The organism is Novosphingobium sp. AAP93 (genome assembly GCF_001296055.1).
Lineage (GTDB): Bacteria > Pseudomonadota > Alphaproteobacteria > Sphingomonadales > Sphingomonadaceae > Novosphingobium.
Map to the genome: position 1 here is coordinate 1 of NZ_LJHZ01000020.1, position 54,453 is coordinate 54,453.

The 54,453-nt window shown below is 65.5% G+C and carries 63 protein-coding genes and 2 pseudogenes; 54 read left to right on the forward strand and 11 right to left on the reverse strand.

The genetic code is table 11. The features are described from left to right. Positions 1-182 (forward strand): annotated as a pseudogene (locus IP83_RS20440) (molybdenum ABC transporter ATP-binding protein); the annotation flags it as partial. Here IP83_RS20440 and IP83_RS04675 read toward each other — a convergent pair. The 5 genes from IP83_RS04675 to IP83_RS04695 form a co-directional block, all read right to left on the reverse strand. Beyond that, positions 179-2,158 carry a potassium transporter Kup gene (locus IP83_RS04675; RefSeq protein WP_082364486.1) on the reverse strand — a complete coding sequence of 660 codons (1,980 nt, stop codon included), beginning with the start codon at positions 2,156-2,158 and terminating at the stop codon, positions 179-181. The pseudogene IP83_RS20440 and the gene IP83_RS04675 sit on opposite strands and share 4 nt — an antisense overlap. A gap of 67 nt (positions 2,159-2,225) precedes the next feature. Beyond that, complete coding sequence (locus IP83_RS04680) at positions 2,226-3,977, reverse strand: TolC family protein (RefSeq protein WP_054121057.1); 1,752 nt, start codon at positions 3,975-3,977, stop codon at positions 2,226-2,228. Between the two features lie 11 nt (positions 3,978-3,988). Next, complete coding sequence (locus IP83_RS04685; protein ID WP_054121058.1) at positions 3,989-5,338, reverse strand: HlyD family type I secretion periplasmic adaptor subunit; 1,350 nt, start codon at positions 5,336-5,338, stop codon at positions 3,989-3,991. Next, the gene (locus tag IP83_RS04690; protein ID WP_231624904.1) at positions 5,335-7,059 is read right to left on the reverse strand and encodes a type I secretion system permease/ATPase; all 1,725 of its coding nucleotides are present in this window, start codon (positions 7,057-7,059) and stop codon (positions 5,335-5,337) included. The genes IP83_RS04685 and IP83_RS04690 overlap by 4 nt, the downstream gene beginning before the upstream one ends. A 307-nt stretch (positions 7,060-7,366) precedes the next feature. Then, positions 7,367-7,738 (reverse strand): hypothetical protein, encoded by a 372-nt coding sequence (locus tag IP83_RS04695; protein WP_054121060.1) that lies wholly within the window; start codon positions 7,736-7,738, stop codon positions 7,367-7,369. Between the two features lie 183 nt (positions 7,739-7,921). Between IP83_RS04695 and IP83_RS04700 the strand changes: the two genes are divergently transcribed. Together IP83_RS04700 and IP83_RS04705 are read left to right on the forward strand one after the other, a co-directional pair. Next, positions 7,922-8,365, forward strand: coding sequence for a protocatechuate 4,5-dioxygenase subunit alpha (locus IP83_RS04700; protein ID WP_054121061.1), 444 nt, complete (start codon positions 7,922-7,924; stop codon positions 8,363-8,365). Next, a complete protein-coding gene (locus IP83_RS04705) occupies positions 8,365-9,207 on the forward strand; it encodes a class III extradiol dioxygenase family protein (protein ID WP_054121062.1) in 843 nt (280 codons plus the stop codon). Before IP83_RS04700 ends, IP83_RS04705 begins: the two co-directional genes overlap by 1 nt. A gap of 17 nt (positions 9,208-9,224) precedes the next feature. Here IP83_RS04705 and IP83_RS04710 read toward each other — a convergent pair whose 3' ends face one another. Further along, complete coding sequence (locus tag IP83_RS04710) at positions 9,225-9,851, reverse strand: response regulator transcription factor (RefSeq protein WP_054121063.1); 627 nt, start codon at positions 9,849-9,851, stop codon at positions 9,225-9,227. Next, positions 9,851-11,491: a sensor histidine kinase gene (locus IP83_RS04715; RefSeq protein ID WP_054121064.1), complete on the reverse strand. Its 1,641-nt coding sequence runs from the start codon at positions 11,489-11,491 to the stop codon at positions 9,851-9,853. The genes IP83_RS04710 and IP83_RS04715 overlap by 1 nt, the downstream gene beginning before the upstream one ends. A gap of 221 nt (positions 11,492-11,712) precedes the next feature. Between IP83_RS04715 and IP83_RS04720 the strand changes: the two genes are divergently transcribed. The 34 genes from IP83_RS04720 to gdhA all read left to right on the forward strand — a co-directional run bounded on the left by IP83_RS04720 (position 11,713) and on the right by gdhA (position 34,720). Continuing rightward, entirely contained in the window at positions 11,713-12,354 is a 642-nt protein-coding gene (locus tag IP83_RS04720) for a helix-turn-helix transcriptional regulator (protein WP_231624905.1), read from the forward strand. 72 nt (positions 12,355-12,426) lie between these two features. Next, complete coding sequence (locus tag IP83_RS04725; RefSeq protein WP_231624906.1) at positions 12,427-12,804, forward strand: hypothetical protein; 378 nt, start codon at positions 12,427-12,429, stop codon at positions 12,802-12,804. 62 nt (positions 12,805-12,866) lie between these two features. Beyond that, complete coding sequence (locus tag IP83_RS04730) at positions 12,867-13,289, forward strand: hypothetical protein (RefSeq protein ID WP_231624907.1); 423 nt, start codon at positions 12,867-12,869, stop codon at positions 13,287-13,289. After that, the gene (locus IP83_RS19855) at positions 13,286-13,873 is read left to right on the forward strand and encodes a winged helix DNA-binding protein (RefSeq protein WP_156309580.1); all 588 of its coding nucleotides are present in this window, start codon (positions 13,286-13,288) and stop codon (positions 13,871-13,873) included. The genes IP83_RS04730 and IP83_RS19855 overlap by 4 nt, the downstream gene beginning before the upstream one ends. 386 nt (positions 13,874-14,259) lie before the next feature. Next, positions 14,260-14,631: a 30S ribosomal protein S12 gene (rpsL, locus tag IP83_RS04740; protein WP_054121067.1), complete on the forward strand. Its 372-nt coding sequence runs from the start codon at positions 14,260-14,262 to the stop codon at positions 14,629-14,631. A 69-nt stretch (positions 14,632-14,700) separates the two neighbouring features. Next, complete coding sequence (gene rpsG, locus IP83_RS04745; protein ID WP_054121068.1) at positions 14,701-15,171, forward strand: 30S ribosomal protein S7; 471 nt, start codon at positions 14,701-14,703, stop codon at positions 15,169-15,171. Positions 15,172-15,316: 145 nt separating this feature from the next. Next, entirely contained in the window at positions 15,317-17,389 is a 2,073-nt protein-coding gene (gene fusA, locus IP83_RS04750; protein ID WP_054121069.1) for an elongation factor G, read from the forward strand. Between the two features lie 155 nt (positions 17,390-17,544). Continuing rightward, positions 17,545-18,735, forward strand: a complete 1,191-nt coding sequence (gene tuf, locus IP83_RS04755) for an elongation factor Tu (protein ID WP_054121070.1) — start codon at positions 17,545-17,547, stop codon at positions 18,733-18,735. Positions 18,736-18,890: 155 nt separating this feature from the next. Next, the gene (gene rpsJ / locus IP83_RS04760; protein ID WP_028639306.1) at positions 18,891-19,202 is read left to right on the forward strand and encodes a 30S ribosomal protein S10; all 312 of its coding nucleotides are present in this window, start codon (positions 18,891-18,893) and stop codon (positions 19,200-19,202) included. 269 nt (positions 19,203-19,471) lie between these two features. Next, positions 19,472-20,236 carry a 50S ribosomal protein L3 gene (rplC, locus tag IP83_RS04765; RefSeq protein WP_054121123.1) on the forward strand — a complete coding sequence of 255 codons (765 nt, stop codon included), beginning with the start codon at positions 19,472-19,474 and terminating at the stop codon, positions 20,234-20,236. Positions 20,237-20,240: 4 nt separating this feature from the next. Next, positions 20,241-20,870, forward strand: a complete 630-nt coding sequence (gene rplD / locus IP83_RS04770; protein ID WP_054121071.1) for a 50S ribosomal protein L4 — start codon at positions 20,241-20,243, stop codon at positions 20,868-20,870. Continuing rightward, entirely contained in the window at positions 20,863-21,168 is a 306-nt protein-coding gene (locus tag IP83_RS04775) for a 50S ribosomal protein L23 (protein WP_054121072.1), read from the forward strand. Before rplD ends, IP83_RS04775 begins: the two co-directional genes overlap by 8 nt. A 12-nt stretch (positions 21,169-21,180) precedes the next feature. Further along, positions 21,181-22,017 (forward strand): 50S ribosomal protein L2, encoded by an 837-nt coding sequence (gene rplB / locus IP83_RS04780; RefSeq protein ID WP_054121073.1) that lies wholly within the window; start codon positions 21,181-21,183, stop codon positions 22,015-22,017. Positions 22,018-22,023: 6 nt separating this feature from the next. Next, a complete protein-coding gene (gene rpsS / locus IP83_RS04785; protein ID WP_054121074.1) occupies positions 22,024-22,302 on the forward strand; it encodes a 30S ribosomal protein S19 in 279 nt (92 codons plus the stop codon). Further along, complete coding sequence (gene rplV / locus IP83_RS04790; RefSeq protein WP_054121075.1) at positions 22,302-22,688, forward strand: 50S ribosomal protein L22; 387 nt, start codon at positions 22,302-22,304, stop codon at positions 22,686-22,688. Before rpsS ends, rplV begins: the two co-directional genes overlap by 1 nt. 2 nt (positions 22,689-22,690) lie before the next feature. Next, positions 22,691-23,386 carry a 30S ribosomal protein S3 gene (rpsC, locus tag IP83_RS04795; protein WP_054121076.1) on the forward strand — a complete coding sequence of 232 codons (696 nt, stop codon included), beginning with the start codon at positions 22,691-22,693 and terminating at the stop codon, positions 23,384-23,386. A gap of 15 nt (positions 23,387-23,401) precedes the next feature. Next, positions 23,402-23,836 (forward strand): 50S ribosomal protein L16, encoded by a 435-nt coding sequence (gene rplP / locus IP83_RS04800; RefSeq protein WP_054121077.1) that lies wholly within the window; start codon positions 23,402-23,404, stop codon positions 23,834-23,836. After that, complete coding sequence (gene rpmC / locus IP83_RS04805; RefSeq protein ID WP_304437615.1) at positions 23,833-24,051, forward strand: 50S ribosomal protein L29; 219 nt, start codon at positions 23,833-23,835, stop codon at positions 24,049-24,051. The genes rplP and rpmC overlap by 4 nt, the downstream gene beginning before the upstream one ends. Positions 24,052-24,061: 10 nt before the next feature. Continuing rightward, positions 24,062-24,331, forward strand: a complete 270-nt coding sequence (gene rpsQ / locus IP83_RS04810; RefSeq protein WP_054121078.1) for a 30S ribosomal protein S17 — start codon at positions 24,062-24,064, stop codon at positions 24,329-24,331. Between the two features lie 64 nt (positions 24,332-24,395). Then, on the forward strand, positions 24,396-24,764 hold the full coding sequence (rplN, locus tag IP83_RS04815) for a 50S ribosomal protein L14 (protein ID WP_054121079.1): 369 nt from the start codon (positions 24,396-24,398) through the stop codon (positions 24,762-24,764). Further along, positions 24,764-25,081 (forward strand): 50S ribosomal protein L24, encoded by a 318-nt coding sequence (rplX, locus tag IP83_RS04820; protein WP_054121080.1) that lies wholly within the window; start codon positions 24,764-24,766, stop codon positions 25,079-25,081. Before rplN ends, rplX begins: the two co-directional genes overlap by 1 nt. Beyond that, positions 25,074-25,655: a 50S ribosomal protein L5 gene (gene rplE, locus IP83_RS04825; RefSeq protein ID WP_054121081.1), complete on the forward strand. Its 582-nt coding sequence runs from the start codon at positions 25,074-25,076 to the stop codon at positions 25,653-25,655. Before rplX ends, rplE begins: the two co-directional genes overlap by 8 nt. Positions 25,656-25,717: 62 nt before the next feature. After that, positions 25,718-26,023: a 30S ribosomal protein S14 gene (gene rpsN / locus IP83_RS04830; protein WP_054121082.1), complete on the forward strand. Its 306-nt coding sequence runs from the start codon at positions 25,718-25,720 to the stop codon at positions 26,021-26,023. A 10-nt stretch (positions 26,024-26,033) separates the two neighbouring features. Next, positions 26,034-26,429 carry a 30S ribosomal protein S8 gene (gene rpsH, locus IP83_RS04835; protein ID WP_054121083.1) on the forward strand — a complete coding sequence of 132 codons (396 nt, stop codon included), beginning with the start codon at positions 26,034-26,036 and terminating at the stop codon, positions 26,427-26,429. Continuing rightward, positions 26,429-26,962 carry a 50S ribosomal protein L6 gene (rplF, locus tag IP83_RS04840; RefSeq protein ID WP_054121084.1) on the forward strand — a complete coding sequence of 178 codons (534 nt, stop codon included), beginning with the start codon at positions 26,429-26,431 and terminating at the stop codon, positions 26,960-26,962. Before rpsH ends, rplF begins: the two co-directional genes overlap by 1 nt. Further along, positions 26,962-27,312 carry a 50S ribosomal protein L18 gene (gene rplR / locus IP83_RS04845; protein WP_054121085.1) on the forward strand — a complete coding sequence of 117 codons (351 nt, stop codon included), beginning with the start codon at positions 26,962-26,964 and terminating at the stop codon, positions 27,310-27,312. Before rplF ends, rplR begins: the two co-directional genes overlap by 1 nt. Before the next feature lies 1 nt (position 27,313). Further along, positions 27,314-28,030, forward strand: a complete 717-nt coding sequence (rpsE, locus tag IP83_RS04850; RefSeq protein WP_054121086.1) for a 30S ribosomal protein S5 — start codon at positions 27,314-27,316, stop codon at positions 28,028-28,030. A 5-nt stretch (positions 28,031-28,035) separates the two neighbouring features. Further along, positions 28,036-28,212, forward strand: a complete 177-nt coding sequence (gene rpmD / locus IP83_RS04855; RefSeq protein WP_054121087.1) for a 50S ribosomal protein L30 — start codon at positions 28,036-28,038, stop codon at positions 28,210-28,212. A gap of 165 nt (positions 28,213-28,377) precedes the next feature. After that, positions 28,378-29,247 (forward strand): nuclear transport factor 2 family protein, encoded by an 870-nt coding sequence (locus IP83_RS04860; RefSeq protein WP_082364487.1) that lies wholly within the window; start codon positions 28,378-28,380, stop codon positions 29,245-29,247. A gap of 131 nt (positions 29,248-29,378) precedes the next feature. Then, the gene (gene rplO, locus IP83_RS04865) at positions 29,379-29,897 is read left to right on the forward strand and encodes a 50S ribosomal protein L15 (RefSeq protein WP_054121089.1); all 519 of its coding nucleotides are present in this window, start codon (positions 29,379-29,381) and stop codon (positions 29,895-29,897) included. A gap of 177 nt (positions 29,898-30,074) precedes the next feature. After that, complete coding sequence (gene secY, locus IP83_RS04870; protein ID WP_054121090.1) at positions 30,075-31,442, forward strand: preprotein translocase subunit SecY; 1,368 nt, start codon at positions 30,075-30,077, stop codon at positions 31,440-31,442. A 68-nt stretch (positions 31,443-31,510) separates the two neighbouring features. Beyond that, positions 31,511-32,155, forward strand: coding sequence for an adenylate kinase (locus tag IP83_RS04875; RefSeq protein WP_054121091.1), 645 nt, complete (start codon positions 31,511-31,513; stop codon positions 32,153-32,155). A gap of 48 nt (positions 32,156-32,203) precedes the next feature. Then, complete coding sequence (locus IP83_RS20445; RefSeq protein WP_197274277.1) at positions 32,204-33,196, forward strand: SRPBCC domain-containing protein; 993 nt, start codon at positions 32,204-32,206, stop codon at positions 33,194-33,196. Between the two features lie 168 nt (positions 33,197-33,364). Further along, the gene (gdhA, locus tag IP83_RS04885) at positions 33,365-34,720 is read left to right on the forward strand and encodes an NADP-specific glutamate dehydrogenase (protein WP_054121092.1); all 1,356 of its coding nucleotides are present in this window, start codon (positions 33,365-33,367) and stop codon (positions 34,718-34,720) included. Between the two features lie 13 nt (positions 34,721-34,733). Here gdhA and IP83_RS04890 read toward each other — a convergent pair whose 3' ends face one another. After that, positions 34,734-36,023 (reverse strand): MFS transporter, encoded by a 1,290-nt coding sequence (locus tag IP83_RS04890; RefSeq protein ID WP_054121093.1) that lies wholly within the window; start codon positions 36,021-36,023, stop codon positions 34,734-34,736. Positions 36,024-36,415: 392 nt separating this feature from the next. Between IP83_RS04890 and rpsM the strand changes: the two genes are divergently transcribed. From rpsM to IP83_RS19515, 11 genes are all read left to right on the forward strand, one after another. Then, on the forward strand, positions 36,416-36,784 hold the full coding sequence (gene rpsM / locus IP83_RS04895; protein WP_054121125.1) for a 30S ribosomal protein S13: 369 nt from the start codon (positions 36,416-36,418) through the stop codon (positions 36,782-36,784). Positions 36,785-36,837: 53 nt separating this feature from the next. After that, positions 36,838-37,227 carry a 30S ribosomal protein S11 gene (gene rpsK / locus IP83_RS04900; RefSeq protein WP_008065643.1) on the forward strand — a complete coding sequence of 130 codons (390 nt, stop codon included), beginning with the start codon at positions 36,838-36,840 and terminating at the stop codon, positions 37,225-37,227. A gap of 122 nt (positions 37,228-37,349) precedes the next feature. Further along, positions 37,350-38,414, forward strand: a complete 1,065-nt coding sequence (locus IP83_RS04905) for a DNA-directed RNA polymerase subunit alpha (RefSeq protein WP_054121094.1) — start codon at positions 37,350-37,352, stop codon at positions 38,412-38,414. A 237-nt stretch (positions 38,415-38,651) separates the two neighbouring features. Continuing rightward, on the forward strand, positions 38,652-39,077 hold the full coding sequence (gene rplQ, locus IP83_RS04910) for a 50S ribosomal protein L17 (RefSeq protein WP_054121095.1): 426 nt from the start codon (positions 38,652-38,654) through the stop codon (positions 39,075-39,077). A 289-nt stretch (positions 39,078-39,366) separates the two neighbouring features. Next, positions 39,367-41,580, forward strand: a complete 2,214-nt coding sequence (locus IP83_RS04915; protein ID WP_082364488.1) for a prolyl oligopeptidase family protein — start codon at positions 39,367-39,369, stop codon at positions 41,578-41,580. 90 nt (positions 41,581-41,670) lie between these two features. Continuing rightward, positions 41,671-41,994 (forward strand): DUF1476 domain-containing protein, encoded by a 324-nt coding sequence (locus IP83_RS04920; protein WP_054121096.1) that lies wholly within the window; start codon positions 41,671-41,673, stop codon positions 41,992-41,994. Further along, positions 41,994-42,227 carry a BolA/IbaG family iron-sulfur metabolism protein gene (locus tag IP83_RS04925; protein WP_054121097.1) on the forward strand — a complete coding sequence of 78 codons (234 nt, stop codon included), beginning with the start codon at positions 41,994-41,996 and terminating at the stop codon, positions 42,225-42,227. The genes IP83_RS04920 and IP83_RS04925 overlap by 1 nt, the downstream gene beginning before the upstream one ends. 38 nt (positions 42,228-42,265) lie before the next feature. Beyond that, entirely contained in the window at positions 42,266-42,589 is a 324-nt protein-coding gene (gene grxD / locus IP83_RS04930; RefSeq protein ID WP_054121098.1) for a Grx4 family monothiol glutaredoxin, read from the forward strand. A 410-nt stretch (positions 42,590-42,999) separates the two neighbouring features. Further along, entirely contained in the window at positions 43,000-43,806 is an 807-nt protein-coding gene (locus tag IP83_RS04935) for an NUDIX domain-containing protein (RefSeq protein ID WP_231624908.1), read from the forward strand. A gap of 134 nt (positions 43,807-43,940) precedes the next feature. Next, entirely contained in the window at positions 43,941-44,246 is a 306-nt protein-coding gene (locus IP83_RS04940; RefSeq protein WP_054121099.1) for a hypothetical protein, read from the forward strand. A gap of 142 nt (positions 44,247-44,388) precedes the next feature. Beyond that, positions 44,389-45,162: a sugar transferase gene (locus IP83_RS19515; protein WP_369816995.1), complete on the forward strand. Its 774-nt coding sequence runs from the start codon at positions 44,389-44,391 to the stop codon at positions 45,160-45,162. A 177-nt stretch (positions 45,163-45,339) separates the two neighbouring features. On the opposite strand, the pseudogene IP83_RS21100 reads toward IP83_RS19515, so the two are convergent. Further along, positions 45,340-46,353, reverse strand: a pseudogene (locus tag IP83_RS21100) (glycosyltransferase family 4 protein); the annotation flags it as partial. 175 nt (positions 46,354-46,528) lie between these two features. Between IP83_RS21100 and IP83_RS04955 the strand changes: the two are divergent. The 4 genes from IP83_RS04955 (at position 46,529) to IP83_RS04970 (ending at position 50,607) form a co-directional block, all read left to right on the forward strand. Next, complete coding sequence (locus IP83_RS04955) at positions 46,529-47,398, forward strand: glycosyltransferase family 2 protein (protein WP_054121102.1); 870 nt, start codon at positions 46,529-46,531, stop codon at positions 47,396-47,398. Between the two features lie 8 nt (positions 47,399-47,406). Next, positions 47,407-48,480, forward strand: a complete 1,074-nt coding sequence (locus IP83_RS04960) for a glycosyltransferase family 1 protein (protein WP_054121103.1) — start codon at positions 47,407-47,409, stop codon at positions 48,478-48,480. A 10-nt stretch (positions 48,481-48,490) separates the two neighbouring features. Further along, on the forward strand, positions 48,491-49,954 hold the full coding sequence (locus IP83_RS04965) for an oligosaccharide flippase family protein (RefSeq protein WP_054121104.1): 1,464 nt from the start codon (positions 48,491-48,493) through the stop codon (positions 49,952-49,954). 71 nt (positions 49,955-50,025) lie between these two features. Next, positions 50,026-50,607, forward strand: a complete 582-nt coding sequence (locus IP83_RS04970) for a hypothetical protein (protein ID WP_054121105.1) — start codon at positions 50,026-50,028, stop codon at positions 50,605-50,607. Here the strand turns inward: IP83_RS04970 and IP83_RS04975 are convergent. Both IP83_RS04975 and IP83_RS04980 read right to left on the reverse strand, forming a co-directional pair. Beyond that, complete coding sequence (locus IP83_RS04975) at positions 50,604-51,887, reverse strand: chloride channel protein (protein ID WP_054121106.1); 1,284 nt, start codon at positions 51,885-51,887, stop codon at positions 50,604-50,606. The genes IP83_RS04970 and IP83_RS04975 overlap by 4 nt on opposite strands. 59 nt (positions 51,888-51,946) lie before the next feature. After that, a complete protein-coding gene (locus tag IP83_RS04980; protein ID WP_054121107.1) occupies positions 51,947-52,348 on the reverse strand; it encodes an OsmC family protein in 402 nt (133 codons plus the stop codon). A 113-nt stretch (positions 52,349-52,461) separates the two neighbouring features. On the opposite strand from IP83_RS04980, the gene IP83_RS04985 reads away from it, so the two are divergent. Next, complete coding sequence (locus IP83_RS04985) at positions 52,462-53,043, forward strand: GbsR/MarR family transcriptional regulator (protein ID WP_054121108.1); 582 nt, start codon at positions 52,462-52,464, stop codon at positions 53,041-53,043. Positions 53,044-53,107: 64 nt separating this feature from the next. Further along, positions 53,108-54,124 carry an SRPBCC family protein gene (locus tag IP83_RS04990; protein ID WP_054121109.1) on the forward strand — a complete coding sequence of 339 codons (1,017 nt, stop codon included), beginning with the start codon at positions 53,108-53,110 and terminating at the stop codon, positions 54,122-54,124. Positions 54,125-54,453 lie beyond the last annotated feature (329 nt).

The following is a 54,453-nucleotide window of genomic DNA, read 5'->3' on the forward strand; positions in this document are numbered from 1 at the left end:
CGGGTCCGCGCTTCCTGCTGATGGACGAGCCGCTGACCGCGCTCGATGATGCGCGGCGCGAGGCGATCATCGCGGTGATCCTGCGCATCCGGGCCGAACTGGCGCTGCCGATCCTGCTGGTGAGCCACGACCGCGGCGACGTCGCGCGGCTGGCGGATACGGTGGTGGAGCTGCGAGCCTAGATCTCCAGCTGGCTGCCCAGTTCGATCACGCGGTTGGTCGGCAGGCGGAAGAACACCATCGCGCTTTCGGCGTTGCGCACCATCCATGCGAAGAGCTTTTCGCGCCAGATCGCCATGCCGGGCCGCTTGGAGGCTATCAGCGTCTGGCGGGCGAGGAAGTAGCTCGTTTCCATCGGCTTGAACGCGCCACCCGCGCGGGTTTCCGCGCCCAGTTCGGCGGGTACGTCGGCCTCGTCCATGAAGCCGATGCGGATGATCATGCGGTAGAAACCGTGGCCGAGGTCTTCCACTTCGCGGCGCTTTTCGGGAGGTACGTGGGGCACGTTCTGCGTCTCCACCGTCAGCACCACCACCCGTTCATGCAGGATGTGGTTGTGCTTGAGGTTGTGCAGCAGCGCGGGCGGAATGCCTTCGGCGTTGGAGGCAAGGAACACCGAGGTGCCCGCCACGCGCCGCACTTTCTGGCAGACGGAACCCAGGAAGATGTCGAACGGCATGGAATCCTCGGCAAGCCGGTCGCGCATGATCTTGCGGCCGGTCGACCAGGTGCTGAGGATCGTGAAAATGATGCAGGCGCCGACCAGCGGGAACCAGCCGCCATCGGGGATCTTGGTCATGTTCGAGGTGAAGTAGGCACCATCGATCAGCAGGAACAGGCAGGTGAAGAAGCCCGCCACCAGCGGCGGCCATTTCCATACCTGGAACACCAGCACGCCGAACATGCACGAGGTGATGAACATCGTGCCGGTGTTGGCAATGCCATAGGCCGAGGCGAGGTTGCCCGAAGTGCGGAAGCCGATCACCAGCATGACCACCAGCGCGAGCAGGGCCCAGTTGATCAGCGGCACATAGATCTGTCCCGCCGCGGTAGCGCTCGTGTGGCGGATGCGGATGCGGGGAAGATAGCCAAGCTGCACGGCCTGCTGCGACACCGAAAAGGCCCCCGAGATCACGGCCTGGCTGGCAATCACCGTCGCCGCCGTCGCAAGCAGCACCAGCGGCAGCCGGAGGCCTTCCGGCGCGAGCAGGAAGAAGGGGTTCACCACCGTTTCGGGCCGGTTCATGATCATTGCCGCCTGCCCGAGGTAGTTGAGCAGCAGGCAGGGAAACGCGAAGCCGAGCCAGGCCGTGGTGATTGCAGGGCGGCCGAAGTGGCCCATATCCGCATAAAGCGCTTCCGCCCCGGTCACCGCCAGCACGATCGAGCCGAGCGCGAGGTAAGCCATCAACGGATCGTGTGCGAAGAAGCGGAAGCCATGGAGGGGGTTCAGCGCCCAGAGGATCTCCGGCGCCTCCATGATGCCGATTACGCCCAGCACCGCGATGGTCAGAAAATAGAACATCATCACCGGCCCGAACAGCTTGCCCATGGTTGCCGTCCCACGGGACTGGATGGCAAACAGGCCGAACAGGATCGCGATCGATATCGGCAGCACCAGATGCTCGAAGCCAGGATGCACCACGGTGAGCCCCTCGACCGCCGAAAGCACCGAGACCGCCGGGGTGATCATGGCATCGCCGAAGAACAGCGCCGTCGCAGTGAGGCCGAACAGGGCCATTACATATGTCCAGCGCTGGCTCGGCAGGCAGCGGCTGACCAGCGCAAGCAGCGCGAGGCTGCCGCCTTCGCCCTTGTTGTCAGCGCGCAGGACCATGAACAGGTACTTGACCGTCACGATCAGGATCATCGTCCAGAACACGATGCTGAGCACGCCGAACACGTGGGTCTGGTCCACCTTCAGCAGGTGGTGGCCGACAAAGGTTTCCTTGAACGAGTAAAGCGGCGAGGTGCCGATATCGCCGAACACCACGCCGATCGCGCCGACAGCGAGCGTGGCAAGACTTTCCTTCTGATGGCCGTGGCCTGTGTGGTGGGCCTCGGAAGGAGGCGCTGTCGCTTCGCTGCCGGAAACAGAGCTGTGGTCGGCGGCCGTGCCGTCTGGCGGCACGCCATCCTGAGTCGCGTTTCGGTCCATCGGCGCGCCGCTACTCCTGCCGGGGGTTCCTTGCGAGAACTATTTTGTGGCCCCCGCCGGGCATGGCCTACTTCGGCGGATCGGCAGGCGGCGGGGCCGGGGCGACCAGCTTGTCTGCCGGGACGATCACGACCGGTGCGGCGGTGCGCTCGCCGGTTGGATCGCGCACCGGGCGGGTGGCGGTGCTGCCGATCGCGCCGGCATTCTCGAACGCGCGCAGGATCGGGGTGGCAAGCGGCACATCGCCGTTGTGCCGGACCTTGCGCAAGTGCCGCTCGGCGTCATAGCGCGCGGCATCGGGCATCAGCCACGCCTGCTCGAGCGCGCCCGCCGCCGCAAGCACGCGGGCCTTGGCGACATAGGCGTTGGCGATGGCGGTGTTCGAATTGCTGCGCGCCAGCAGCAGTTCGCGCGCGAGATCGAGCACATCGAGCGTGGTGATCAGCCCGGCACGCTGCTGCAGCACCGCGCCTTCATAGGCCTTGCGCGCGGAATCTTCGGCCGAGCGGAAGCTGGCGATCGCGGCCTGCTGGGCCTGCCAGTCGTTCCATGCGGCGGCAAGCGTGGCGCGGTTTTCGCGAAGGGACGCATCGAGCAGGCGCCAATCGGCGTCGTTCGCGGCCATCGCCTCGCTCACCCGCGCCTTGCGCAGGCCGCTTTCGAAGATCGGCCCGGAAATGATGAACTGCCCCCGCAGATCGCGCTGCCTCAGATCGTCGGTATAGGCGCTTTGCGATCCGTAGCTGGCGCTGCCCTGGAAATCGACGCGCGGCAGGAGATCCGACTTCGCCGCTGCGACACTGGCCCGCGAGACCTTCTCGCGCGCCTGCGCGGCGAGCACTACAGGGCTGTGCAGCTCCGCATAGGCGTAGGCTTCCTCGAGCTGGACAACCGGCAACTGGAGCGGATTGGGCGGCACGAGTTCGCCCGCGGGCACACCGACCATGCGCAGGAACGCGGCCTCGCTCGAGGCGGCATCGCGCTGCGCGTTGTAGACTTGCGCCTGACCCAGCGACACGCGAGTGGCAATCTGCTGCACATCGGTCGCGGTCACTTCGCGAACCGCGAGCCGCGACTTGTTGTCATCGAGCTGGCGCTGGAGCGCGGCGAGGTTGTCCTTGGCGATCTGGACCGCCGCCCGATCGCGCAGCACGCCGATATAGGTGGCGATGGCATCGAGCAGGGCCTGCTGCTCGGTCGAGCGCAAGACCTGGCGCTGGAATTCGAGCTGCGCCTGCGAGTTGCGCTCCTGCGCGGCATTGCGGCCGAAGGTGAACAGCGGCTGGTTGAGAATGGCCGAGGCTGTCGTGGTCCAGCCGGACAGGTTGAGCGGCGGACCGCGGCGCTGGTCGAAACGGTCGCTCTGGAAGGTCGTGGCGAGGCTGTAGGTGAGCCTCGGCCCGTAGTTCGCCCGCGCCTGCGCGATGCGGTAGTCAAAGCTGCGCACCGTCGCGCGCTGGGCGAGCAGTGTCGGCGAGGTCCAGTAGGCCAACCGCAGCGCGTCGGTAAGCGACGTCACCGGTATGCCCGAAGCCGCGAGTTCCGCGACATCGGCCGGGGTTCCCTCCGGCAGTTCGGGACGCACGGCGATGCGGTCGGTTGCGTCAGCGGCGTTGTCATCCGCGTCGGCACGATAATCGCCGGGATCGCGCCCGCTGTCCGGATCTTCGGTGCCATAGCTGCTCGCCGAGGCGCCGGTATCGGGCGGGCCCTGAACCGGACGCGCCATCGGGAGTTCTTGCGCAAAAGCCGGGTTCAGCACGGCACAGGCCGCCGAGGCAGCGAGCAGCGCAGCGCGAATGTACAGTCGAGGGGCCATTGTCACGCCGCTCAATTGTCGCGGAAGGCGCGCATGAACTGGTCCATGAACGGCTTCGTGAGGTAGGAGAGCATCGAACGGTGGCCGGTCTCGATGTAGACTTCCGCCGGCATGCCGCTGCGCAGCGCGAGGCCTTCCTTCTTCACGGCAGCCAGATCGACTTCGATCCGTACCATGTAGAAGGCCTGCCGGGTTTCCGGGGTCTCGCTGCGGTCAGTCGCGACGTAGATCACCTTGCCGAGGATCTCGGGCGTGGTCGGCCGGTTGAACGAGGTGAACAGCACGCGCGCCTTCTGCCCAACCATCGTCTGGTCGATGTCCGCCGGGCTGACCATCGCCTCGACCACGAAGGTATCGCGATCGGGCACGATTTCCATGATCGGCTCGGCCGGCTTCACGACGTCGCCGACGGCAGCGAACGCGATCTTCTCGATGACCCCGGTGTAGGGCGCGCGGATTTCGCTGCGGTCCTGCTGGTCCGATGCGGCAACGCTGCGCAGTTGCTGCTGGTTGAGCGCGGTATTGATCTGCGCAAGATCGGTGCCTGCCTGCACGCGCCGCGTCTGCGCGAGCTGGATCGACTGCTGCTGCGCTTCGGTGATGCGGGCGCGGGCCTGCGCGATCTGCGCCTGGAGCGAGCCGACGTTGCCGTCGAGATCGACCGCGGTGCGCTCCAGCTGGTTGAGCCGGTTGATCGTGACGAGCTGCTTGTCCCACAGGTCCTTCACGCCCTGCCGCTCGGGCTCGATCAGCCGGCGCTGCTCCTTGAGCGCGGCGATCTGCGATTCCAGCCCGCGGATCTCCTCGTTGTATTGCTGCACCCGCGCGGCGAGCTGCGCGCGCAGCCCCGCTTCTTCGGTCTGGCGGATCGAGAAGAGGCGGCTCTCGTCAGCCATGGCCTTGGCAGCACTGGGGTTCTTCGAATTGACCAGCTCCGCCGGGAAGACCAGTCGGCCCGAACCGAGCCGCTCCGCTTCGAGCCGCGCCTTCTGCGCCAGCAGCTGTTCGACGGTGAGGTTGGAATACGTCGCGTCGGCACCGGTCACCCGGTCGTCGAGCCGCATCAGCAGCTGACCTTGCGTGACGTGCTCGCCATTGTGCACATAGATCGCCTTGATCACGCCGCCGGTGGGGTGGGCGATGCGCTTCACGCGCGATTCCATGCCGACCGAGCCGCCGCCGATCACCGCACCGCCCATCGGGATCAGCGCGGCGAGCAGGAGCAGCACGATGAACAGGCCGCCGATAGTGTAAGTCAGTCGCTTGAGCAGGACCGGCGACTTTGCCTTGTCCGCCCCTTCCTCTGCGAACACCGGCAGAAGCTGGCGCGCGGGATCGGGAATGGTGGTGGGCATGTTCATGCTGTGGCTTCCCTGGCCGGATTGCTGCTGGCTTCGGCGCTGACCTGGCCCGGCGCGTTCTGCGCCTGCATGCGTTGCAGCACTTCATCGCGCGGGCCGAAGTCCATAAGTCGTCCGGTGTTGATGACTGCGAGGTGGGTCGCGGGGCCCAGCGTGGCGGGGCGGTGCGTGATCATGATGACAATGCCGCCGCGCGCGCGCATGCCAGCAATGGCATTGGCCAGTGCCGCGTCACCGGCCGCATCGAGGTTGGAATTGGCCTCGTCGAGCACGAGCAGGAACGGATCGCCATAGAGCGCGCGGGCAAGGCCGATGCGCTGGCGCTGTCCCGCGGAAAGCTCGACCGCGCCAGCGGAAACGGGTGTCTCATAGCCGTCGGGGAGGGCGAGGATCACCTCGTGCATCCCGGCAGCCTTGGCCGCCGCCATGATCCCCTCGGACGTCGCATCGGGATCGAACCGTGCGATGTTCTGGCCGATCGTGCCGTCGACGAGGTCCACCGTCTGCGGAACATAGCCGAAATAGCTGCCGAGCGTTTCCTGATCCCACTGGTCGAGCGTTGCGCCGTCGAGCCGCACTTCGCCGCGGTTTGGCTTCCAGATGCCGAGGATCGCGCGCACCAGCGTGGTCTTGCCCGCTGCGCTCGGCCCGATCACGGCGAGCACCTGCCCCGGCGTGAGGTTGAACGAAACGCCCGAGAGCGTGAAGCGCTGCGTGCCCGGCGGCGCGACCCAGATATCGCGCACCGAAAGCTCGCTTGAAGGGCGGTCCAGCACGACACCGCGCGCGGCGGGCTTGCGGAAAGTGGCGACGGCCTGCGTGATGCGGCCCCAGCCCATGCGCGCGGCGACGAGGCTTTTCCAGGTGGCGATCGCCTGATCGACCGGCGCGAGTGCGCGGCCCGAAAGCACCGAGGAGGCAAGGATCACGCCGCCGCTTGCCTTGCCGTCGATCACCAGCAGCGCGCCGACCGAGAGGATCAGCGACTGCAGCAGCATGCGGAATGCCTTGCTCGCGCCGCCGAGCCGGGTGACCGTGCGCGAGAGGTAGGACTGTGCTTCGATGAAATTGCCTTCCCACCCTGCCGTGCGCGCCACCAGCCGTTCCTGCATGCCCATCGCATAAGCGCTTTCGGCAAAGCGGATTTCGGACAGGGCAGCAGCGGAGCGGCGGCCGGTGATGTTGGCAAGCTCGCGCGAACCGGCATTGGTGCGCCGGTTGGAGATGATGGCGATCCCGGCCATGACGAACACGCCGGCCAGTGCGGTGACGCCCAGCCACCAGTGCAGTGCGAACAGCACGATCATGAACATGATCACCCACGGCAGGTCGATCAGTGCAATCGGACCTTGCCCGGCAAGGAAAGTGTGAATGGAATCGAGATCGCGCGTGAACTGCAGGCCGTCGCCCTTGTCCGCGCCTGCGCGCAAGGGGCGGGTGACCGTGGCATAATGCACGGCTTCGAACAGATCGTCGTGAACCCCGTTGGCTATGCCCAGCAGAGCCTCGCCCCGGATTGCCTCGAACACCGACTGGAACACGTAGACCAGCAGCAGCATGCCAAACAGGCCGATCAGCGTCGGCACGCTGCGGCTGGGCAAGACGGAATCGTAAACGAGCAGCATGTAGGCCGAGCCGGCGAAAACCAGCACGTTGAGCATCACGCTGGCCACGGCGACCAGAACAATGCCGCCGCGATAACGCGCTGCAAAAAGCCGCATGAATTGTCTGTCTACGCTCATAGTCCCCCTGCCGTCTTGCGGCTAACCTGATACAACTGCATCGTGCAAGCGCACTTGCATCCCCATCGGCGGAAGACCCGCCTAGGGATGTTGCGTTACTGTAATACGTCTAGGCAACGGGAATGCTAGCCGCGTGCCAGAATGCAATCTGATCGACTCGCAAGTGAGATCAAGGCTGCGACGGCGTGATTGGCGGCTCGAGGGTTGTTCAGGTGACAAGAAACGCCATTAACCGCATGTTAGGTATAGGGAATAGCGCAATCTGTACGGTGAAGCAGGGCCAGGCTCAAGCTTCCCCGGGGACGGCGTAATCGCGTGCGGGAGCAAGGCGCAACGCATCGGAGATTGCGATGACCACGGCGATAGCGCGCGCTTCATCGGCAGTGAGCCCGGCAAAATCGGGGATAAATGCCCGCGCTGCTTGGATCAGATTACCCGGACTTCGCTCCAGTTCGGAGCGATACTCTGCCAGTGACGTGCACCCATCGATTGCGGACCAGTCGATTCCGCCCGGACCCGGCCGTTGGTGAAAGGCCCAGAGCGCCTGCACCGCACGCTCGACCGCCACACGCGCCTGCGCGCCAACGCCATCCGGCGATGCGCGAAGTTTCAGCTTCTGGCGATAGCGACGCTGCCGCTCGGCATTGGTCAGGGCCATAGATCCAAGATTGGCGCCGCGGCGATATGGGCGCAATCCGCATTGTCCGTTACGTAACTTTGCATAGAAGCAAGCGTTTCACAATTGGCGGGACGGGATTGACGCCGGTCAATTCGCGGTCGCGTCGGGGTTGCTAGGCAGAGATGCCGGGGCATCCCGGCCTTCTGGCGAGAGAAGTGTCCCATGCCACCTGCATCGTCTCCTGCATCGCGTGATCTGCGCCGCTCGATCCCCGGCACGGCCCTGTTCGATGGTGATCTTGCGATGCGTGGCTTCGAGCTCAACGCCATGTGCTTTTCGTTCAACGACGCAGCCAACCGCGCGGCCTTCGCGGCGGATGAAGACGGCTATTGTCGCAAGTACGGCCTCACCGAGGTGCAACGCGCTGCGGTCGCCGCGCGGGATGTGCCCGCGATGCTCGCGGCTGGCGGCAACGTCTATTACCTCGCCAAGCTGGCCGGCATCCTGGGGCTCAACGTGCAGGATCTGGGTGCGCTCCAGACCGGGCGCAGTGTGGCGGATTTCAAGGCCATGCTGATCGCCGCGCGGGCCGGTGTCGATCCTGAACTCGGCGGATTGCATCTGGGCGGGAGGCTTGCCGCCGACTGCCAGCGGGAGAGCGTGTAATGGCACAGGTCGTCGGCGGTTACTTCACCAGCCATGTTCCGGCCATCGGCGGCGCGATCCAGCGCGGCGATCAGCAGGCGGACTACTGGAAGCCCTTCTTCGACGGGTTTCCGCCGGTGCGGCGGTGGCTTGCCGATGTCCGCCCCGATGTCGCGGTGGTTTTCTACAACGACCACGGCCTGAATTTCTTCCTCGATGCCATGCCCACGTTCGCGGTCGGTGCGGCGGCAAAGTATGACAACGCGGACGAGGGCTGGGGCCAGCCGGTCTACAAGAGCTTCGAGGGCCACCCGAACCTTTCCTGGCATCTGATCGAGACACTGGTCGAGGCCGAATTCGACATCACCACCTGCCAGAAGATGATGGTCGACCATGCGCTCTCGATCCCGTTCGAGCTGGCCTGGCCCGATGCCGAGGCGTGGCCCGTCAAGCTTGTGCCGATCGCGATCAACACGGTGCAGTTCCCGCTGCCCTCACCGCGGCGCTGCCTCGCGCTGGGGCAGGCTGTCGACCGCGCCTTGCGCAGCTGGCGGGGGGACGAGCGGATCGTGGTGATGGGGACCGGCGGGCTTTCACACCAGCTGGAGGGCGCGCGGGCGGGGTTCATGAACCCGGACTACGACCGCTTCTGCCTCGATCACCTGGCTGATGATCCCGCTGCGCTTGCCGGCCACACGGCCGAGCAAGTGGCCGAACTGGCGGGGACGCAAGGCGTCGAAATCCTCAACTGGATCGCCGCACGCGGAGCGCTGGGCGATGCACCGCAGGCGATGGTGATGCGCAACTACCACCTGCCGATCAGCAATACGGCGGCGGCAACAGTGGTGCTGGAACCGGCCTGAGCGGGCCGGGGCCGGGCTTACTCGCCGGGGTCGTTGACCGCCAGCAGCGCGAGTTCGGTGCGGTTTTCGATGCCCAGCTTCTGGTACATCGCGTGGAGGTAGACCTTCACCGTGCCTTCGCCGATGCCGAGCTCCGCGCCGATATCGCGGTTGCGCATGCCGCGCGCGACGAGGCGGGCGATCCGGCGCTCGCGCTGGTTGAGGCGTTCGAGCGGGCCGCCGGTCTCGACGCTCAACGAAAGATCGAGCGCGCGCTGGAGCAGGGCGGAATCGATCGCCTTGCCGCCCGCGTGGACTTTCTCGAGCACTTCGACGAGGCCGCCTTCGGCGCCGTCCTTGTAGACGATGCCTTCGACCCCAGCGCGCATCACCGCGAGCAGCTGGCGATCGTTGATCCCCGCCGTCAGCAGCACGACCGCGCGCTTGTCCCCCTTCGACCGCAGCGCTTCCAGCGCCTGCACGCCGTTCATTCCGGGCATGTTGATATCGAGCAGGACAATGGACGGATCGTGGGTGCTGATAGCGGCAAGCGTTTCCTCGCCGCTGGCCGTGCCGGCAACGACCTGGAACCGGCTGCCGCGCAGAACGGCTTCGACACCGGCACGAATGAAACCGTGATCATCGGCAACAAGAACGGGAATCATCAGGCAATCCTATTGGGCAAAGCGATATCAAGCACCGCACCGGGGCGATTATGGCAGATCGAGAGAGTTCCGCCCAGAGCCTCGACGCGTTCGCTGATCGATCGGGGGCGATGGATTGGACTGTCGGTGGGGAAGCCTTCGCCGTTGTCGGCGATCCGCAAGGTGAGGCCCGGACCGCCGGTGCTGACCGAGACGGCGACATCGCTGCAACTGCCGTGGCGGGCGGCATTGGCGATCGCCTCGCGCATCAACTGTCGCAATTCGTGGGCCAGGCCGATCGATACCGGCATGGGCCGGATCTGCGCCTCGAGCCGGACGGTGATGTGCCAATGCTGGCTCATTTCTCCCAGCAGTGTTTCCAGTTCCTCGATGAGATCGGTGCGGCGGTCGCCTTCCTCGCCCCGCCGCAGCCGCTGGATCATCGCGCGCAGTTCGCCCTGCTCGCGCCTGAGCGCGGCCTTGAGGTCGTTGATCTCGTCGGTGGGATCCTGCCCCTCGCGGATCCAGCGCGAAAGTGCTTCGAGGCGGAACAGCGTGCCGGCGAGAAATTGCGCCACGCTGTCATGCAGATCGCGCGCGAGCGCGTCCCGCAGAGCGGCGGCGGACGCGGCCTGCGCCAGTTCCGCAAGATCTTCGCGGTCGAGTTCGGTGCTGAGGTGGCGGCCGATCGTCTCGACCAGCGGGAGATCGTCGACGCACATGTCCGGAATGCCCCAGATGAGGAGCTGCCCGGGGCCCGCGGCGGTTTCGAAGGTGACGATCATCGCCTCCTTGACCCCGCAATGCTCGGCGAGCGGCGCGTCGACCGGGCCATTCAAGGCGATCGGATAGGAACTGGCGCGGCTGATGATGCGGCGCCCGCGCGTGCGGTCGATCAGGGAGGCCCGGTCCGGCTCGCCGAAGCAGCCCTCCAGCACTTCAGGCCCCAGCCGCTCGACAATCACCGCATAGCCGGAATCGCGCAGCAATTCGGTCCAGGGCTCCTCGCCGTGAGGCACCGCGATGGCTGCACCGCGCGCCTGCAGTGAGACGCGCGCGAAGGTCAGCGTATCCACGAGGGTCGCATTGCGCCGCTCGCCGGGCGTGCCGGGGGTGCGCGGCATCGGCGCGGAACGCGGCCCGCGCTGCTCGCCGCTGAGCCAGACCATCATGATCGAGAGGACGCCAAGATACATCAACCGACGGCCGTAGCGGTATGGATCGAACGGGAAGCCGAAGACGAACAGTCCGGTGCCGATCACGAGATTGAGCCCGATCAGTGCGAGCGCTGTCCACGCGACAGCAAACCAGCCCCAGCGCAAGGTCGCGCTGATCAGCAGGAACGCGGTGAGCGCCATGAACGGACTGTTGAAATCCGCCTTGCTGATTTCGGAGAAGTAGACCGCGAAGACAAATGCCAGTGTATCGATCCCGTGAACCCACGGCGCGAGGCGGAACTCCCACCACCAGCTGCGCCAGGCGATCATGATCATCACCGCAGCGCCCGCGAGGTAGGCAGCCAGCATGATGTAAACGCCCGAACCGCCAGGTCCTGGCTTGGTGGGATCAATCAGAAGCGCCACGAGGAACACGAGCGCCATCGCCGCACGGCTGGTTGCGAGAACCTTGCCGGTTCGCCGGGCGAACATCCGCGGCTTCATGCTATCCTTGCTCCGGAGTTAATATCTAATTTAACCTATGTTAGGAGTCATATGATTTTTTGCCACAGTCGGCAATGTCCACTCGTACGATTTGGTCCGAAACAGGTGATGAAGTTGAGTAGTTCTTGCGGTCAAGCCAGTCTTAATCCATTTTTACCGCCGGTTTGGCGATTTCAGGGTCATAACAAGAAATCATGGGAAAGTCGGATCATAAGCTAGCAATGCCGCGCCTGCCGGATGCCGACAAGCCGGCTTGTTCTGCGGCAGCGCAGGCAGTGGCGGACCAGGATGGTACATTGCGTTCCGAGTCGACCGAATCGGAGATGGCGCACGGTATCCTGACAGCGCTTACCGACAAGCAGCGTGCCGTCCTCGACCTCCTGATCGAGCACAAGACCTCCAAGGAGATATCGCGCATCCTGGGTATCTCGCACCATACGGTCGATCAGCGCATCATGCTGGCCCGCGCCAAGCTCGGCGTCGCCACGCGCGGCGAGGTGGCGCAGGCCTATCGTCGTCTTGTTGCCGGTCCGGCGCCCGTTCCAGCCATATACGAACGAGCCGTATATGACTTTTCCGATGTCGCGCCGCTGGCAGATGCGCTGCAGGAATCGATCCGGGAAGACAGGACGGACTGGATACAAAGCCCGCCGAGCCGCCGGGGTTCACTGCCAAGGGCCGTGTACCGCAGCGACGAAGCACTGGCCGAGCCCTACCATCATGTCCTCCCGGAGATGTTCGACGGGCCTTACGGGACCCTACTCCGGCTCGGGACCATTGCGGCCTTCGCCATGTTCCTGATCCTGATCGTCATGGGCGGTCTCGCGATGTTTGCGCAGTTGTCGCAGATCATCGCACACTGAACCGGCGCGAACCTCTCCATCTTGTTGGCAGATGTGGGCCCGGGGGAGGGCTCCAGGCATGGAGAGACAGTGATGACCGCTTTTGCTACCCAGACAGCGCCTGAGATGCCACTTGCCGTGGCGCAGCTGCGGATCGCCCGCGATCTGCATCAGGCAGAAGCAGCGCTCGACGAGGCGCTCGTGCGCCAGGCGCAGCTGCTTCAGACGATGGTTGGTGCCCGCCGTGAAACGGGTGTTGCGCCTTTCCTCGGCCAGGACGCGCTCATGCGTCTGCTCAAGAGCCAGCAGGACCTCCTCGATGCCGGCGGCGAACTCGCCCGCGTCCATGGCCGGCTCAGCACGATCTCGGTCGAGACCTGCGGCGGCAACGATGCCTGTCCGCCGGCTGCACTCCTTGAAGGCGCTGGCATCGTCGATGCGGTTCCGGCATCGGTGGCCCAGGCCGCGTGATGTCGATCCAGACCACCGATCGGAAATCCTGACCCGCCATGGTGTGGCTCTGGATACTTCGCATGGCGCTGATCGCCACTGTGTTGTTCGCCGCCCGGAAGGGGGACGAGCCCGAACAACTGGTGGCGACGGTGCTGCTTTCCACATTCGCACTGGATGTGGGCAATCATATGCTGTTCGGCGATCCGGCCTGGTACACGGTCAACCCGGGACACCTGGTGATCGATACCTGGGCATTCTTCACTCTGCTCTGGGTGGCGCTCTACGCCAATCGCGGCTGGCCGCTGTGGGTCTCTGCCTCACAGGTTCTCGTCGTGCTTGGCCATGTCGCAAAGCTCTGGGAAGTGGACATGGTCCGCCGAGCCTATTGGACGATGACGCAAATGCCTTTCCTGTTTCAGCTGATCGTGCTGGCAATCGGCACGGGGGCGCATGTCGAGCGCCAGCGCCGCATTGGCCGCTATCATTCGTGGCGCCTCGCATGAGCTCGCGCATCATCCGCCGCCACGATCGTGGCCGCCGCCGCGCTGCTTTGCGCCGTGCCAATCCGGCTTCGCTGACCGATACGGTAGCCGGGCAGGATCCGATCGGCGAGGCGGGCCGCGTTGCTGCGCCCGAAGTGACCGCCGCGGTCGCCGCCGGACTGCACGAGGCCTCGGCACGGATCACGCCAGAGGCGCTGCTGGCTTTCGCCCGCGAGACGTACGCGATCCGCCGCCGCCGTGACCGGCATTTGCCCGGAGACCTGTTCGGCGAACCGACATGGGACATCCTGCTCGATCTCTATGTCGCGACGCGCGAGGGGCGGCCGGTGCCCACCACGAGTGCCTGCATCGGAGCCAATGTCCCGCCGACCACGGCTCTGCGCTGGCTGCGTATCCTGGAGGCACGAGGGCTGGTCGAGCGCGAGGAAGACGGTCGCGACGGACGCCGCACGTTCGTCCGCCTGTCGTCGCGGGGACTTGCCGCGATGGATGATTGGCTTCACGTGGCCCTTGCCATGCTGGACCATTCGGTCGGTTCGATCCTGCGCCGGGACTACCCGCCGCTCGCGGAAGCGGCAGAATAGGTCCGCCTCAAAGGCCCGCCGGCGGCTTGATGCTTGACCGGCGGGCGGTTCCGGCCTAAGGGCGCGTCGTCCCGAGAGGCCTCAGGCTGATCGGTTCAACAGAGCTGAACATTGCCGGTGCGCGGCAAGTGGGGCCTCGAAGGCGGTTTTCCGTCTTTCGTATGGTCCCTCTTGTGTTTGGTCCAGTGTCCCGAATCGGGTGCAGGCCAATCCATTCCGTCAGCCGTCAAAGTAACCCGGTGGCGACTTGCCCCGGGTGGAGCGTTTTCGGCTCATGCAGCATTTCGGCGCAAGGCCCTTGCAGGGCCTGCCCGCTGCTGGATGAGAGCACCCGCAAGCCTTCACCTGGTTCCTGCCGCGCCCGCAACCAAGGTGAAGAGTCCTTCATGCCTACGATCAACCAGCTGGTCCGCAAGGGCCGCGAACCGCAGAAGACCAAGTCCAAGGTCCCTGCGATGGAGCAGAACCCGCAGAAGCGTGGCGTCTGCACCCGCGTCTACACGACGACCCCGAAGAAGCCGAACTCGGCGCTGCGCAAGGTGGCCAAGATCCGCCTGACCAACAGCCGCGAAGTCATCTCGTACATCCCGGGCGAAGGTCACAACCTGCAGGAGCACTCGGTGGTGCTCATCCGCGGCGGCCGTGTGCGCGACCTTCCGGGCGTGCGCTATCACGTGCTGCGCGGCGTGCTCGATACCCAGGGTGTCAAGGACCGCAAGCAGTCGCGTTCGAAGTACGGCGCCAAGCGCCCGAAGTAAGTCTCATCTGGGATCGGAGCCGCAAGGCTGGCCCGGACAGGGCCGCCGCACTCCGAAGGAGTACAGAATATGTCTCGTCGTCGTCGTCCCGAAAAGCGGGAAATCCTGCCGGATCCGAAGTTCAACGATCAGATCCTCTCGAAGTTCATGAACAACCTCATGCTCGATGGGAAGAAGTCGGTCGCGGAAAGCATCGTCTACGGTGCGATGGAAACCATGCAGGCCCGCGCCAAGGCGGACCCGCTGCAGCTGTTCCATGATGCGCTCAACAACGTGAAGCCGCAGATCGAAGTGCGCAGCCGCCGCGTCGGTGGTGCGACCTATCAGGTCCCCGTCGAAGTGCGTGCCGAGCGTGCGCAGGCGCTGGCCATCCGCTGGCTGATCACTGCCGCGCGCAATCGCAGCGAAACCACGATGGCTGCACGCCTCTCGTCCGAACTGCTCGACGCTGCCAACAACCGCGGCAACGCGGTGAAGAAGCGTGAAGATACCCACCGCATGGCCGACGCCAACCGCGCGTTCAGCCACTACCGCTGGTAATCTGGCGCTGGTAAGCAGCGGCTTGCCCGAGAGGGTTGCCTGATTGTCACGGGATGATCAGGCAGCCGTCTTGAAACGGTCACGCTAAGCACTCTATGGGGCGGGCCGGAACCATCCGGCCTATCCCGAACCCAAGGAACCTCCCATGGCCCGCAGCCATCCGCTCGAGCGCTATCGCAATTTCGGCATCATGGCGCACATCGACGCCGGCAAGACCACGACGACCGAGCGTATCCTCTACTACACCGGAAAGTCCTACAAGATCGGCGAAGTCCACGACGGCGCCGCGACGATGGACTGGATGGAGCAGGAGCAGGAACGCGGCATCACGATCACGTCGGCCGCGACGACCTGCTTCTGGCGCGATCACCGCCTGAACATCATCGACACCCCCGGCCACGTCGACTTCACCATCGAAGTCGAGCGTTCGCTGCGCGTGCTGGACGGCGCGGTTGCCGCGTTCGACGGCGTTGCCGGCGTCGAGCCGCAGTCGGAAACGGTGTGGCGCCAGGCCGACAAGTACAACGTGCCGCGCATGTGCTTCATCAACAAGCTCGACCGCACCGGTGCGAACTTCAAGTACTGCGTGCAGACGATCATCGATCGCCTCGGCGCGAAGCCGGCGGTGCTTTATCTGCCGATCGGCGCCGAAAGCGATTTCAAGGGTCTCGTCGATCTCGTCGAGAACCGCGCGATCATCTGGAAGGACGAAAGCCTCGGCGCCGAGTTCTTCTATGAGCCGGTCCCGGCCGACATGGCCGACGAAGCGGCCGAATATCGCAACAACCTCATCGAGCTTGCCGTCGAGCAGGACGACGAGGCGATGGAAGCGTACCTCGAAGGCAACGAGCCCGACGTCGCGACGCTCAAGGCGCTGATCCGCAAGGGCACGCTGAACCAGTCGTTCGTGCCGGTGCTGTGCGGTTCGGCGTTCAAGAACAAGGGCGTGCAGCCCCTGCTCGACGCCGTGGTCGACTACCTGCCTTCGCCGCTCGACATCGAAGACGTGCAGGGCATCAACCCCGACACCGACGAGCCGGACAGCCGCGCCACGTCGGACGAGGCACCGTTCTCGGCGCTCGCGTTCAAGATCATGAACGACCCCTTCGTCGGCTCGCTGACCTTCACCCGCATCTATTCGGGCACGCTGACCAAGGGCAGCTACCTGAACTCGGTGAAGAACAAGAAGGAGAAGGTCGGCCGCATGCTGCTGATGCACTCCAACAACCGCGAAGACATCGATGTGGCCTACGCGGGCGACATCGTCGCGCTGGCCGGTCTCAAGGAGACTACCACCGGCGATACGCTGTGCTCGGAAAAGCAGCCGATCATCCTTGAGCGCATGGAATTCCCCGAGCCGGTGATCGAGCTCTCGGTGGAGCCGAAGACCAAGGCCGACCAGGAGAAGATGGGCATCGCGCTCAACCGTCTCTCGGCCGAGGATCCCAGCTTCCGCGTCTCGACCGACCATGAATCGGGCCAGACCATCATCAAGGGGATGGGCGAACTCCACCTCGAGATCCTGGTCGACCGCATGAAGCGCGAGTTCAAGGTCGAGGCCAATGTCGGCGCGCCGCAGGTGGCCTACCGCGAATACCTCGGCAAGCCGGTGGACATCGACTACACCCACAAGAAGCAGTCGGGTGGTACCGGTCAGTTCGGCCGCGTGAAGGTCAAGGTCACGCCGGGCGAGCGCGGTTCGGGCTTCGTCTTCAAGGACGAGATCAAGGGCGGCAACATTCCGAAGGAATACATCCCCGCCATTGAGAAGGGCTTCCGCGAAACCGCCGAGACCGGCTCGCTGATCGGCTTCCCGATCATCGACTTCGAAGTCTTGCTCTATGACGGCGCCTACCACGACGTCGACTCGTCGGCGCTGGCCTTCGAAATCTGCGCCCGCGGCGCGATGCGCGAAGTGGCACAGAAGTCGGGGATCAAGCTGCTCGAGCCGATCATGAAGGTCGAGGTGATCACGCCGGAGGAATACCTCGGCGACGTGATCGGCGACATCAACTCGCGGCGCGGCCAGATCCAGGGCACCGACAGCCGGGGCAATGCCCAGGCGGTTGTCGCCATGGTCCCGCTGGCGAACATGTTCGGCTACGTGAACCAGCTGCGCTCGTTCACGCAGGGACGCGCGAACTACTCGATGTTCTTCGATCACTACGATGAAGTCCCGGCAAACGTCGCGACCGAGATCAAGGCGAAGATGGCGTAACACGGCGTTTTCCGGGACTTCGCGCTCCGGTGCGGATTACCGGGGAACGGCGGGCTTGCATAAGCAAGCGGATCAATCTAGGGGCGGCGCCTGATTCAGCGGGCGCCGACCTCGAACCCGCAGTATCTGCAATTTTAGAGAAGAAGGTTTGAGCAATGGCCAAGGCTAAGTTTGAGCGGACCAAGCCGCACTGCAACATCGGCACCATCGGTCACGTCGACCATGGCAAGACCACCCTGACGGCAGCGATCACCAAGGTGCTCGCCGAGACCGGCGGCGCGACGTTCACCGACTACGCGAACATCGACAAGGCTCCGGAAGAGCGCGAGCGCGGCATCACCATCTCGACCGCGCACGTCGAGTACGAGACCGCCAACCGCCACTATGCGCACGTCGACTGCCCGGGCCACGCCGACTACGTCAAGAACATGATCACCGGTGCCGCCCAGATGGACGGCGCGATCCTGGTCGTGAACGCTGCTGACGGCCCGATGCCGCAGACCCGCGAGCACATCCTGCTCGCCCGTCAGGTCGGCGTGCCGGCGCTCGTCGTGTACATGAACAAGGTCGACCAGGTCGACGACGAGGAAATCCTCGAGCTCGTCGAGCTGGAAGTGCGCGAGCTGCTCTCGTCGTACGACTTCCCGGGCGACGATATTCCGATCGTCAAGGGTTCGGCCCTGGCCGCGCTCGAAGGTCGCGACGACGCCATCGGCAAGAACTCGATCAACGAGCTCATGGCCGCTGTCGACAGCTACATCCCGCAGCCCCCGCGCCCGACCGACAAGCCCTTCCTGATGCCCGTCGAAGACGTGTTCTCGATCTCGGGTCGCGGCACCGTCGTGACCGGCCGCGTCGAGACCGGCATCGTCAAGGTTGGTGAAGAAGTCGAGATCGTCGGCCTCAAGAACACCACCAAGACCGTCGTCACCGGCGTCGAAATGTTCCGCAAGCTGCTCGACCAGGGTGAAGCCGGCGACAACATCGGCGCGCTGGTTCGCGGCGTGAAGCGTGAAGAAGTCGAGCGTGGCCAGGTTCTCGCCAAGCCCGGTTCGGTTACGCCGCACACCGAGTTCTCGGCTGAAGTCTACGTGCTGTCGAAGGACGAAGGTGGCCGTCACACGCCGTTCTTCGCCAACTACCGCCCGCAGTTCTACTTCCGCACCACCGACGTGACCGGCGAAGTGATCCTTCCCGAAGGCACCGAGATGGTCATGCCCGGCGACAACCTGACCCTGTCGGTCCGTCTCATCGCGCCGATCGCGATGGACGAAGGTCTGCGCTTCGCGATCCGCGAAGGTGGCCGCACCGTCGGTTCGGGGGTTGTCAGCAAGATCACGAAGTAATATAGGCCGCGCACCGGCGGGAGATTCGCTTCTCCCGCCGGTCCGGTTTTTACGGATCAGCGGCCCGCTTTCTCCTCGCTTCGACAGCTGGGGCAGGGTGAGAGGGTGGAGCGGCTGGTCTTTTTGTTTTCGCTCTTTCGCATCGGTAAACGGACATGGACGCCCAGAATATTCGCATTCGTCTCAAGGCTTTTGATCACCGCGTGCTCGATCAGGCCACTGGCGAAATCGCAGACACCGCACGCCGCACCGGCGCGCTGATCCGGGGCCCCATTCCGCTTCCGACGCGCATCGAGAAGTTCTGCGTCAACCGCGGCCCGCACGTCGACAAGAAGTCGCGCGAGCAGTTCGAGGTTCGCACCTACAAGCGGCTGCTCGATATCGTGCAGCCCAACGCCGCCACCGTGGACGCGCTCATGAAGCTCGACCTCGCAGCTGGCGTCAACGTCGAGATCAAGTTGGCCTAAGGCAGCTTGCCCTGCCCCCGCGAAGGCGGGGGTCGCGTAACAAGTTTCGCCTCTGCTTTGGCAGGGGCAACCAGAGTTTTGGAGGCCAGGCCTCCCGGACAATGGGATACCTCCGGCGCCGCCTCAGCTGAGGCACCTAGCCGGGCAAGCGTCCCCCGTTCGCTCCTGTTCACGCAGGGGCACTCAGCCCGGACGGGGCGCGCTTCACATACGGGCTGAACACGCCTCGCGGGGATGGTCCTCGCAAGGCCTCTGTAAGGAGTATGGTCATGCGCACCGGCGTGATCGCGAAGAAGGTCGGGATGACCCGGCTTTTCCAGGACGACGGACGGCACGTGCCGGTTACCGTCCTGGCGCTTGAAAATTGCCAGGTGGTCTCGGTTCGCACCGAAGAACGCGACGGTTATGTCGCGGTTCAACTCGGCGCGGGTCAGGCCAAGCAGAAGAATGTCGCCAAGCCGCAGCGTGAGCATTTCGCCAAGGCTGAAGTCGAACTGAAGATGGAAGTCGCCGAGTTCCGCGTCGCCGAAGACGCGCTGCTCGAAGTCGGCTCGACCATCGCCGCCTCGCACTTCGTGCCCGGCCAGTATGTCGACATCACCGGTCACACCCAGGGCAAGGGTTTTGCCGGCGCCATGAAGCGCTGGGGCTTCGGCGGTATGCGCGCCACCCACGGTGTTTCGATCACTCACCGTGCGCACGGTTCGACGGGTAACCGTCAGGATCCGGGCCGCGTGTTCAAGAACAAGAAGATGGCCGGCCACATGGGCGACCGTCAGCGCACCCAGCAGAACCTCGAGATCGTCCGCACCGACGATGAGCGCGGCCTGATCTTCGTCAAGGGCTCGGTCCCCGGTTCGAAGAACGGCTGGCTGCTTGTCCGCGACGCCGTCAAGCTCGGCCGTCACGCTGAAGCGCCGTATCCGGCGGGCCTCAAGCAGGCTGCCAACAGCAACGACACCACGGCGGCTGCCGACATCCCTGCGGAAGACACCGCAGCTGTCGAGACCACCGTCGATGGTCAGGAGGGTTAAGCCCGTGAAGGTTCAGGTCCTCAATCTCGATGGCACCGCAGCCGGCGAAGCCGAGCTCTCGGATGCCGTGTTCGGCGTCGCTCCGCGCGCTGACATCCTCCACCGCGTTGTCACCTGGCAGCTCGAGAAGCGTCGCGGCACGGCCCGCGGTGCCCGCGAGCGTTCGGATGTGGCGCGCACCGGCAAGAAGCTGGGCAACCAGAAGGGCGGCGGCGGCGCTCGTCACGGTGATCGCGCGGCTCCGATCTTCATCGGCGGCGGCAAGGCCCACGGTCCCCGCGTCCGTGACTTCGATCCCTCGCTCAACAAGAAGATCCGCGCGCTCGGTCTGAAGATGGCGCTCTCGACCAAGGCCCAGTCGGAAGGTCGCGGCCTCGTCGTCGTCGACACGCTCGACACCGACGGCAAGACCGCCACGCTCGCCGCGACGCTCGCCAAGGCGGGCTTCGGCAAGAAGGTGCTGGTGATCGACGGCGAAGCGGTGAACGACAACTTCGCCCGCGCCGCCCGCAACATCATCGGGGTCAATGTGCTCCCCGCGATCGGCGCGAACGTCTACGACATCCTGAAGCATGATACGCTGGTGCTGACGCGCGCTGCGGTCGAAAAGCTGGAGGCGCGTTTCAATGGCTAAGGACGCAATCGACACGCGTCACTACGACGTGATCGTGGCTCCCCACATCACCGAGAAGTCGACGCTGCTCAGCGAGCACAACGCCGTGGTCTTCAAGGTCGCGGACAAGGCGACCAAGCCGCAGATCAAGGCTGCGATCGAAGCCCTGTTCGGCGTGAAGGTCACCAAGGTGAACACGCTGAACCAGGACGGCAAGACCAAGCGCTGGAAGGGTGCTCCCTACAAGCGTTCGGACTTCAAGAAGGCGGTTGTGACGCTGGCCCCGGGCCAGTCGATCGACGTCACCAGCGGTATCTGAGGCGCATAGACCATGGCACTCAAGAACTATAACCCGACCAGCCCCGCCCGGCGCGGCCTGATCCTCGTCGACAAGTCGTCGCTGTGGAAGGGCAAGCCCGTCAAGGCGCTGACCGAGGGCAAGACCAAGACCGGCGGCCGCAACAACAAGGGCCACGTGACCAGCCGCGGCATCGCGGGCGGCCACAAGCAGCGCTACCGGTTCATCGACTTCAAGCGCCGCAAGTGGGACATGCCCGCGACCGTCGAGCGTCTGGAGTATGACCCCAACCGCACCGCGTTCATCGCGCTCGTCAAGTACGAGGACGGTGAGCAGACCTACATCCTCGCGCCGCAGCGTCTCGCGGTCGGTGACCAGGTCGTCGCCGGCGAGAAGACCGACGTGAAGCCGGGCAACGCGATGCTGCTCAGCCAGATGCCGGTCGGCACGATCATCCACAACGTGGAGATGAAGCCGGGCAAGGGCGGTCAGATCGCGCGTTCGGCCGGCACCTATGTCCAGCTCGTCGGTCGTGACCGCGGCATGGTCATCGTCCGCCTGAACTCGGGCGAGCAGCGCTACCTGCGCGGCGATTGCATGGGTACGGTTGGCGCGGTCTCGAACCCCGACAACTCGAACCAGAACCTTGCCAAGGCCGGTCGCGGCCGCTGGCTCGGCCGTCGTCCGCTCACCCGCGGTGTCGCCAAGAACCCGGTCGATCACCCGCACGGTGGTGGTGAAGGCCGCACCTCGGGTGGCCGTCATCCGGTCACGCCGTGGGGCAAGCCGACCAAGGGCGCCCGCACCCGTCACAACAAGCAGACGGACAAGATGATCATCCGTTCGCGTCACGCGAAGAAGAAGAGGTAACACCCCATGGCACGTTCCGTCTGGAAGGGACCCTTCGTCGACCTGCACCTCCTGAAGAAGGCCGAAGTGGCTCAGGATGCTGGTTCGCGTGCAGGTCCGATCAAGACCTGGTCGCGTCGTTCGACCATTCTCCCGCAGTTCGTTGGTCTGACGTTCAACGTCTACAACGGGCACAAGTTCATCCCCGTCTCGGTCAACGAAGAGATGGTCGGCCACAAGCTTGGTGAATTCGCGCCGACGCGCACGTTCCCCGGCCACGCCGCTGACAAGAAGGGCAAGCGCTAATGGGTAAGCCCAAGTCCCCGCGCCGCGTTGCAGACAACGAAGCGCTCTCGGTCGGCACGCAGATCCGCGGCTCGGCCCAGAAGCTGAACCTCGTTGCCGGCCTGATCCGCGGCAAGCGCGCTGAAGACGCGATGAACATCCTCGCCTTCTCGAAGAAGGCGATGGCTGTCGACGCGCGCAAGGTGCTCGCCTCGGCGATCGCCAACGCCGAGAACAACCACAACCTCGATGTCGACGCGCTCGTCGTCGCCGAGGCTTCGGTTGGCAAGTCGATCACGATGAAGCGCTTCCACACCCGTGGTCGCGGCAAGTCCACCCGCATCCTGAAGCCGATCTCGCGCCTGCGGATCGTGGTTCGCGAAGCGGCTACTGGTGAGGAGGCCTGATCATGGGTCACAAGTCGAACCCCATCGGTCTGCGCCTGCAGATCAACCGCACCTGGGATAGCCGCTGGTACGCGGAAGGCCGCAACTACCAGACGCTGCTGCGTGAAGACCTTGCCATGCGCAAGTTCATCATGGAGCACCTGCCGCAGGCAGCGATCTCCAAGGTCGTCATCGAGCGTCCGGCCAAGACCTGCCGCGTGTCGATCTATGCCGCCCGTCCGGGCGTCATCATCGGCAAGAAGGGTGCGGACATCGAGAAGCTGCGCAGCCAGCTCGCGAAGATGACTGCCGGCGACGTCAAGCTGAACATCGTCGAGATCCGCAAGCCGGAAATCGATTCCAAGCTCGTTGCGCAGGGTATTGCCGATCAGCTCGTTCGCCGCGTGGCGTTCCGCCGTGCGATGAAGCGCGCGGTGCAGTCGGCGCTCCGTCTCGGTGCCGAAGGCATCAAGATCACTTGCGGTGGCCGTCTCGGCGGTGCGGAAATCGCCCGCGTCGAGTGGTACCGCGAAGGCCGCGTGCCGCTCCACACGCTGCGCGCGAACATCGATTATGCCGAAGCCGTGGCGCACACCGCCTATGGCGTGATCGGCATCAAGACCTGGATCTTCAAGGGCGAAATCCTTGGGCACGATCCCATGGCGCAGGACCGGCTGATGATGGAGGCTCAAACCTCCGGCGTCCGCCCGGCGCGCTAAGGTAGGTACAGAACCATGCTGCAACCGAAAAAGACCAAGTTCCGCAAGGCCTTCAAGGGCCGGATCAAGGGCGACGCCAAGGGTGGCACGGACCTCAACTTCGGTTCGTACGGCCTCAAGGCGCTCGAGCCGGAGCGGGTTACCGCTCGCCAGATCGAAGCGGCCCGCCGTGCGATCACCCGCCACATCAAGCGCCAGGGTCGTCTCTGGATCCGCGTGTTCCCGGATGTGCCGGTGTCGAAGAAGCCTGCCGAAGTCCGTCAGGGCAAGGGCAAGGGTTCGATCGAATACTGGGCAGCCCGCGTGAAGCCGGGTCGCATCCTGTTCGAGCTTGACGGCGTTGCCGGCCCGCTCGCGGCAGAAGCGTTCAGCCGCGCCGCGATGAAGCTGCCGATCAAGACCAAGGTCGTTGCCCGCCTCGGCGACACCTCGCACCTCGGAGGCGAATGATGGCCCAGAGCAAAGCAAAGTTTGAAGATCTGCGCGTCAAGTCCGACGACCAGCTCCAGGCTGACCTTGTCGAACTGAAGCGCGAGCAGTTCAACCTGCGCTTCCAGGCGGCGACCAACCAGCTCGAGCGCCCGGCCCGCATCCGCGAAGTCCGCCGCGACATCGCCCGTATCAAGACGCTGCAGACTGAGCGTTCTCAGTCGGCCAAGGCGTAAGGAAGAGACTATGCCCAAGCGTATTCTGATCGGGACGATCGTCTCGGACAAGACCGACAAGACCGTGGTGGTCAAGGTCGAGCGCAAGGTGAAGCACCCGCTCTACGGGAAGATCATCCGCCGCTCGAAGAAGTACCACGCCCACGACGAGACCAACTCGTTCAAGGCCGGCGAGACCGTGCGCATCGAAGAGACCGCGCCGATCTCGAAGCTGAAGACGTGGAAGGTCGTCGACCGCGTGCAGGCCGGCAAGACCGCCGCGATCGAAGCCGACGTCTAAAGTCGACAACAGTTTTGGAACTGCCGGACTGGTTCCGGCAAGCCAGTGAGAAGGAACCGGATCAATGATCCAGATGCAGTCCAATCTCGAAGTCGCTGACAACAGCGGCGCGAAGCGCGTCCAGTGCATCAAGGTGCTGGGCGGGTCGAAGCGTCGTTTCGCCAGCGTCGGCGATGTGATCGTCGTGTCGATCAAGGAAGCGCAGCCGCGTGCCCGCGTCAAGAAGGGCGACGTGCACCGTGCGGTGATCGTGCGTACCCGCAAGGATGTGCGCCGCGCCGATGGCAGCGTGATCCGCTTCGACACCAACGCCGCCGTGCTCGTCGGCAAGAACGAAGAGCCGATCGGCACCCGTATCTTCGGCCCCGTGGTGCGTGAACTGCGCGCCCGCGGCTTCATGAAGATCATCAGCCTTGCGCCGGAGGTGCTGTAATGTCGGCTGCCAAGATCAAGAAGGGTGACAGCGTCGTCGTCCGTTCGGGCAAGGACAAGGGCCGCACGGGCACCGTGCTGCAGGTCATGCCCAAGGAAGACAAGGTTGTCGTGGCCGGCGTGAACATCGCCGCGCGCCACCGCAAGCCGACCCAGGAGAACCCGCAGGGCGGCATCGACCGCCGCGAGGCTCCGCTGCACATCTCGAAGGTGGGCCTTGCCGGCAAGGACGGCAAGCCGACCCGCGTGCGCTTCGAAACGAAGGACGGCAAGAAGGTCCGCGTGGCCGTGAAGACCGGGGAGACGATCGATGGCTGACAAGTACGTGCCCCGCATGAAGGCCAAGTACGAAGCCGAAATCGCTGCCGCGATGCAGGCCAAGTTCGGCTACGCGAACCACATGGAAATTCCGAAGATCGAGAAGATCACGCTCAACATGGGCGTGGGCGAGGCGAGCCAGGACAAGAAGAAGGTCACCACGGCTGCTGCCGAGATGGAACTCATCTCGGGTCAGAAGCCGGTGATCACCAAGGCGAAGAAGTCGATCGCGCAGTTCAAGCTGCGTGAAGGCATGCCGATCGGTTGCAAGGTGACCCTGCGCCGCGAACGGATGTACGAATTCCTCGACCGTCTCATCACCATCGCGATGCCCCGCATCCGCGACTTCCGGGGCCTTAACCCCAAGTCGTTCGACGGGCGCGGCAACTACGCGATGGGTCTGAAGGAGCAGATCATCTTCCCGGAGATCAGCTACGACCAGATCGAGAAGGTGCGCGGGATGGACATCATCGTCACCACCACCGCCAAGACCGACGACGAAGCGCGCGAGCTGCTCCGCCTGTTCGGTTTCCCGTTCCCGCGCGACGCTGCTGAAGAGCAGAAGGCCGCCTGAGGATTTTCCGGCTCGAGCCCCGAAAGGCTCGCCAATGGTTTTGAAGAAGAGAGCTTAAGTCCATGGCGAAACTGAGTTCCATCAACAAGAATGAGCGTCGCAAGAAGCTCGTTCAGAAGTACGCGGCGAAGTACGCTGCGCTGAAGGCCGTCGCAGACGATGAGAAGCTCGATGAAACCGAGCGCCTCATCGCCCGCCTCAAGATGGCCGAGCTGCCGCGCAACGCGAACCCGACCCGCGTTCGCAACCGCTGCAACACCACCGGTCGTCCGCGCGGCTACTACCGCAAGTTCGGCCTCTGCCGCGTCGAGCTGCGCGATCTCGCCAACAAGGGGATGATCCCCGGCGTGACCAAGTCGAGCTGGTAAGGATCACGAGATGGCATTGACCGATCCCCTGGGTGATATGCTCACCCGCATCCGCAACGGCCAGCAGGCGAAGAAGGACTCGGTCCTTTCGCCCGCTTCCAAGCTGCGTCTCCACGTGCTCGAAGTTCTCCAGCGCGAGGGCTACATTCGCGGCTTCAGCGAGGACGCCACCGGCGCCCACCCGCAGCTGCGCATCGAGCTGAAGTATTTCGAAGGCCAGCCGGCGATCAAGCACGTGGCCCGCGTCTCGAAGCCGGGCCGCCGCGTCTACTCGGGTTCCAAGGAACTCCCGGTGGTCCGCAACGGCCTTGGCATCACCATCGTCTCGACGCCGAAGGGCGTGCTTTCGGATGCCGAAGCACGCGCTGCCAACGTCGGCGGCGAAGTGCTGGCGGAGGTGTTCTGATGAGCCGCATCGGCAAGAAGCCGGTGACGATCCCGAGCGGCGTCACCGCGGATATCGCGAACGGCGTGATCACCGTGAAGGGCCCCAAGGGCACTCTCACGCTGACCATGCGCGACGAAATCAGCTATACCGTTGATGGCAATGCCATCATCGTGAAGCCGGCGAACGACACCAAGTCCGCCCGCGCGTTCTGGGGCATGCAGCGCACGCTGGTCGACAACCTGGTTGTCGGCGTGACGGAAGGGTACACCAAGACCCTGAACATCACCGGCGTTGGCTACCGCGCCAACTCGCAGGGCAAGACCCTGAAGCTGCAGCTCGGCTACAGCCACGATGTCGATTACGCGATCCCCGATGGGATCGAGATCAAGACCCCGGACAACACCACCGTGCTGATCTCGGGTATCGACAAGCAGAAGGTTGGCCAGGTGGCCGCCGAGATCCGTCGCTGGCGCAAGCCCGAACCCTACAAGGGCAAGGGTATCAAGTACGCCGGCGAGTTCATCTTCCGCAAGGAAGGGAAGAAGAAGTAATGGCCAAGCTCTCGCTCTTCGATCGCCGCCGCCAGCGCGTCCGTACCGCGCTCAAGGCTCGTTCCGGCGGCCGTCCCCGGCTGTCGGTGCACCGCTCCGGCCGTCACATCTACGCGCAGATCATCGACGACGCCGCGGGCAAGACCCTCGCCGCCGCTTCCAGCCTTGTGAAGGGCCAGAAGGCGATCGGCGCCACGGTTGATGCCGCCGCGCAGGTGGGCAAGGACATTGCCGAACGCGCCAAGGCTGCCGGCATCACCACCGTCGTGTTCGATCGCGGCGGCTTCCTGTTCCACGGCCGCGTCAAGGCGCTGGCCGACGCTGCCCGCGAAAACGGGCTGGAGTTCTAAGATGGCTGACGAAACCGTTCTGGAAGGCGCTGCCGGCGCCGATGTGGCCACCGACGCGCCCCGCGAGGGTCGTGGTCGTGGTGACCGTGGTCGTGGTCGTGGCGGCAATGACCGCGGCGGCGAACGTGGTGGCCGTGGCCGCCGCGATGATCGCGGTCGCGGCAACCGTGACGAGGAAGGCGGCGAGGAGCTGATCGAGAAGCTCGTCCACATCAACCGCGTCTCCAAGACCGTGAAGGGCGGCAAGCGCTTCGGTTTCGCCGCGCTCGTCGTGGTCGGCGATGGCAAGGGCCGTGTCGGCTTCGGTCATGGCAAGGCCCGCGAAGTGCCGGAAGCCATCACCAAGGCGACCGCTTCGGCCAAGAAGACCATGGTCCGCGTTCCGCTCAAGGAAGGCCGTACCCTGCACCATGACGGCAAGGGTCGTTTCGGCGCTGGCAAGGTGAACGTCCGTTCGGCGCCCGCCGGTACCGGCATCATCGCCGGTGGTCCGATGCGCGCCGTCTTCGAGAGCCTCGGCGTGGCTGACGTGGTGACCAAGTCGGTCGGCACCTCGAACCCCTACAACATGATCCGCGCGACGTTCGACGCGCTCACCGATCAGACCAGCCCCAAGTCGGTTGCGCAGCGTCGCGGCAAGAAGATTGCCGACCTGCTCGGTCGTGGCGGTGCGGTTGCTGCTGAAGCCGAGGCGGAAGCCGCGGCGATCGTGGAGTAAGAACCATGGCCAAGATCAAGCTCAAGCAGATCGGCTCGCCGATCCGTCGCCCCGAAAGCCAGAAGAAGATCCTCATCGGTCTCGGTCTGGGCAAGATGCACCGCGTCGTCGAGCTGGAAGACACCGCCGAAGTGCGCGGTGCCATCGCGAAGCTTCCGCACATGGTGGCGGTGGTCGACTGACCGCGCGGCCATCGCGCCAGAAGACGCAGTGTGCAAGCAGACAAGGCCCTCGGCAGCAATGCCGGGGGCTTTTTCGTGGTATCCGGCGTCGGCGCGTCGATTGCCAAGCCCGACACCGCCGTTAGAATGCACGTCCGATTGCGAAAGAGACGGCAGGGGTAACGGGTGGTTGCAGCGCAAAACATACGCTCGCTTGGCACATGGGCCATCGCCGTGGCGGCAGTTCTGGCATTGGCGGGCGCAGCACCGCCGTTCGCGTCCGACGATCTTGCGGCGATTACCCGCGGCGAGGACGCATTCGGCGGTGCATTTGTCACAGGCGATGCCGCCACGCTCGACCGGTTGCTTGATGACGACTTCATGGGCGTCAAGGCGTCCGGGACGCTCTATGACAAGAAACAGGCCCTGCAGTGGGTGAGTGAAGGGCCAAACAACACCTTCGACCGCGTCGATGACCTGAAGGTGCGGTTCTATGGCGATACCGCGATCGCGCAGGGCCACGAAAGTGAGCGGGGACCCGCGCCCGAATTGAAGCCGCTGCGCCGGGTGTTCACCGACACCTGGGTCAAGCGGCAGGGGACTTGGCGGATCGCCGCCGCTTCCGACATTGATCCGGGGACCGCGACCCCGCCCGCCTTTGCCGCCGATGGCGAGGCGATCCGCGCTCTGCGTGCGCGCAGCAACGCGGCGATCCGCGCGCACGACATGGCTGCATTCTTGCCGGTCTTCGCTGATGATGCCGTGTTTGTCTGGAGCAACGGCACGTCGTCGGTGGGCAAGGCAGGGCTGCAGGCGTCCTTTGCCCGTGATTTTGCCGATCCCGCGTTCATGACCTACATCCGCACCCCACAGCGGGTAAGCGTGTCCGAAAACGGCCAGCGCGCGGCAGAGCTCGGCACGTGGACCGCGCTCAAGCGAGATACCCGTTATGGCGGAGACTACATTGCGCATTGGTTCAAGGGCGCAGGCGGTTGGCAGGTTCGCGGGGAGATCTACGTCAAGCTTTACTGTCAGGGACCTCTTTGCACGCCGTAGACTATGGCAAGCAGGGGCGTTCGCGATCGCTTGATCCGTGGCGCGCATGACAAGGGGTGACATTCGCTCCCGCTTCGCCTAAGGGCCGCGCTCCCATCAGCGCGACTCAAAGCGAAAGCGAGTGCTACACCATGACCAAGCTTAACGAACTCTCCGACAACTATGGCGCCCGCAAGGGCCGCATGCGCATTGGCCGCGGCATCGGCTCGGGCAAGGGCAAGACCGGCGGGCGCGGCGTCAAGGGCGCCAAGGCACGTTCGGGCGTGTCGATCAACGGGTTCGAAGGCGGCCAGATGCCGCTCCACATGCGCATCCCGAAGCGCGGCTTCAACAACATCTTCGCCAAGGACTACGCCGAAGTGAACCTCGGCATGATCCAGAAGGCGATCGACAGCGGCAAGCTCGCGACCGATGGCGTGATCGATCACGCCGCGCTCAAGGCCGCCGGTCTGGCTCGCGGCGGCAAGGATGGCGTTCGCCTCCTCGCCAAGGGTGAACTCACCACCAAGGTCAGCTTCCACGTCGCCGGCGTCAGCGCCGGTGCGCGCGCTGCGGTCGAGGCGCTCGGCGGCTCGGTCACGCTGCCCGAAGCGCAGCCCAGCGAGCACGAGAAGAAGACGGCCCGCCGCGAGGCGAACAAGGCCAAGTAAGGACCACGCGCGGGGGGCTGGTGGATAACCGCCCCCCGTTTGCGTTTTGCGGCCCTTTCGTGCTGATAAATCGAAGGGTCGGGGGTTCGACATTGCCGAACCCTACCTATATGGGCTAGCCACATAGGCACTGCGTTTTGCCGCAGTCAGCCCAGCAGCAAGGCTTGAAACCCGAACATGGCATCCCGCGCCGACAACATCGCCAGCACGCTCAATCTGGCCAATTTCTCGAAGGCGACCGAACTCAAGTCGCGCATCTGGTTCACGGTGGGCGCGCTTATCGTGTTCCGCTTCCTGAGCTTCGTGCCGCTGCCCGGCGTCAATCCGATGATCCTGGAAGAGCTTTACAAGCGCACCCAGGGCGGCGTGCTCGATATCTTCAACGCGTTTTCGGGCGGCTCGCTCCAGCGCATGAGCCTGATCGCATTGGGCGTGATGCCCTACATCACCGCCTCGATCGTCGTGCAGCTCGCGTCCTCGCTCCATCCGGCGCTCGCCGCGCTGAAGAAGGAAGGCGAAAGCGGGCGCAAGAAGCTCAACCAGTACACCCGCTACGGCGCGGTGTTCCTCACCGCGATCCAGGGCTACTTCCTCGCCGTCGGCCTCGAAGCGTTCAGCGCGTCGAGCGGCCTTCAGGCAGTGGTCGATCCCGGCTACATCTTCCGCATCGGTGCGGTGATCAGCCTCATCGGTGGCACCATGTTCCTGCTCTGGCTGGGTGAGCAGATCACCAGCCGCGGCATCGGCAACGGCACGTCGCTGATCATCATGGCCGGCATTGTCGCCCAGATGCCGACATTCTTCGGCAACCTGTTCGAGCAGGGCCGCACCGGTGCGACCAGCCCGTTCCTGATCGTCGGCATCGTCGTGCTGCTGATCGGCGTCGTCATCGGCATCTGCTTCTTCGAGCGCGCCACGCGCCGCCTGCTGATCCAGTACCCCAAGCGCGTCACCCAGCGCGGGATGATGGCGGCGGACCGCAGCCACCTGCCGCTCAAGCTCAACACCGCCGGCGTGATCCCGCCGATCTTCGCCTCGTCGCTGCTGCTGCTGCCGCTGACGATCACGCAGTTCGCCGGTCGTTCGGTCTCGCCCGACAGCACCATGGGTCAGTTCATCGTCGTGCTGAACCAGTACCTTGGCCACGGCAAGCCGGTCTACATGGTGCTCTACGCGCTCGGGATCGTGTTCTTCAGCTTCTTCTACACCGCGATCGTGTTCAATCCGGAAGAGACGGCGGATAATCTGAAGCGCAACGGCGGGTTCATCCCCGGCATTCGTCCGGGCAAGAACACCGAGAAGTATCTCGACTATGTGCTGACGCGCATCACCGTGCTGGGCGCTGCCTATATCACCGTGGTCTGCGTGGTGCCGGAGGCGATCATGGCGGAAACCGGCATGGGGTCGCTGTTCTTCGGCGGCACCAGTCTGCTGATCGTGGTCAACGTGACGGTGGATACCATTACGCAGATCCAGTCGCACCTGTTGGCGCACCAGTACGGGGATCTGATCAAGAAGGCCAAGCTGAAAGGCCGCATGCGCTGAGCCAGCCGCCCGGGGGTCGGGCGGGGAAGCTTGAAAGACAGCGAGCGGGTTATGAGGGGATTGCAGGCGTGAACATCATCCTGTTGGGACCGCCGGGAGCCGGCAAGGGTACCCAGGCGCAGCGGCTCGTCGAGCGGCATGGCATGAAGCAGCTCTCGACCGGCGACATGCTCCGCGCTGCGGTCAAGGCCGGCACGCCGGTCGGCCTCAAGGCCAAGGCCGTGATGGAAGCCGGCGAACTCGTCTCGGACGAGATCGTCTCGGCGCTGATCGGCGATGAACTTGATGCCATGCCCGAAGGCATGGGCGCGATCTTCGATGGCTATCCCCGCACCGCGCCGCAGGCCGAATCGCTCGATGCCATCCTTACCTCGCGCGGCCGTGCACTCGATCACGTGATCGAGCTCGAAGTCGACGAGGACGCGCTCGTCGAGCGCATCACCGGTCGCTACACCTGCGCCACCTGCGGCAAGGGCTATCACGACAGGTTCGAGAAGCCGGCCGCCCCCGGCACCTGCGACAAGTGCGGGGGTCACGAGTTCAAGCGCCGCCCGGATGATAACGAGCAAACCGTGCGCACGCGCATGGCTGAGTACCGCGCCAAGACCGCGCCGATCCTCCCGATCTACGAAGCGCGCGGAATCGTCAGCCGGGTTGACGGAATGGCGGATATGGACGCCGTGACAGGTGCCATCGAGGCCATTCTCGTATAAGCACCTAAGTCGGGGCACCTAAGCGGGTGCGCAGGCAGGGGGCTGGACATGCGGGATATCGGGCGTGAGCTATGGGGCCTGGGCCTCGGCATGGCAGCGCTTGCTCTCATGTCTGCTCCCGCACGCGCCGAGGTGGTGAGCCGGACCGAGACTGGCTTCGTCATCCGTCTGGCCAGCGAAGTAACCGCAGCACCGGCGGATGCCTGGAAGACCATCCTCACCCCTGCGCAGTGGTGGCAGAGCCAGCACACCTTTTCGGGCGACGCCGCCAACCTGACGCTCGATCCGCAAGTCGGCGGCTGTTTCTGCGAAGTACTCCCGCGCCCCGAGGGCGCACCCGTCACGCAGAAGCCCGGCGGCGTGCAGCACATGCGCGTCATCTACATCGAACCGCCGCGCGCCCTGCGCCTGTCCGGTGCGCTCGGCCCGCTGCAGAGCGAGGCGCTGGCGGCGACGATGACAATCACCGTCAAGCCCACCGAGAAAGGCTCGCGCGTGCTGTTCGAATACGTTGTCGGCGGCTTCATGCGTTACAAGGTCGATGAAATCGCGCCGGCAGTGGACCGCATGCTGACAGCGCAGCTCGCCAGCCTGGCCGGAAAGCTGGGTCCCGTTGCCGAACCGGTGGCCAAACCTGCGCCGGACAGCGATGCCCCCGCCAGGGACGAACCTGCCGTGCCGGTCGTGCCGCTCAAGGGTGCCGAACGTTTCAGCCTGCCTCCCAAGGGCGGCAAACCCGCACCCAAGGCATCGGCAAAGCCGGAACCCAAATCTGAGCCGAGCGCTGAACCTGCTCCGGCAACCACCAAAACCACCGCAGCACCGGCGCAAACCGCGAAAGCGCCCGTCAAGGCCGCCTATATGGCTCCGGCCAAGCCCACCGCTGTCACGCCTGCCAAGGTGCCAGCCAAGGCGGCCGCGAAGCCCGCACCAAAGCCCGTCAAGAAGCCTGCGCCAAAGGCTCCCGATCCCGAGGATGACGCGCACCGCGATGCCAATGCCGCCTTCGATGCGGCGCTCGGTTCCACTCCCAAACCGTGAGCCCGCGCGCTGTGCGCGGGCGCACTGTCCTTCGTAACAAAACCGGATAGAACGTCGAACAGGACAAGCGCGACTCGCCGGGCACGACCGGGCGGGCGAGCTGTCCGCAAGGTGGGTCGCACGCAAACCCGAAGCCGATGTCCGGCTTCGTGCAAGGGGGAGAATGCTGTGGCCGTATCCGATCACGTCGACCTGCCGACCTTCATGGAAGGTGTGAAGAAGCGCAATCCGTACCAGCCGGAATTTGTCCAGGCGGTGCAGGAAGTCGCCGAAGACATCTTCGATTTCATGGCGGACAAGGAGCAGTATCACGCGCAGCAGATCCTGCGCCGCATTGCCGAGCCTGACCGCGTCGTCTCGTTCCGCGTTTGCTGGGAAGACGATGCGGGCAAGATCCGCGTCCAGCGCGGCTGGCGCGTGCAGAACAACAACGCGATCGGTCCCTACAAGGGCGGCATCCGCTTCCATCCCAGCGTCACCGAAAGCGTGCTCAAGTTCCTCGCCTTCGAGCAGACCTTCAAGAATGCGCTGACGGGCCTCCCCATGGGCGGCGGCAAGGGCGGCTCGAACTTCAATCCGAAGGGCAAGAGCGTGCGCGAGATCATGCGCTTCTGCCAGTCGTTCATGACCGAACTCTATCGCCACATCGGCGCCGACGTCGACGTGCCGGCGGGCGACATCGGCGTGGGCGGGCGCGAGATCGGCTACATGTTCGGCCAGTACAAGCGCATCACCAACCAGTTCACCGGCGTGCTGACGGGCAAGGGCCTCGAATGGGGCGGCTCGCTGATCCGCACCGAGGCGACCGGCTACGGCGCGGTCTACTTCCTCGCCAACATGCTGGCGACGAAGGGCGAGGACCTCACCGGCAAGACGGCGGTCATTTCCGGCTCGGGCAACGTGGCGACCCATGCGGCGGAAAAGATCGTCCAACTCGGCGGCAAGGTGCTCACGCTCTCCGATTCCGGCGGCTTCATCCACGATCCGGACGGGATCGACCAGGAGAAGATCAACTGGGTCAAGGAACACAAGACCCACCGCCGCGGCCGGATCGAGGACTATGTCGCCGCGTTCCCGAATGCGACCTTCGTTGCGGGCCAGACGCCGTGGGGCGTCCCTTGCGATGTAGCGCTGCCTTGCGCCACGCAGAACGAACTGCTGGGCGAGGACGCGAAGATGCTCGTCGCCAATGGCTGCCGCGCGGTGGCCGAAGGCGCCAACATGCCCACCGACCTTGACGGCGTGCATATCTTCAAGGCCGCGAAGATCCTCTACGCGCCGGGCAAGGCCAGCAACGCCGGCGGCGTCGCGGTCTCGGGCCTCGAGATGAGCCAGAACTCCGAACGCCGCTCGTGGAAGGAGGAGGAGCTCCAGCAGATGCTCAAGGACATCATGCTCGGCATCCACCAGTCCTGCCTCACCTACGGCGATCAGGGCGGCGGCTATATCGACTACGTCAAGGGCGCGAATATCGCCGGCTTCAAGAAAGTCGCCGACGCGATGCTGGCCTTCGGCGTGGTGTGACAGCGGCGCCGGGTCAGCCTTGAGACAAGCCCAGGCTGGCCCGGCGCGCCACCAGCCCCATCAGCGCCGAACCGGCTGCCACGGGGATCAGCAGCGCCACGCCCAGCGCGTAGCTGCCGGTCCAGTCGGCAAGCACGCCCCATAGCAGCGGCCCGAAAAAGGCGCCAGCCTGCGCGATGGTGTTGGTCATGGCGAGACCCGCAGCCCGGTCTGCCGCCGGAACCAGCCGGCTGACGATGGCCAGCGGCAGCATCCCGGCGGTCTGCCCGGCGGCGAGGAACACGATATAGCCGCAGATCGTGCTCGCTGCCGTTCCGCCCAGCCACAGCACGGCAAGGCCCGCCGCCGCCGTCAGCATCAGCCCCGCATAGGCGAGCAGCGAGCGAGGCACTGTCCGCCCTGCCAGCAGGTTCACCGACAGAAGCGCGACCGCCATGGCGACGCCGCCCGCCGACACGACCCTGCCGACACCCGCCACATCGTACCCGGTCCCGTGCGCCAGCAGCTTGGGCGCGGAAAACGCCACGGCATTGACGGCCAGATAGAGCAGCGCATTGGCAAGGCCGAGCATCAGCACGAACCGGTTTGCCAGCGCCCGCAGGATATTGTGCGAAGCGGGGCCCGCTGCCTCGGCCTCGCGCTTCAGCACGCCTTCCAGCCAACCGCGTTCCGCATCGCCCAGCCAGCGCGCCGAACCTGGCCGGTCGGGCAGGGCGAACAGCAGCACGATGGCGAGCAGCACCGAGGGCAGGCCTTCTATCACAAGCAGCCACTGCCAGCCGTGAACCCCAAGCCAGCCGTGCATCGCCAGCAGCGGCGCGGCGATGCTGCCCATCACGATGTAGGACAGCGGCAATGCGATGTAGAACCGGCTTACGGCCCACGCACGGTGCTCGCCGGGGAACCAGCTCGAAAGATAGAAGATCACCCCGGGATAGAACCCAGCCTCCGCCACGCCGAGTGCAAAGCGCATCGCGTAGAATTGCATGGGCGTCTGGACAAAGGCGGTGAGAATCGAGATCAGGCCCCAGGTCAACATGATCCGCGCCAGCCAGACGCGGGCGCCGAACCGCGCGAGGAGCAGGTTGGACGGCACTTCGAGCAGCGAATAGCCGAGGAAGAAGGCGGAGGCGCCCATGCCGTAGATAGTCTCGCTGAAGCCGAGGTCGGCGTTCATCGTCGTGGCCGCAAAGCTGATGTTGGCGCGATCGACCAGCGCGACGAAATAGCTCAGCAGGATCAGCGGCAGCGTTCGCCACGCGATCCTGCGGATCACCGCGCGCTCGTCGATCTCTGCCGTCATTCGCGCAAGGCCCCCAATTCCTCGCGCCGAGGCTAGCAGGGCGCGGCGAAACGACAAGCGGGGCGGCCTCTCGGAAATGGTCCGTTACGACGCGGCCTTTGACCTCGGCCGTCCGATACGGTATAATCTCGACGTCATTGACCGCGGCCGTGCCCCCGAGGCGCGAGGGCCACGCTTTGGTGCGTCTTAATGGTTGACGCATAATCCGAATCGTCCTAAGCGCGCCATTCACTCGATACGACAGGGGTAAAACCGTCGGTTGGGAATCCCGGATTTTTCAGGGTTCCTTCTGGCGATGCAGCTTTCGTGCACCGGGTGTTTCGCGATGAGATGGGGTCTGGCCCGGCGCTTCCCGCGTTGCCGTCATCACCCTGTGGAGCATGGAGAAACAAGTGGCTCGTATTGCCGGGGTCAATATCCCCACCAACAAGCGCGTGATCATTGCGCTGACCTACATTCACGGTATCGGTGCGCACAAGGCCAAGCTGATCGCCGACAAGCTCGGCATCGATCACACCCGCCGCGTGCAGGATCTGTCGGACGCCGAGGTGCTCCAGATCCGCGAAACGATCGACGCGGAACACACCGTGGAAGGCGATCTTCGTCGCGAAACCGCGATGAACATCAAGCGTCTGATGGACCTCGCCTGCTACCGCGGCCTGCGTCACCGCAAGGGTCTGCCCGTTCGCGGCCAGCGCACCCACACCAACGCCCGCACCCGCAAGGGCAAGGCCAAGGCGATCGCCGGCAAGAAGAAGTAAGGCGGCATTAGCCCCGACTTCTCAGCACCATTTCTCGACAGGATTACAGTACAATGGCCCGGGAACCTCAGCGTATCAAGCGGCGCGAGCGCAAGAACATCACCAGTGGTGTCGCGCACGTCAACGCCAGCTTCAACAACACCATGATCACCATCACCGATGCACAGGGCAACGCCATTTCGTGGTCGTCCGCCGGCATGATGGGCTTCAAGGGCAGCCGCAAGTCGACGCCCTATGCCGCGCAGGTCGCGGCTGACGATGCGGGCAAGAAGGCCGCCGAACACGGCGTGCGCACGCTCGAAGTCGAAGTGAAGGGCCCCGGTTCGGGCCGCGAAAGCGCGCTGCGCGCGCTGCAGGCGGTCGGCTTCACGATCACCGCGATCCGCGATGTGACGCCGATTCCGCACAACGGCGTCCGCCCGTCGAAGCGTCGCCGCGTCTGATCCTGCCTTTGGCGGGCGGCAGCGCGGGGCGCGTCCCGCGTTTCACGCCCGCCCGATTTTCTGACCGGCATTGGCCTTTGCGCCAATGGCCGGTCTCCTCCGATAAACCCTAGGGGAATTCCATGACTGTCAACATCAAGAACTGGCAGGAACTGAAGAAGCCCAACTCCCTCGAGATCAAGCCCGGCAACGATGCCAAGCGCCGCGCGACCTTCGTCGCCGAACCGCTTGAGCGTGGCTTCGGTCTCACCCTCGGCAACGCACTGCGCCGCGTGCTGCTGTCCTCGCTGCAGGGCGCAGCGGTTACCTCGATCAAGATCGAGAACGTGCTGCATGAATTCTCCTCGCTCGCCGGCGTGCGCGAGGACGTGACCGACATCGTGCTCAACGTGAAGCAGATCGCCATCCGCATGCAGGGCGAAGGCCCGAAGCGGCTCCAGCTTTCGGCCACCGGCCCGGGCGAAGTGAAGGCCGGCGATATTGCCGTCAGCGGCGACATCGAGGTGATGAACAAGGACCTCGTGATCTGCAACCTCGACGAGGGCGCGACGTTCAACATGGAACTGACTGCCGACACCGGCAAGGGCTACGTTCCCGCCGTGTCGAACCGTCCGGTCGATGCGCCGATCGGGCTGATCCCGGTCGACTCGCTCTACTCGCCGGTTCGTCAGGTCTCCTACAAGATCGACAACGCCCGTATCGGTCAGGAGCTTGACTACGACAAGCTCAGCCTGACGGTCGAAACCGACGGCACCGTCACGCCGGAAGACGCGGTGGCTTATGCCGCCCGCATCCTGCAGGATCAGCTCTCGCTCTTCGTGCACTTCGACGACCAGCTGCCCACCGGCCACGTGCCGGCGATGGGTGGCGGCATGGCCGTCCACACGCCCGAGGAAAGCGACGCGAACCAGCTCAACCGCTACCTGCTCAAGAAGGTGGACGAACTGGAACTGTCGGTCCGCTCGGCCAACTGCCTCAAGAACGACAACATCATCTACATCGGCGATCTCGTGCAGAAGACCGAAGCGGAGATGCTGCGCACGCCGAACTTCGGCCGCAAGTCGCTCAACGAAATCAAGGAAGTGCTGTCCTCGATGGGTCTGCGCCTCGGCATGGACATCCCGGGCTGGCCGCCCGAGAACATCGAAGAGATGGCCAAGAAGCTCGAGCAGGAGCTGCTTGGCTGAGCCGCCCGTCCGCAAGCGACATTTTGCAAAGCAAAATGGTAGCTTGAGGACGGAATAGCGGCCAGCTCGGCCAGCGGCCCAACGGGCCGTCTGACGTCACGGGATTCACTCCCGTGACGGTCTGGCCGCAAAACAGGTTTCGCCTCCCATGGGAGGCAAGGGTGGATTGGCGGTGCCCCCTGAAAACCGCCTGGTACGGGCTACCTGATACGGGCCCCTAACGAACGGAGAAGACCGATGCGTCACAAGCTGGGCCAGCGCAAGCTGGGTCGTACATCCTCGCACCGCCGCGCGCTGATGCGCAACATGGCGGCCGCGCTCATCAAGCATGAGCAGATCACCACCACGCTGCCCAAGGCGCGCGAACTGCGGCCCTACATCGAAAAGCTGATCACGCTGGGCAAGCATGGCGGCCTTTCGAACCGCCGCCTCGCGCACGCCCGCCTGCTTGACGACGCGCAGCTCGCCAAGCTCTTCACCACGCTGGCCGAACGCTATGCCGGCCGCGCCGGTGGCTACACTCGGATCATCAAGGCCGGGTACCGCGCTTCGGACGCCGCTCCGATCGCCGTGATCGAGCTGGTCGACCGCGACACCAGCGCCAAGGGTCTGGACTCGGGCCCGGTGATGACCGCGGATGAGGACGAATTCGAGGCGGCTTGAGTCCGCCAGATCCCGCAAGGGAACCTGGGGGCGGGGCCGCAAGGCTCCGCCCTTTTCATTTCGGCGGGTATTACCGCGCTCACCTAAGTTGGGACCGCAACGCACAACGTGTGCGCCAAGGCCAAATCCTCCGAAATCCTGCCAATCCACTACGTCCCGCCACGTGCAATTTCGCTCTCGCCCACCACCCCATGGTGGTGCTAAACATCTCCCATAAAACATGAATATCGCGGGAAGGATCGGAAGGGCGGTCCTGGTTCTGGCTCTCCTGATGCCGGCACCGGGGGCCATGGCCCGTGAGGAGGCCGAGGCGCTGGCCGCGCCGGTTCGCGGCCCGTCGAGCTATTCCGCCGCCACCTCGGTCCAGCCCTCCGCGACCGAGCGCAAGCCTGGCAGCGCGGGCATCACCGCCTTCTCCGCGCCGCACTATCCGCCGACACGCCGCGACTCCCTGATCGAGCGCCAGTTCGGCGAGGACCTGGCAGATCCCTATCGCTGGCTTGAGGCGGACGTGCGCTCCAGCCCCGAAGTCGCCGGCTGGGTCGCGCAGCAGAACGCGGCGAGCTCGGCCTATCTTGCAGAGCTGCCCGGCCGCGACGCGCTCAAGGACAAGATCCGCAGCCTTTTCGCCTACGAACGCTTCAGCCTGCCGCGCAAGGCGGGGGGGCGCTATTTCTACACGCGCAACAGCGGGCTGCAGAACCAGGCTGTCCTGCAAGTGCGCGAGGGGCTCTCCGGTGAAGGCCGCACGCTCGTCGATCCGAACACATGGACAGCTGCAGCCGGGGAGGGCCTGCGCACGCTGGATGCCTGGGTTCCTTCGCCGGGCGGCCATCTCCTTGCGCTCACCCAGCAGCGCGACGGCAGCGATTGGCGCACCGTCCGCGTGGTTGATGTGTCCAGCGGCCGGATGCTCGATGACCGGCTCGAATGGGCCAATGATACAACGATCGGCTGGGTCGGCGATGCCGGGTTCCTCTATGCGCGCTATCCCGAGCCGCCCGCAGGCGAGGCATACCGCGCGCAGGTCTTCGACAAGGCGATCTGGTTCCACCGTGTCGGCACTCCGCAAAGCGCTGACATCAAGGTCTTCGCGACGCCCGACCACCGCGACTGGAACCACCGCGTCAGTGTTTCATCGGATGGCCGCTGGGCTATCATCATATCCTCTGCCAGCACGCTTCCGCGCCGCACCGTCCGCGTGATCCCGCTCGAGCGCGGCAAGCCGCAGGACTGGACTGCCATCGCAATCGCACCGGACATGACCGACGACTGGAAATTCGTCGAAGGCCTCGGCGATCGCTTGTGGTTCATCACCAATGCCGCCGCGCCGCACTACCGGCTCGCGCGCATCGATCTTGATCGGACGGGCAAAAAGGCCCCCTCGCTCAATGTCGTAATCGGCGAGAACAGCGATACGCTCGATGCCGGGCGCATCGTCGGCAACCGGCTGATCCTGTCCTACTTGCAGCACGGCTCCAGCTACGCCGTCGTCACCGATCTCAAGGGCCAGCCCAAGCGCGCGATCACCGTCGGCGCGATCGGTTCGGCGAGCGGGTTCGGGGGCCGCCCGGGCGATCCGGAGACATTCTACCAGTTCTCCAGCTTCAACCAGCCGCCCTCGATCTTCCGCCTCGATACGCGCACGGGCACCGCCACGCCGTTTGCCGTGCCGCGCCTGCCGTTCAATCCTGACGACTACGTGGTCGATCAGCGCAGCTTCCCCTCGAAGGACGGCACCCGCGTGCCGATGTATGTCGTGCGAAAGCGCAGCCTTGCCGCGTCGAACACCGCCGCCCCCACGCTGCTCTACGGCTATGGCGGCTTCGATGTCGCACTCACGCCGGGCTATTCGGCGGTTCGCATGGCGTGGCTGGAAGCCGGCGGCGTCTTCGCGCTGGCCAATATCCGCGGCGGCGGCGAGTTTGGCCGTGCCTGGTACGATGCCGGGCGCCTCGCCAACAAGCAGAACAGCTTCGACGATTTCATCGCAGCGGGCGAATACCTGCTCAAGGAAGGCATCTCCGCCAAGGGCGGGCTTGCCATTCAGGGCGGCTCCAACGGCGGCATGCTCGTCGCGGCCGTGATCAACCAGCGCCCGGACCTGTTCGCCGCCGCCAACCCGGACGTCGGCGTGATGGACATGCTGCGCTTCGACCGCTTCACCTCGGGCCGCTTCTGGGTCGACGACTACGGCAGCCCCGCGCGCGAGGCGGACTGGCGCGTGCTCAGGTCCTATTCGCCTTATCACAACATCCGCCCGCGCGGCGATTACCCGGCGATCCTCGTCACCACCGCCGATACCGATGACCGCGTCGTGCCCGCGCACAGCTTCAAATATGTCGCCGCGCTGCAGGCCGCCGATCTCGGCGCGCGCCCGCATCTGCTGCGGGTCGAGGCGCAGGCTGGCCATGGTTCCGGCAAGCCGGTCGACAAAGTGATCGCCAGCGGCGCGGACGTGCTTGCCTTCCTCGCGAAATGGACGGGGCTTGCCCTCCAATAGCACCCTTGCGGCCATGCCCGCGCGCCACTATCCCACATCCGTGAAGCAGCCGGCCGCCAAGGTGGGCGCAAGCCACAGGAAAGACCCGACATGACCTCGTTCCAGGACCGTGAACGCGCCGAGGAAGCCAAGTTCGCCCACGACGAAGATACCCTGTTCCGCATCCAGGCCCGCCGCAACAAGCTGCTCGGTCACTGGGCAGCGCAGCGCATGGGCCTCGATGCCGCCGAGACGGAAGCTTATGCCCGCGCCGTAGTGCAGGCCGAGTTCGAGGAAGCCGGTGACGAGGACGTCGTGCGCAAGCTGCTCGGCGATCTGACGATGGCCAAGGTCGAGATCGACGAATCCGAAATCCGCGCCGCGCTGGCCGAACAGGCGATCGAAGCGCGCCGCCAGATCGTGGGCGACGCCTGATGCCGATGCCCGCCGCCGAAATCGAGGCGCTGATCCGCACCGCGATTCCCGATGCGGAGGTCACGATCACCGATCTGGCTGGCGATGGCGATCACTATGCCGCGCATGTCGTCGCCGCTTCGTTTGCCGGTCTCAGCCGCGTTGCGCGGCACAAGGCGGTCTACGGCGCGCTGGGTGAGCGGATGGGCGGAGTGCTCCACGCCTTGCAAGTGACCACCGGCGTCCCCACCTGATTCTCAAGCAAACGTCACGAAAGATCCGGAAGAGCCCCATGTCCACCAACCAACGCATCGCTGAAATCGTCGGTACAAACGACGTCGTCCTGTTCATGAAGGGGACGCCGCTGTTCCCGCAGTGCGGCTTCTCGAGCAAGGCGGTTGCCATCCTCGATCACCTCGGTGTCGAATATGCCTCGGTCGATGTGCTGCAGGACATGGAGATCCGCCAGGGAATCAAGAGCTTCTCCGATTGGCCGACGATCCCGCAGCTCTATGTGAAGGGCGAATTCGTCGGCGGGTCGGACATCATGATGGAAATGTATCAGGCCGGTGAGCTCCAGCAGCTCATGGTCGATGCGCAGGTCGCGCAGGCCTGATTCTTCAAGCCCGCTGAATGGCAAAACGCGGCCTCGCAGCATGCGGGGCCGCGTTTTTCGTTTCAGGAGCCGGTGTCGTGGGGAAGGAAGTGTCCGGCCCCGCGCGTGGGTGGGGGGAGAAATCCGCGCGCGGGGCTTGTCAGGCGGTGGGGAGCCTAGAGAGGCGGAACCGGGAGACCGGGGGGAACGGTTCCGCCTCTGGGAAGACACTCTCAGGACAAAAGAGACTATGCATGGGGCGTGCCAAGTTGGCGAATGGCCCAAAAAACCGCTTGAAGCGTCCCGAACCGGGTATGCGGTGGGCGACCCCGTGTAAAGTTTGCCGACAGGCCTCTCACTTTGGAGGAGAACGCGGCAAAGGCGTGCCGAGGCGCTTGGCAAGTCCCCGCAGGCTGTAGCATGGTCGGGTCATGGACGAACTCGACGACATGGGCGAACACGCGGACGCTGCCCCCGCCACTCCGGCTGCCACGCTTGTGGTGTTCCGCCATGATCCTGCCGGCGGACCTGCCCATATCCTGATGGTCGAGCGCTCGGGCAGCCTTGCCTTTGCGGGCGGGGCGACCGTGTTTCCCGGCGGCAAGGTCGATCCGGCGGACCGGGAGCTTGCCGAAGCTTTCATGGCGCGCACCGGCCTCGCGCTCGATCCGGCGGACGCTGCGGGGCGCATCACCGCCGTTCGCGAGACGCTGGAGGAAACCGGCCTCGCCGTCGGCCTCGTCGGCGCCATCGATGCGGAGCGCGCGGCCGCCGCCCGCCGCCTCCTGCTCGATACGGGCCGCCTCGCCGATGTGCTCGAAGCGTTCGATTGGGAGCTCGATTTCGATGCGCTCGTGCCCTTCGCGCGGTGGTGGCCACGGCATCGCAACATGCGCGTGTTCGATACGCGGTTCTATCTCGCCGATCTCGGCACCGGCGCGGTGGAAGTGACCGCGGACACTACCGAGAATCGCCACCTGTTCTGGGCCAGCGCGGCCGAGGCGTTGCGTCTTGCTGACGAGAAGGCCATCAAGATCATCTTTCCCACCCGCCGCAATCTCGAACGGCTGGCCCAATTCAGCCATTTCCACGCCGCGCGCGAGCATGCGCTGACGACGCCGATCGTGACCGTCACGCCGCGGATCGAGCTGCGCGATGGCGAACGCTGGCTGGTGATTCCCCCTGATGCCGGTTACCCGGTCGATGGTGAACCGCTCTCTCAAGCGGACCGCGCTTAGACTGCTCCGAGATGGAGGTGATTGTGCAGTGCAATGAATTTTTCGTTGCGCTGCATATACTTAAGTAAAAATACATAGATTCGCGAAAGCCTCGCTTCATCCCTGCGCACTAGACTGGCGCGCGGAGGTACCCGATGTCCGCTGCCCAGCCGCGCCGCACAAGCGCCGATCCTGCCGCTTCGGCCATGCCCCAGGCTGCCGCGCCTGATGTGCTGGGCGCGCCTCCATCCGCTGCTCCAGCTGCCCGTCTTGCCGATGAACTGGCGGTTCCGGCGCGTTCGCCAGTGCACCAATTGCAGGCAGAACTGCTCCAGCTGACCGTTCCGGAACACATCGTGCCAGAGGACCTTTACCCCGGCTGGTTCCGCCTCGCCTTCCCGATCGCCAGCTCCGCGCTGCTCTGGGCAGCGATCATCTGGGGCGCCAGCCGCTTCGCCTGAACGGCCCCGCGTCAAGCGTTTCGCTGCACGCTTATCCAACCGTCCCGGGGGCATCCTCGCCTGACCCGTGCTGCACTGCACGCCATCATGACGTCACTGCCGCCCCCTTCCGGCGTGCGGGCCTCGTATGGAGACCGGAGCAGTGAACAGCCTCATGCCAGCCCAGGTCGAGCCCTGGGCACCCGAAGCCGCCCCCACCGCGTTTGTTCCTGCCGCGCGGCCCGTTCCACCTCCGCGCGTGCTTTCGGCCGTGCCCTTGCCGCCAGAGCCGCTGCTTCCGCCGCGCCGTGCGGCGCCTGCCTCGCGCCATATGCGGGCCATCCGCGTGCTCGATATCGCGGTTGCGGCCACTGCGCTGCTGCTGCTCCTGCCGGTGCTGCTGGCAATCGCGCTCGCGATCAAGCTGCTCGATCCCGGCCCGCTCCTCTTCGCGCACCAGCGGCTGGGGCAGGGCGGGCGCCCGTTCCGCTGTCTCAAGTTCCGCTCGATGACGGTGGATGCAGGCGAACGCCTTTCCCGCCTGCTCGAAGCAGACCCGGCCGCCCGTGCGGAATGGGCCGAAACGCACAAGCTGCGCTGCGACCCGCGCATCACGCCGCTCGGCCGGTTCCTGCGCCGCAGCTGCCTCGATGAGCTGCCGCAGCTTTTCAACGTCCTGCGCGGGGAAATGAGCCTAGTCGGTCCGCGTCCGATCACCACGGCGGAGGTTGTGCGCTATGGCCGCTATTTCGCGGTCTATTGCAGCATGAAGCCAGGCATTACCGGGCTCTGGCAGGTCAAACGCGAGGACGCGACGAGCTATCGCCGCCGTGTTGCCTTCGATCTCGCCTACGCCCGCTCGCGTTCGCTGGTCCTCAATTGCACCATCCTGCTGCTCACTGTCCCATCGGTGCTGCGCGGGCAGGGCGCCTGCTGAAGCGGACTTGCCGCAAAAGAAGATGCCCCCCTCGGAAACCTCGCCCGCCGGATCACTCCGGCGGGCATTTTCGTATCCGCTGCCCAGAACAGCATGCAGCACCCCTGCGGCCTGATCGCGCCAGGTCCAGTGCGCGGCGTGGAGCCGGCCCTTCGCCGCCAGCCGGGCGGGATCGGCCAGCACCCGCCGCACGGCCGCCACCATGTCGTCCACATCGTGCGGATCGCAATAGACCGCCGCCGTTCCGCAGCGCTCGGTCATCGCTGGAATGGCGGAGACCACCACCGGACAGCCGAAATGCATCGCTTCGACCGGCGGCAGCGGGCTCGCTTCGTAGAACGAGGGAAACAGCAGGCACCCGGCATTGCGGTACAGCTGCCCCAACGCATCCAGCTCGGTCACCGGCCCGGTAAAGCGCACGAGATGCGCCACATCCGCCGGGATATCCCCCGCGATGGGGGAGAGGATATCGCTTCCGCCACCGACAATCAGCGTGTCGAGGCCGTCCTCGCGCGCCAGCCGCACCGCTGTTTCCAGCACGCCGTGGATGTTCTTGCGCCGCGAGAGTGAACCGACGAACAGCACGTAGCCCGGCTCGGGCTCCACACCGGTCGGCTCTGCGGCCTGTGCGCCCGCCGGGCTGCTGCTCCAGCCGCCGTTCTGCGCCACGCGGATTCGCCCGCGCGCTTCCGGGCGGAGCGCCGCGAGCATGGCCTTCTCCCGCTCCGAAACGGTGATGATCGTCCGGGCCCGGCGCAGCAGCGAGGGCAGCATGAAGCGATGTCCCAGTCGGTAGTGCCGCCGATAGGCGCCGGGAAACTGCCGATACGAAAGGTCATGGATCATCACCGAAACGCTCTGTCCGGCATGGAGCGAGGCAAACGGCGCGGTATTTCCAAGGCAAAGCAGATGCCCGCCGCGCACCCGGCCCGGCAGCACCAGCTGCTCCCAGGCATGGCCGCCCCACCGGCTTTCCGCGCGCTCCACCGACGTGACCTGCAGGCCCAGATCATCGACAACGGCACCCGCCTCGCATACCAGCCGCAGCGCGACCGGCAGGCCGTCCTCCGCTACCAGCCGGTCGAACGCGCGCGTGAGCTCGCGCGCCACGCGCTGCACCCCCGTCACCGGCTGCATCAGGAAACGGCCATTGATGACGATCTCGGGGTTGCTGGTGCTCTGCTGGGTCATCCGCGCACGGTCCTGCTGGTTGGGAATGCCGCGTTCTACCACCACCCCTGCTTCTACCGCGCCCGCTAACGGGTCGGGTTCGGAGACAACGTTCGTGGGCGCGGGGCCGGGCCTTGGCTAGACCGGTGGGGCCACACGCGATGGAGTGGTGCTAGGCTTCGGGGGCAGGCCGCATATGCTGCGTATCCATATCGCTATCGCCACGGTTGGCCGCCCTGCGCTGCTGCGTGAAACGGTCGATCTCATCGCGCGGCAGACGCGCACGCCCGATGGCGTGGTGATTGTCGCGCCGTCGCAGGCCGATTTCGGCAGCGCGGGCGAAAGCGCGCTGCAGCCGGAGCTCGTGCTTTCGCCCAAGGGCCTTTGCCGCCAGCGCAACCGCGCGCTCGAAGTGCTGGAGGGGCGGACCGACGTGGTCCTGTTCCTCGACGATGATTTTGTCATGGCGCCCGGTTACTGCGCCGCGATCGAAGACCTGTTTGCCTCCGATCCGGGGATAGCCGGCATCACCGGCAACCTCGTGGCAGACGGGGTGCGCCACGGCGGCTTCACCGCGGAGCAGGCGCTCGATCTGATCGCCCGCGATGCGCCGGGGCTTGATCCGGCGGTCATCCCGCGTGAGGCGCTTTATGGCTGCAACATGGCGCTGCGCATGTCGCTGATGCGCGGCCTGCGCTTTGATGAAGCGCTGCCGCTCTATGGCTGGCAGGAGGATATCGATCTGACGATGCAGCTGGCCCGGCGCGGGCGGCTGGTCTCGTCGGGCCGTGTCACCGGTGTCCATCTCGGGGTGCGCGGCGGGCGTACTTCGGGTCGGCGGCTCGGCTATTCGCAAGTCGCCAACATCGTCTACCTGCTGCGCAAGGGCACGATCCCGCGCTGGCTGGCGGGCCGGCTGTTCTGGCAGAACCTCGCCGCAAACCTGCTGCGCGCGCCGTTCCCCGAACCGCATATCGATCGCGCCGGCCGTCTCGCGGGAAACGTGCGCGCGCTCGCCGATCTCGCGCTCGGCCGGATCGATCCGCGCAAGATCGAGCGGATGTGAGGCCGCGCATGCGCCGCGTTGTCTTCAATGGAAAGTTCCGCGCCGGGGGGCTGAACGGCGTCCACCGCGTCGCCGCGCGCCTGATCGCCGAAGTGGACGATCTCCTCGCCACCGCTCCCGCGCCCGATGATCCGCCCTGCGCGCTGATCGTGCCCAAGGGCTGTGCCGATGGCCCGCCGCTCACCGCGATTCAGGTGATCGAGGATGACCAGCCCGCCTCGCAGGCATGGGAACAGCTGCGCCTGCCCCGGCTTGCGGCGGGCGGGCTGCTCGTCAATCTCGCCAATCTCGCGCCTGTCGCGCACCGGCCCAAGCTCACCCTGCTGCACGATGCGCAGTTCCTCCGGGCGGACAGCTCCTACCCCTGGCGCCAGCGCGTGGGATACCGCCTGCTGACCCCGCTGATGGCGCGCTCCAGCGCGCGGGTGCTCACCGTCTCGGCCTTCTCGGCGGACGAACTCGCGCGCGGCGGCGTCACCGGGAAGGCGGGGGCGGAAGTGCTCCATAACGGCGCGGATCATATCCTTGAAGCAGTGCCGGATCCCGCAGCGCTCACCCGCCTGGGCCTCGCCCCGCGCACCTATGTGCTGATGTTCGGCAGCCCCAAGGCCTACAAGAACAACGCCGTCGTCTTCGCCGCTTTTGCCGATGGCGCGCTGGCGCCTTTGCGCCTCGTCGTGATCGGCCCGCCGCGTGCCGCGCTGGAAGCCGCCGGGCTCGCCCCGCCGGCGGACACGGTGTTCGCCGGTCCCTGTGACGATGCCGCCCTGCGCGGGCTTTATGAAGGCGCCGCCGCGCTGCTGTTCCCCTCGCGCACCGAAGGGTTCGGCCTGCCCCCGGTGGAGGCGATGCTGTGCCGCTGCCCGGTGATCGCGGCGCCCTGCGGGGCCGTGCCGGAGATTTGCGGCGATGCCGCGCTCTATGCCGATCCGGACGATCCCAGGTCGTGGCGCCGCGCGATCACCCGCCTGCCGCGTGAGGTTCTGGTGGAGGCCGGCCGCGCCCGCGCCGCGCGCTATACCTGGGCGCGCGCCGGGCAGATGCTGCTCTCCTCCTTGCGCGAACTGGCCCGCAAGACATGAGGCGCAGCGCATGAAGGCTCGCGTGCTCCGCTTCGCTCGCGCCGGTGGCGGCACGGCCGTCATCGCCATGGCCGCGCGGGTCAGTGGGCAGTTCGCGATGGTCGCGGTCACGCTTGTCGCCACGCGCCACCTCGGACCTGCCGATTTCGGCGTGTTCGCGATTGCCGGGGCGCTGGTCATGCTCGCGCGGACGATGCTCTACACCGGCCCGTTCGAGTACTTGCTCAAGCTCCCGCACGATGCCGATCAGCCGCGCGGTGCCGGCGCCTGCCTTGCCGCGACGATGCTGGTCGCGCTGGGCTGGACCTTGCTGCTCCTCGCGCTGGGCTTCGCCGCGCCGTTCGTGTTCAAGGGCGGCGGGGTCGCGGCTGTCATTCTCGCGCTTGCCCCATCGGTGCTGCTCGGCGCACTCGCGGCTTTTGCGGAATCGCTGATGCTCCGATCAGGAGCGGTGCGGCGCTACTATGCCATCACCGTGCTGGCCGAGGTTGGCGCGGGCCTTGCCGCCATAGCACTGCTCGTGGCGGGTTGGGGCCTCTGGGCGCTGGTCCTCCAGATCTACGCGCGCACGGTGCTGATGGCGCTGGCGCTCGGCGCGCTGGGGCCGCCGCTTGTGCTTGCCCTGCCGCAACGCGTGGCGGTGGGCGAAGTGCTCCGCTGGTCCGTCAGCCGCTTCGGCTCGGTACTCGTCACCTTCCTCGCCAACTACAGCGGCGATCTCGTGCTCGGCGTAGTGCTCTCGCCCGCCGCGTCCGGGCTCTACCGCGCGGCCAACCGCATGGTTACCGCGCTGGCGGACATGTTCGTCCAGCCCGCCGGCATGCTCGCGCTCACCACCCTTGCGGCAGAGCGGGCGCGCGGCGACAGCGAGGGCAACCCCGGCGCCTGGCCACGCCTCGCCGGCCTCTTCGCCGTGCTCGGCTGGCCGACGATGGCGCTGCTGGCTCTCTTCGCACACCGCGTGGTTCCGCTCGCGCTTGGACACGCGTGGGCTGCCGCTGCGCCCGTCGTCGCCGTATTCTGCGTGGCGCGCATGGCCGCCCTGCTCACCGCCGTCGCCACGGCCGAACTCATCGTGACGGACCGGCAGGGCAGGGTTCTCGCGGTCCAGTCCGTCGCCGCCGCCGCCACCGCCGGGCTCACTGTGCTCGCCGCCCCTTATGGCGCACTTGGCGCCGCCTGTGCGGCCACGCTGGTCGCCCTGCTCGCTGCCGCAGCCATGGTGCTCACGGCCTTGCAGCGGCAGGACCGCCCTGCGCTTGCCGAAGCCGCCCGCCTCGTAGCCCTGCCGCTGGTCGGAGCATACGGCGCGGCGCTTGCGGCAGACCGTCTGTTCGGCAGTTCCGCCCCGCTGCTTGCGCTGGCGCTCCCGCTCGCCTGCGCCGCCGCCGGCTGGCTCCTCGCCGCATGGCCGGTCATCCCCGCGTTGCGCCGCGCCGCCGCGCTCCTTTCAGCGCCGCGCAAACCGGCCTGACCCAAAATGCCGCTTGCTCCCTCAAGCCACTCGTGAAACCTTCGCAAGTGCAACAAGGGGGACCCGAACCGATGAAGCGCCTCGCCATCGCCGCCGCCGCCGCCGCTGCCGTGCTCCTCGCCGCGCCGCCGGTGCAAGCCAAGCTCGTCCCGCCGACACCGCTCGTTGCCCCCACCTTCGCCGTCCCGACCAGCGCGACGGGCCCCGGCTTCCGCCTCCAGCCGCTCGGCCCCGATCTCGTGAAGATCGATTTCGATGCCTACATGTCCTCGGTCGAGCACCTGCAGCAGACTTTCACCCGCAGCACCGAATGGCCCCACGCGGGGATCAGCGATGCCGATGCCCTGCTCGACATGCAGACCGAAGCCGGTCGCTTCCAGCGCCGCGAGAGCTTTGCCTATTCGGTCCTCACGCCTGACGGAAAGCGCGAGCGCGGCTGCCTCTATGTCGCGCCGAGCCCGGTCCTCGGCTATGACGCGGTCGTCCGCATCTGGGTGACCAAGGCCGAATACGACGCGGGCTTCGACCAGCAATTGGCGGCATGGGCGCACCGCTGGATTGCGCGGAAGTGGCCGTTCAGGAAAGTCGCCTGGCCCGGCCGCGACATTCCCTGGGCGGAATGGGATGCGCTGACCGCAAAGAAAGGCGCCTAGCGTCGCGCCGGTGCAAACTGGCGCGCCAGCGCGTGATAGAGCTTCTGCGGGCAGACCGCCGCGCTTGCCTGATCCGCGATCAGCGCCGTGGCAAACAGCGGCAGGATCATCGAACGGTCTGCCGTCATCTCCGATACGATGATCACCGCCGTCAGCGGCGCGCGGACCACGCCGGCGAAATAGCCGATCAGGCCCAGCAGCACGATCGCGCCTGCCTCGTCGCGCGGGAAAACCTGCGCCAGCAATTGCCCGAGCCCCGCACCGACCGACAGCGTGGGCGCGAAGATGCCGCCCGGCGCCCCGCTCAGCGCGGTTGCCAGCGTGGCGACAAAGCGCGCCGGGCCGAACAGCAGCGGATGCGCCTCGCCGCCCAGCAGGCTGCGCGTCGCATCATATCCGGTCCCCCACGAAAGGCCGCCCGTGACCACTCCGATTACCGCGACAATGAACCCGCAGGCAAAGGCCCACCCCACCGGTCGTGAACGGATCGCTAGAAAGGCCCGGTGCCTTGACCACGCCATCGCGATCAGCGCCTTGGCAAACAGTCCGCCGAGCAGCCCGCCCGCCATCCCTGCCAGCGGTGCCGCCAGCACCATCGCGCGCAGCGGCAACTGCTGCGACATCGCACCGAAATAGACGTAATCGCCCGCCACGCCGAGACTGATCAGGCCCGAGACCATCACCGTCACCATCACCATTGCCGCCACGCGCTGCTCGAACGCAGAGGCGAGCTCCTCGATGGCGAAGGCCACGCCTGCCAGCGGGGTGTTGAACGCCGCCGCCACGCCCGCCGCGCCGCCGGCAATGACCACGCCCGTCGTCACCGGCACGCGCATCCAGCGGTGGACCGCCGCCATGACCGCCGCGCTGATCTGAACGGTGGGGCCCTCGCGTCCCGCTGGAGCACCCGCCAGCAGCATCAGCAGCGTGAAGGCAAACTTGGCCGCCGCGACCGGCAGCGCGATCAACTGCACCGAGGATGCTGCCCCCGGTGCCCGGCCCGCCGCCATCACTTGCGGAATGCCGGATCCCTTCGCCTCGGGCCAATGCGCGCGGGTCAGCGCCACGATTCCGGCGAAGGTCAGCGGCGTCACGAACAGGGGTGCCCACCATACCGCGCCAACCAGGCGGGCGAAGGCGTGCTGTGCCTGCTCGCCTGCGGCCGCGAACGCGATCGCCACGAGGCTGAGCATTGCCGCCCCGACTATCGCCGCCAGCCGCCCGCGCGCTGTCGGGCCGATGACAGGGTGAAGGAGGCGGTCAAGGCGGCTGGCGGTCATCCAGCGCCCCTCGACCGCGACTAAACGAATTGCAAGGTGCTTTGCAGCGAAAGTTACTACTAGAGCTCGACCAGCACCGTCTCCACCTCGGTGGTCACTTCGGTCATCAGCTTGTGTACCGGGCACTTCTTCGCCGCCGCCAGCAGCGCATCGCGGTCCTCGGTCGAAAGATCGCCGTTCAGCATCAGCGCGGTGCGCAGGCGATAGACCCCCTCGCGTTCACGGCTGGCATCGCGCGTGACGACCACCTCTATATCCTCCAGCGCCATGCCCTTGCGCTGCGCCAGCCAAAGCACCGTCAGCGCCTTGCAAGCCCCCAGCGCCGCGTCGTAGATCTCGTGCGGATCGGGTCCCTCGTTGTCTTCCCCCGCCGCCGGGGTCATGTCCGTCACAAACTCATGCCCGCGCACGGCAATGCGGTGCGCCGTGCCCGACGGATCGATGCGAGTCACCGTGATCATGCTACCTCCTGCCGCTGGCCTTTCGGTGCAGTCCAGCACCGGCGCAGGGCAGGGTCAAGGCTGGTCAGGTCTCTGCTCTTGACTCTGTGGCAAGAAAGTCAGATATTTCTGTTATGACAGAAATTAACGGCGAGTCGAGCAAGTTACCCGAAGCTGTGGAGCAATTCGTCCTGCGCTGGGGCGACATGGGCTCGCAATGGGGCGTCAACCGCTCGGTCGCCCAGATTCAGGCCTTGCTGTTCCTGTCCGATCGGCCCCTCACGGCCGAGGATATCTCTGAAAAGCTCGGCATGGCACGCTCGAATGTGTCGAACAGCCTCAAGGAGCTGCTCACCTGGAAGCTCATCCACCGCGTGCCGGTGCTGGGTGACCGGCGCGATCACTTCGAGGCCGAGACCGACTTGTGGCAGATGGCTACCAAGGTCGCCCAAGGCCGCAAGGAGCGCGAGATCGATCCGATGGTGCGCGCGATCACCGCCGCGATGGAGAACATCGACGATCCCCACATCAGCGGCAAAGTGCGTGGCCGGCTCGTCGCAATGCACGATTTCGTGACCACGGTGGACCGCTGGTACCAGCAGATGCTCGATGTGCCGCCATCCCAGATCATGACGCTGATCCGCATGGGCTCGCGTGTCGTGGGCCTGCTCCGCTTCGTCACGCGCCGGAGCGGCAAGCAGGCGGAGGATAGCTGAGTCCTTTTTTTGATCATAAATTTCTCAATTTACAGAAATATCGGAATATCTCGCAGGAGGTGATATGGTACATGCTCAAGACGATCACGTGGGGCCCGGTCAGGACAAACGCGGCCGCATCATCGCCGGCTTCACTTTGGCCCTCGTCATCGCGCTCTGTGCCTTCTTCCTGATCGAGGCGAGCAGCGATGCAAGGGTGGGGTTCGGCAGCCTGTGGTTCCTCACCTTCCTCCCGGCCTACCTCTGTGCTCTGATCTGCTATGTCGGTGATCGCGACGGCACCCGCCCGGCCTCCTTCTATTCCATGGTCCCGGTCGCATTCGCCTTCATTGTGGTGGCCGGTTCGATGGTGATCCTGCACGAAGGTGTCATCTGCGTCCTCATGCTGCTGCCGCTCTGGTTGTTCTTCGGCTGGCTTGGCGCGAACATGATGCGCCGCTCGCGCCGCTGGACGGCTGATCAGAACACCTTTCGCTCCTCGCTCGTCCTGATGCCGCTCTTCGCTGGCACGCTTGAAGCGCAAGTCCCCGTCCCCCACGATCGCTATTCCGTCGTGCGCGAGATTGTCATCGAGGCTTCGCCCGAAGAGATCTGGCCCTACGCGGTTAGCAATCGCCACATCGCTGAAAGCGAAGGCCGCTGGACTTTCACGCAGGACATTCTCGGCGTTCCCCGGCCGCGTGCTACCACCGTGACCGGCTCCGGCGTGGGCCATGTCCGCACGGCGTACTGGGGAGACCACATCAACTTCGAGGAGCGCATCACCCAATGGCAACCCGGCCGCCGCCTCGGCTGGCGCTTCGCCTTCACCAACAGCACCGTGCAGGATTACACCGACAAGCACATCGCGCCCGATGGCGAGTTCCTCAAGATCGATACCGGAGACTACACGCTCACCCGGCTTTCCCCCACCACCACCCGGTTGACGCCGCGCACCAACTACATCGCCAAGACACACGCAAATCCTTACGCCGCGCTCTGGGGCGAAATCCTCCTTGGCGATGTCCAGAGCAACGTCCTTGCCGTGATCAAGGCCCGCGCCGAAGCGCGGCACCGCCAAAGCGATCATGCGCAGCGCTGAAGGTGTGCGAAACACCTTTCCTACACACCCTGACTTCGCGCATCTTCCCTCGTGGAGGCGATCCGTTGGTCCGGCGGACGGCGAGTCACGTTTATCATCATGGCGCTGAAACGGCGGAAAGGCGGTGCTGCAATGAGCAAGGCCATTTCAGACACAACTGTCACGCATTCCCGCGCCGCCGCCGAGGCAATTGGGAGGTTATCGTGCAATATTAGGTATTTGGCTCTTCGGCGGCGGGAAGGCCAGTTTTCGCTCTGGACAGTGTCAACTGTGTCAACCTCCATGCGCTGAGACTTCAGTCAGGAATTTTCCGCTCCCCTGTCGAAATC

Bases quoted from the DNA above. Each gene is read 5' to 3' on its own strand.
- IP83_RS19855 (WP_156309580.1), top strand. From the start codon at position 13,286: ATGAGCTCGCGCATCATCCGCCGCCACGATCGTGGCCGCCGCCGCGCT.
- IP83_RS04935 (WP_231624908.1), top strand. From the start codon at position 43,000: ATGGACGAACTCGACGACATGGGCGAACACGCGGACGCTGCCCCCGCC.
- IP83_RS04990 (WP_054121109.1), top strand. From the start codon at position 53,108: ATGGTACATGCTCAAGACGATCACGTGGGGCCCGGTCAGGACAAACGC.
- rpmD (WP_054121087.1), top strand. From the start codon at position 28,036: ATGGCCAAGATCAAGCTCAAGCAGATCGGCTCGCCGATCCGTCGCCCC.
- IP83_RS04960 (WP_054121103.1), top strand. From the start codon at position 47,407: ATGCGCCGCGTTGTCTTCAATGGAAAGTTCCGCGCCGGGGGGCTGAAC.
- IP83_RS04985 (WP_054121108.1), top strand. From the start codon at position 52,462: ATGACAGAAATTAACGGCGAGTCGAGCAAGTTACCCGAAGCTGTGGAG.
- IP83_RS04685 (WP_054121058.1), bottom strand. From the start codon at position 5,338: ATGAACATGCCCACCACCATTCCCGATCCCGCGCGCCAGCTTCTGCCG.
- IP83_RS04690 (WP_231624904.1), bottom strand. From the start codon at position 7,059: ATGCGGCTTTTTGCAGCGCGTTATCGCGGCGGCATTGTTCTGGTCGCC.
- rpsL (WP_054121067.1), top strand. From the start codon at position 14,260: ATGCCTACGATCAACCAGCTGGTCCGCAAGGGCCGCGAACCGCAGAAG.
- fusA (WP_054121069.1), top strand. From the start codon at position 15,317: ATGGCCCGCAGCCATCCGCTCGAGCGCTATCGCAATTTCGGCATCATG.
- IP83_RS04775 (WP_054121072.1), top strand. From the start codon at position 20,863: ATGGCTAAGGACGCAATCGACACGCGTCACTACGACGTGATCGTGGCT.
- IP83_RS04970 (WP_054121105.1), top strand. From the start codon at position 50,026: ATGAAGCGCCTCGCCATCGCCGCCGCCGCCGCCGCTGCCGTGCTCCTC.
- IP83_RS04975 (WP_054121106.1), bottom strand. From the start codon at position 51,887: ATGACCGCCAGCCGCCTTGACCGCCTCCTTCACCCTGTCATCGGCCCG.
- rplE (WP_054121081.1), top strand. From the start codon at position 25,074: ATGGCTGACAAGTACGTGCCCCGCATGAAGGCCAAGTACGAAGCCGAA.
- IP83_RS04730 (WP_231624907.1), top strand. From the start codon at position 12,867: ATGGCGCTGATCGCCACTGTGTTGTTCGCCGCCCGGAAGGGGGACGAG.
- IP83_RS20445 (WP_197274277.1), top strand. From the start codon at position 32,204: ATGCGGGATATCGGGCGTGAGCTATGGGGCCTGGGCCTCGGCATGGCA.
- rpsC (WP_054121076.1), top strand. From the start codon at position 22,691: ATGGGTCACAAGTCGAACCCCATCGGTCTGCGCCTGCAGATCAACCGC.
- IP83_RS04725 (WP_231624906.1), top strand. From the start codon at position 12,427: ATGACCGCTTTTGCTACCCAGACAGCGCCTGAGATGCCACTTGCCGTG.
- rplN (WP_054121079.1), top strand. From the start codon at position 24,396: ATGATCCAGATGCAGTCCAATCTCGAAGTCGCTGACAACAGCGGCGCG.
- rplQ (WP_054121095.1), top strand. From the start codon at position 38,652: ATGCGTCACAAGCTGGGCCAGCGCAAGCTGGGTCGTACATCCTCGCAC.
- rpsE (WP_054121086.1), top strand. From the start codon at position 27,314: ATGGCTGACGAAACCGTTCTGGAAGGCGCTGCCGGCGCCGATGTGGCC.
- rplX (WP_054121080.1), top strand. From the start codon at position 24,764: ATGTCGGCTGCCAAGATCAAGAAGGGTGACAGCGTCGTCGTCCGTTCG.
- rpmC (WP_304437615.1), top strand. From the start codon at position 23,833: ATGATGGCCCAGAGCAAAGCAAAGTTTGAAGATCTGCGCGTCAAGTCC.
- tuf (WP_054121070.1), top strand. From the start codon at position 17,545: ATGGCCAAGGCTAAGTTTGAGCGGACCAAGCCGCACTGCAACATCGGC.
- IP83_RS04695 (WP_054121060.1), bottom strand. From the start codon at position 7,738: ATGGCCCTGACCAATGCCGAGCGGCAGCGTCGCTATCGCCAGAAGCTG.
- rpsH (WP_054121083.1), top strand. From the start codon at position 26,034: ATGGCATTGACCGATCCCCTGGGTGATATGCTCACCCGCATCCGCAAC.
- rplP (WP_054121077.1), top strand. From the start codon at position 23,402: ATGCTGCAACCGAAAAAGACCAAGTTCCGCAAGGCCTTCAAGGGCCGG.
- IP83_RS04905 (WP_054121094.1), top strand. From the start codon at position 37,350: ATGACTGTCAACATCAAGAACTGGCAGGAACTGAAGAAGCCCAACTCC.
- IP83_RS04980 (WP_054121107.1), bottom strand. From the start codon at position 52,348: ATGATCACGGTGACTCGCATCGATCCGTCGGGCACGGCGCACCGCATT.
- IP83_RS04890 (WP_054121093.1), bottom strand. From the start codon at position 36,023: ATGACGGCAGAGATCGACGAGCGCGCGGTGATCCGCAGGATCGCGTGG.
- rplR (WP_054121085.1), top strand. From the start codon at position 26,962: ATGGCCAAGCTCTCGCTCTTCGATCGCCGCCGCCAGCGCGTCCGTACC.
- IP83_RS04965 (WP_054121104.1), top strand. From the start codon at position 48,491: ATGAAGGCTCGCGTGCTCCGCTTCGCTCGCGCCGGTGGCGGCACGGCC.
- rplF (WP_054121084.1), top strand. From the start codon at position 26,429: ATGAGCCGCATCGGCAAGAAGCCGGTGACGATCCCGAGCGGCGTCACC.
- rpsG (WP_054121068.1), top strand. From the start codon at position 14,701: ATGTCTCGTCGTCGTCGTCCCGAAAAGCGGGAAATCCTGCCGGATCCG.
- IP83_RS04915 (WP_082364488.1), top strand. From the start codon at position 39,367: ATGGCCCGTGAGGAGGCCGAGGCGCTGGCCGCGCCGGTTCGCGGCCCG.
- IP83_RS04720 (WP_231624905.1), top strand. From the start codon at position 11,713: ATGCCGCGCCTGCCGGATGCCGACAAGCCGGCTTGTTCTGCGGCAGCG.
- rplO (WP_054121089.1), top strand. From the start codon at position 29,379: ATGACCAAGCTTAACGAACTCTCCGACAACTATGGCGCCCGCAAGGGC.
- IP83_RS04675 (WP_082364486.1), bottom strand. From the start codon at position 2,158: ATGGACCGAAACGCGACTCAGGATGGCGTGCCGCCAGACGGCACGGCC.
- rpsQ (WP_054121078.1), top strand. From the start codon at position 24,062: ATGCCCAAGCGTATTCTGATCGGGACGATCGTCTCGGACAAGACCGAC.
- secY (WP_054121090.1), top strand. From the start codon at position 30,075: ATGGCATCCCGCGCCGACAACATCGCCAGCACGCTCAATCTGGCCAAT.
- IP83_RS04715 (WP_054121064.1), bottom strand. From the start codon at position 11,491: ATGAAGCCGCGGATGTTCGCCCGGCGAACCGGCAAGGTTCTCGCAACC.
- rpsJ (WP_028639306.1), top strand. From the start codon at position 18,891: ATGGACGCCCAGAATATTCGCATTCGTCTCAAGGCTTTTGATCACCGC.
- rpsK (WP_008065643.1), top strand. From the start codon at position 36,838: ATGGCCCGGGAACCTCAGCGTATCAAGCGGCGCGAGCGCAAGAACATC.
- rpsN (WP_054121082.1), top strand. From the start codon at position 25,718: ATGGCGAAACTGAGTTCCATCAACAAGAATGAGCGTCGCAAGAAGCTC.
- IP83_RS04955 (WP_054121102.1), top strand. From the start codon at position 46,529: ATGCTGCGTATCCATATCGCTATCGCCACGGTTGGCCGCCCTGCGCTG.
- rplB (WP_054121073.1), top strand. From the start codon at position 21,181: ATGGCACTCAAGAACTATAACCCGACCAGCCCCGCCCGGCGCGGCCTG.
- rplC (WP_054121123.1), top strand. From the start codon at position 19,472: ATGCGCACCGGCGTGATCGCGAAGAAGGTCGGGATGACCCGGCTTTTC.
- IP83_RS04680 (WP_054121057.1), bottom strand. From the start codon at position 3,977: ATGGCCCCTCGACTGTACATTCGCGCTGCGCTGCTCGCTGCCTCGGCG.
- rpsS (WP_054121074.1), top strand. From the start codon at position 22,024: ATGGCACGTTCCGTCTGGAAGGGACCCTTCGTCGACCTGCACCTCCTG.
- IP83_RS04710 (WP_054121063.1), bottom strand. From the start codon at position 9,851: ATGATTCCCGTTCTTGTTGCCGATGATCACGGTTTCATTCGTGCCGGT.
- IP83_RS04705 (WP_054121062.1), top strand. From the start codon at position 8,365: ATGGCACAGGTCGTCGGCGGTTACTTCACCAGCCATGTTCCGGCCATC.
- grxD (WP_054121098.1), top strand. From the start codon at position 42,266: ATGTCCACCAACCAACGCATCGCTGAAATCGTCGGTACAAACGACGTC.
- IP83_RS04700 (WP_054121061.1), top strand. From the start codon at position 7,922: ATGCCACCTGCATCGTCTCCTGCATCGCGTGATCTGCGCCGCTCGATC.
- IP83_RS04940 (WP_054121099.1), top strand. From the start codon at position 43,941: ATGTCCGCTGCCCAGCCGCGCCGCACAAGCGCCGATCCTGCCGCTTCG.
- IP83_RS04920 (WP_054121096.1), top strand. From the start codon at position 41,671: ATGACCTCGTTCCAGGACCGTGAACGCGCCGAGGAAGCCAAGTTCGCC.
- rplV (WP_054121075.1), top strand. From the start codon at position 22,302: ATGGGTAAGCCCAAGTCCCCGCGCCGCGTTGCAGACAACGAAGCGCTC.
- IP83_RS04925 (WP_054121097.1), top strand. From the start codon at position 41,994: ATGCCGATGCCCGCCGCCGAAATCGAGGCGCTGATCCGCACCGCGATT.